A 52,466-nucleotide genomic window follows, 5' to 3' on the forward strand; every position below is an offset into this window, starting at 1 on the left:
GTGGTGCTCCGGCGGGCAGTCCGGCTTGTGGTGGGTCGGGGGCTTGTGGTGGACCGGCGGCTTGTGGTGCTCCGGCGGGCAGTCCGGCTTGTGGTGGGTCGGGGGCTTGTGGTGGACCGGCGGCTTGTGGTGCTCCGGCGGGCAGTCCGGCTTGTGGTGCGTCGGAGGCTTGTGCGTCGTCGGGGGCTCGTGCGGCGGGTGGACCGGCGGCGGAGTCTCGTTCCCGCCGGACTCGTTGCCGCACTTGTTCCCGAAGGCCGGGTTCAGCGCACCGATGACATCGACGGTGTTGCCGCAGACATCGACCGGAACGTCCACCGGAACCTGGATGTTGTTGCCGGACAGCACTCCGGGGGAGCCGACCGCGCCGCCCTCGGCGCTCGCCCCCTGGTCCCCGCCGTCCTGGCCGCCCTGGCCGCCCTGGCCGTCCTCGTTTCCGCACTTGTTGCCGAACGCGGAGTTCAGCAGCCCGACGACATCGACGGTGTCGCCGCACACATTGACCGGCACGTGCACCGGGACCTGCACGTTGTTGCCCGAGCCGACACCGGGCGAACCGATGGCCGCGCCGTCGGCGGAGGCATCCGCGAACGCGTATCCACCGGCTGAGGTCAGGATCCCTGACGCCGCCGCCATCACCAGCACGCTCTTACTCAAGGCTTTTCGCATTGACTGCCCCTTCTTAGGACATTACGTGCGAGCAGAACGCTCGCGGTTCATTCATCAGGCCGGTGCGGAGGCCGCCGGGAGACGAATCCCGCGGCGCCCGTGCGTGACTCGGCTAGCGGCGGTTTCGGAAAGCGCGGAGACGATGAAGGGATGTGTTTCATGGGGGGTCCGCGCTTCTGCCGGTCAAGCGCCCGAACCTGCACGCTTGTGTCACTCATAACGAGGAGAAATTGTTGAGGAAACTCGACAGGTCGTGGAAATTCTGTGACCACTCGAACGGGGGACAGATGTATGCCGGTTCGGGCCCCTTCGACGTGTACGTGCGTTCGTTTCGTCGAGTGGGTAAACGGTGCCCGGACGCCGGGAGACGGCTGGTCGGGCCGCTTCCGTCCGGACGCTCTCGCACATGCTGTTTCGCACTGCTGTACGCGCACCTCTGGCATTCGGGTGAATGGAGAGAACCAAACGCCCGGTCACGAGTTGGTCAGGGGGCTCCGGTACGGGGCATCCAGTACGAGAAGGGTTAATCGTGATCAAGAAGGTTCTGGCAACGGGTGCCGTTGCCGCCTCCATCCTCGGTCTGGGCGCGACGCAGGCGATGGCCATCGGCGACGACGGCGGTACGACCTCGGTCAACGGCAACGGAGCCTCGCAGTCGTTCGGCAACGCCGAGACCCACGGTGACGGCAGCCCGCAGTTCGGTCTGGTCCAGGGAAGCCTGAACAAGCCGTGCATCGGCCTGCCGGCCAAGGCCAACGTCGGCTCGCTCATCGGCCTGATCCCGGTCGCGGTCCAGGACGTCAACGTGCTGTCCTCGCCGCAGAACCAGCAGTGCACCGAGAACTCCACCCAGGCCAAGGGTGACGAGCCGCTGTCGCACATCCTGGACGGCATCCCGGTGCTCTCCGGCAACGGTGCCGGCAACAGCTGATCCGCAGTTGATCCAGCCATAGACCACAGGCCCGGGCCGCAGGCGTTCCTCCTCCGCGCGGCCCGGGCCTGTTGCTGTCGTTCCCCGGAACTGGCACATCGGATTGTCGGAAGACCTTGCCGGTGACATCGGGTGATCGATGTTGCATCGTTCGGGCGATATTTCAAGAATCTCTTGCCAGCAGAGTTTCGAATACCGTCTGAAATCGTTACGAATTACACCGGCGGAGTTACGGGTGCTCAGGACCGCGCTCGTGCGGCACGAAAGACGTTGCCGCTTCGGACTCCGTCAAAGAAAGGGAACAACGTGAAGTACACCAAGGTTGCCGCCATCGCCGCCGGAACCCTGATGGCGATGGGCGCTGCCGCGCCCGCCTTCGCCGACTCCGGTGCCGAGGGCGGCGCTGCTTTCTCCCCGGGTGTGGTGTCCGGCAACAACATCCAGGTCCCGGTCCACATCCCGGTCAACCTGTGCGGCGACACCGTCGACGTGATCGGCCTGCTCAACCCCGCTTTCGGCGGCAACTGCGGCAACGTCTGACCTCTGGTCGGACGGGCGGAACGCTCATGACCGGAAGGCCCCGGACCGCACTCGATGCGGTCCGGGGCCTTCCCCCTTTCTCTTCCGGCATTCGATCGGGTGGTCCCGCAGAAAAGGCGGCCCCGTCCAGTTGCCGTGCCGCAACCGCATCGTTACCCAGGGTGAAAGCGGCAGAAGGCACGGCTAAAGAAGGCTCGTGCGGCGCGGGAACGCGACCGAAACAGATGCCGCTGCAGAAGGGAACCCGAAAGTGAAGTACGCGAAGACTGCTGCGTTCGTTGCCGGTTCCGTGGTTGCTCTCGGAACGGCTGCTCCCGCCTTCGCCGTCACCAACGCCACGGCCCCCAACTTCAGCCTCAACGGAGGCGTCAACCAGGTGGTCGAGAGCGCCCCGCAGGCCGTCGACCCGATCGTCGACACGGTCGGCGGCGCCGCGGAATCGGTGCAGAAGAACGGCACCGTCACCAAGCTGGCCGGCCAGGCCACCGGCGCCGCCAAGGGTGCGGCACCGCTCATGGGCGGCCTGCCGCTCGGCGGCTGATCCGTCGCGCTGCGGCAGTTCCCCGCCGGTCCCCGGCCATTCCCATTCCTCCGGTGCGGTGAATTCGGCGAACAACCGGACGTAAAAGCACCGTTCGAGTGAATCGGCACAACCATCCCCGTTGTCGTGAGTTGATCAGGGCGCTCCGGACAGGCGGGCAACAGAGAACCCCAGAAGGGCAATTTCATGATCAAGAAGATTATGGCCTCGGCAGCCGTCGCTGCCTCGATCGTCGGTGTCTCCGCCGCGATCGCCCCGCAGGCCATGGCCATCGGTAACGACGGTGGCACGACGTCGGTCAACGGCAACGACGCCATCCAGTCGTACGGCAACTCCGCCACCCACGGCGACTGGAGCCCGCAGTTCGCGCTCATCCAGGGCTCGCTCAACAAGCCCTGCATCGCGCTGCCGGCCAAGGCCAACGTCGGTTCGGTCCTCGGGGCCATCCCGATCTCGGTCCAGGACATCAACGTCCTGGCCTCGCCGCAGAACCAGCAGTGCACCGAGAACTCCACCCAGGCCAAGGGTGACGAGGCGCTCTCGCACATCCTGGACGACATCCCGATCCTGTCCGGCAACGGCGCCGGCAACAACTAGGGCCGTACCGCTCCGGGCGCTCCTCGTCGGCTTTCCGAGCCGGCAGGGAGCGCGCCGCGGGCAGCTTCGCACCCGTCTGTACGCAGTACCCGAAACGCCCGTGGGGTCGGCACATCCACACGGCAGCCGGTTCCCCGGCCGCCCGGATGCGCCGGCCCCACCGGTGTGTCCGGCCCGCCCGCCCCCTCGAAGGGGCGGGCGGACTGGGCCGGTTGCCGTAGTACCGGCAGACGTCACCCGCCGCACCGGGTAGGGGCCACTCATGGACCAGTACGGCAGTCAGCACCCCCGCGACCGGCAGCGGCACGCACAGGACGGCACACCCATCTACGATCGGCTGCTCGCCGAGTGGCGGGCGGCCCACGGCAGCCCGGATCCGGCCCCGCCCACGGCGCCCGAGCGGCCGTTGGCGGGGAGCCGGGTCCCGGCGGCCCGCACCTCCGGCGAGGCTGTCGACGGGTGACCGAAGATGGTCGAACTCATGCCGGATCGAACCCGTTTGAGTGGTACTGCGGAACCGACGCTTCCGTAGCGGGTTGATCAGTACGTTCCACAACGGGACGCTCCGAAAGGTGAAGCGTGATGAAGAAGATGATGGCCGGCGCAGCAGTGGCCGTGTCCCTGGTCGGTCTGTCCGCCGCAGCGGCCCCCGCGGCCATGGCGATCGGCAATGACGGGGGCACCACGTCGGTCAACGGCAACGGCGCCGTGGACGAGTTCGGCAACAGCGTGACCCGGGGCGACGGCAGCCCGCAGGTCCAGCTCGTCCAGGGCACGCTGAACAAGGCCTGCGTCGGTCTGCCGCTCAAGGCCAACGCCGGTTCGCTCGTCGGTCTGCTGGTGCCGGTCGCGGTCCAGGACGTCAACGTGCTGTCCTCGCCGCAGAACCAGCAGTGCGCCGAGAACTCCACCCAGGCCAAGGGCGACGAGCCGCTGTCGCACCTCGTCGACGACATCCCGGTGCTCTCGGGCAACGGCATCGCCAACGACTGACGTGCCTGACGTGCGGGCTGCCCGGGGATCCGTCCCGCGGCCGCCCGCACCGCGGTGCGCGGCACCGCACAGCAGGATCCGGGGCACCGCCCCAGGGCTCCACGCATGAGGATGCCCACCGCACCACGGGGGGCGGTGGGCATTCGGCGTACCGGGGCGGGTCAGCCCAGGCTGCGCACCGGAAGGACGCAGTGGGCGGCTGTCGTGATGACCTCGGGGTCGGCCGCGAAGGACCGCAGCAGCTCCTCGCTCACCGGCCGGCCCGGTGCGCCCTGGGGCCACGGGCGGGTGGCGAACATGGCGTGCACCTCGCCCCGCTGACCGGCCGCCGCCAGCCACTCGGGCGGCGCGGGGTACTGCGCCGTGAAGTGCGGCATCGTCAGGACCGCCTGGCCGGCCTGGACGAGCAGCTTCACGGGAAGGCCCGGGTTCTCGGCGGCGTACACCGGACCGCTGCCGACGGGGAGCCCGCTGCGGTCCAGGGCCACGCGCATGGCGGCCTCGCCGGCCGCGGGGCCGTCCGTACCGTCGCCCAGCGAGTAGACGAGAAGGAAGGCGACGTCGCGGCCGTCGGCGGGGTGTTCGCCGCTCCATCCGATCAGTGTGATCGTGCCCAACTGGGCCTGTGTGAACGTGCCGGTGGAGGTCTGGGGTGAGGTCATGCTCGGCACCATAACGGCCACGGACCGGTCGTTGTGCATGCGTATCACCTGATCGAGGGAGATAACCGGATACCTCCGGTGGACGTGGCCCGAATCGTCTCCGCCCGAGGGCTGGAAACGGCCTCGATCAAATGTGTTGAGCCGCTCGGCGTGCACGGACTATGGTGTCCACTGTTCCGGACGGCGGGGATCAACCACCGCTGTCGGTCCCGTGCTTGAACCAGGAGGTGAGGATCGTGATGACTGTCGCTGCGATGGGCGCTGCCCACAACTCGAAGAGCATCGTTCCCACCCCCGTGGTCGCCGGCTGACCTACTCCGTAACTCTCCGCGCCTGTATGCGCGTTGCCGGGGCCACCCCTTTGAAGGGTTTCCCTTGTCTTTCCCGTCTTTTCCGTCCGTTTCGTCTCTTCAGGGCCTGTCCGCGTCGCATCCGCTGTCCCCGTACGGCTGGGACGACGCCTGGGCGGCCGCGTTCGCACCGTACGCCGAGCAGGGTCTGCTGCCCGGACGCGTGGTGCGGGTGGACCGCGGCCAGTGCGACGTCGTCACCCCGAACGGCACGCTCCGCGCCGACACCGCCTTCGTCGTCCCGCGCGATCCGATGCGGATCGTCTGCACGGGCGACTGGGTCGCCGTCGACCCCGACGGGGATCCGCAGTTCGTGCGGACGCTGCTGCCGCGGCGTACCGCCTTCGTCCGCTCGACGTCCTCGCAGCGCTCCGAAGGCCAGGTGCTCGCCACCAACGTGGACCACATCGTCATCTGCCTCTCGCTCGCGGTCGACTTCGACCTGGGGCGGGTGGAGCGCTTTCTCGCGCTCGCCATGTCCAGCTCCAGCGGCGCCGCGCTGCTGGGGGACGGCGGGCCGGCCGGTGACGGCGTGGCCGAGCCGATCGTGGTGCTGACCAAGGCCGACCTCGTGCCGGACGCGGCCACACTGTCGTACCTCGTCCAGGACATCGAGGGCGTCGCGCCCGGTGTGCAGGTGCTGACCGTCAGCTCCGCCACGGGGGAGGGGATCGATGTCTTCTCCGCCGTCGTCTCGGGCGGCACGAGCGTGCTGCTCGGGGCGTCGGGTGCGGGCAAGTCGACCCTCGCCAACACCCTGCTCGGCCGTGACGTGATGGAGGTGCAGGCCGCGCGTGATGTCGACGGCAAGGGCCGGCACACCACCACCACCCGCAATCTGCTGGTCCTGCCTTCCGGGGGCGTGCTGATCGACACCCCCGGACTGCGCGGGGTCGGCCTCTGGGACGCGGAGGCCGGTGTCGGCCAGGTCTTCTCCGAGATCGAGGAACTGGCCGAGCAGTGCAGGTTCCACGACTGCGCCCACGAGTCGGAGCCCGGATGCGCGGTGCTCGCCGCGATCGAGGACGGCTCGCTGCACGAACGGCGCCTCGACAGCTTCCGCAAGCTGCTGCGCGAGAACCAGCGCATCGCCGCCAAGACCGACGCCCGGGTGCGCTCGGAGATCCTGCGCGACTGGAAGCGCAAGGGCGCCGAGGGCCGGGCCGCCATGGACGCGAAGCGCGGCCGGTTCCGGTAGGGGCCCCGGCCTGCGGCCGTCACGGCCGCGGGCCGCCGGTCCACGTCCGAAAACCGCCAGTGCGGTACCGGTGGGTGCCGCACACTGGACGGTGTGATGGACGAACGGACCAGATACGAGGCGGTGAGCAGCCGCGACGCGCGTTTCGACGGGGTCTTCTTCTTCGCCGTCGAAACGACCGGCATCTACTGCCGGCCGAGCTGCCCCGCCGTCACGCCCAAGCGGCAGAACGTCCGCTTCTACCCGACCGCGGCCGCCGCGCAGGGCAACGGCTTCCGGGCCTGCCGGCGCTGCCGCCCCGACGCCGTGCCGGGCTCGGCCGACTGGAACGTCCGGGCCGACGTCGTGGGCCGCGCCATGCGGATGATCGGTGACGGTGTGGTCGACCGGGAGGGCGTGCCCGGTCTCGCCCACCGGCTCGGCTACAGCTCACGTCAGGTGCAGCGGCAGCTCAACGCGGAGCTGGGTGCCGGTCCCGTCGCGCTGGCCCGTGCCCAGCGGGCCCACACCGCACGCGTGCTGCTCCAGACGACCGGGCTGCCCGTGACGGAGATCGCCTTCGCGTCGGGCTTCGCCAGTGTGCGCCAGTTCAACGACACGATCCGGCAGATCTACGCCCGCACGCCGAGCGCGCTGCGGGCCGAGGCCGGGACGGGGCTGGGAGCGGCGGTCCGCGAGGCGCGGACCACCGGGATCCCGCTGCGGCTCGCCCACCGGGGGCCGTACGCCGCCCGCGAGGTCTTCGATCTCCTGGCCGCCGAGACGGTCGCCCGGATCGAGGAGGTCAGCGGTGCGGCCGGGGCCCGTACCTACCGGCGCGCCCTGCGCCTCCCGTACGGCACGGCCGTCGTGGCCGTCGACGAGCGGTCCGCCGGGGCCTGGCTGGACGCCCGGATCCACCTCACGGACCTGCGGGACCTGACGACGGCCGTCCAGCGGCTGCGGCGCCTCTTCGACCTGGACGCCGATCCGTACGCCGTCGACGAGCGGCTCGGCGCCGACCCGCTCCTCGCGCCGGGTGTCGCCGCCCGCCCGGGGCTGCGTTCGCCCGGTGCCGCGGACCCGGAGGAGTTCGCCGTACGGACGCTGGCGGGCCGGGGCGTGGCGGAGCGGCTGGTGGAGACGTACGGGAAGGTGCTGGACGTGCCCTGCGGCGGGCTGACACATGTGTTCCCGGAGCCCGGGGTGCTGGCCGGTGCGGCGGACGCTCCGGAGCTGCGGGCGCTGACGACCGCGCTCGCCGACGGGGACGTACGGCTCGACGCCGGGGCCGACCGCGAGGAGGCCGAGCAGGCGCTGCTGCGGCTGCCGGGGATCGGCCCGGCAGCCGCGGCGCTCATCAGGATGCGTGCGCTCGGTGACCCGGACGTGGATCCGGACGGGCGGCCCGGGGCGGAGCGGTGGCGGCCCTGGCGTTCGTACGGGGCGCGCCACCTCGCGCTGTTGTGAGCGGGTTCACGCCGGCAGGCCCCAGCGCGGCGCGGGTGCGTTCGCCGTCACCGGGCGGACGGTCAGGTCCGGGCGGTCTCCCCTCGCCGTGATCAGCGCCGATTCGCCCTTGCGGAGGTGGATGCGTACCGTGCCCTCGGCCGCCTCCTCGTGAGCCAGCGGCCGTCCGTGCCGGTCCCGGACCTCCACCGGCCCGTCGATGCCGTGGCGTACGACGCAGGGTGCGCCGGCTTCGCTGGTCAGCCGCACCCAGCGGGTCCGGCCCTCCTCGCGTACCGCGCTGAGCAGGAACGCGCCCTGGGTCCGGAAGTCGTGCACGGTCAGCTCTCGCCAGGCGGCGGGCAGCGCCGGGAAGACCCTGATCGTGCCGCCCCACGACTGGCAGACCATGTCGTGCAGGGACTGGGCCGCCGAGAGCGGGGTCTCGATGACCGGGCCCGACTCCTTGTACATGGTGTTCGCCTGGATGAAGCGGCTCATCAGCTGCCCGAGGTACTTCAGCGCGTCCTCGCCCTTGCCGAGCAGCGCGGACATCGAGGCGGCGCCGGTGAAGGTGTAGCCCTGCAGGGCGCCTTCGAAGCCCACCCAGTGGGCGAGGGACTTCTCGATCAGGGCGCGTTCACCGGCCGTCGCGCCCGTCAGCTCGTACAGCGGGTAGACCGCGAGCATGTGCGAGTAGTGGCGGTGCGACTGCGCGAACGGGACCCCGGCGCCGATCATGAACCCGTTGGCGTCGACCGGGTAGGGCGCGAGCCTGGCCAGGACCTCCTGCCAGCGGGCCGTCAGCGGGTCGCGGACGCCGAGCTGTTCGGCCGATTCCAGCAGGGTGCGGCAGCCCCAGCGCAGCAGCATGAGGTCGTAGTTGCAGTCGGGGGCGTTGACGCCGTACTCGGGGGAGAACGTCGCCGGGAGGTGCAGCCTGCCGTCCGTGCCGGGCGTCAGGAAATGCAGGTAGTAGTTGACCGCCTTGCACAGCAGCGGGAACAGCGTGTCGCGCAGGATCGACTCGTCCATGGTGTGCCGGTAGGAGAGCCACACGTTGTGCAGCGCCCAGGTCAGATTGCCGACCTCGGGGGTGGGCGGGTCCTGGCCGGGGATCCCGACCCCGTAGCCGCCGTCGGTCACCGAGGCGCCGTTGACGAGTCGGGGGTCGGTGGTGCGGGGGATGCCGGCCGAGTCGGCCCGGTAGGGGGCGGCGACCTCGCGCGAGAGCTGGTCCCGGAATTCGCTCAGGGCACGGGTGACGGCGTCGAGTTCCAGGTGGTTGGAGCCGTGGATCAGCCAGTACTCCAGCTGCACGTTGAGGTTCCACCAGGTGTTGGGCCAGGGCGTGGGTTCCAGCCAGGGGCCGGAGGTGGCCATCACCGGGGCGTCCTTGCGGGCCGCGGACGCGGTCTTGTAGAGCTGGATCCAGTAGAAGCGCTGGAGCCGGGCGTCGGGCAGGGACAGGAAGCTCTTCCGGTAGAACCGGTCCCACCAGGTGCGATGGGGTGCGGCGAGCGGGCCGTACGGGAGCGCGGAAGCGGCCTGGACGGTACGCAGCGCACGGTCGCGGGCCGTTGTCGCGGGGTGGGAGTGGGCGACGGTGACGTACAGGGTGCGGCTGTCGCCCCTGGTGCGTTCGCGCCAGGCGGTGACGTGCTGACCGCCCGCGAGCAGCGGCTGGACGGCGGCGGTGGTGTCGCCGTGCTGTTCGGTCACCGCGGGAGGGTTGCCGGTGTAGCCGTCCGGCAGGGGTTTGAAAGCGGACCGCGGGCTGATCGCCTCGGCGGGGTGGAAGACCCAGCGGAAGTCCCGCTCGCCCGCGCTCGGGGTGACCTCCACGGCGAGCAGATCGCTGGTGGAGTGGACGAAGGCGCGGAGCTTCAAGGTGCCCGCGGTCGTGGTGACGGTGCCTTCGAGCTGGGCGGTGCGCAGCCGCATCCACCACTCGATGCCCGTGATGGTGCCGGCCGGTTCCAGGGTGAAGTGGCCGATGGGCAGGCGCGCGAGACCGAAGAGCGAACCGAACTCGGGGCGGTGGTCCTGGACCTCGGAGTGCTGGACGTTGAAGCGGACGGCCCGGGTGGTGGCGCCGGGCTCCGCGTAGATGCCGGATCCGAGGCGGCCGTTGCCCAGGTACGGGCCCTCGTACCAGGTCGTCGGCAGCTTCTGCCAGAGCAGGTCGGCGTCGTCGAGCACCGTGCGCCAGCTGTCATGGGGGGAGTGCACGGTGGTGGACACCGGGGCGGCGGGCGCCGGGGCGGCCTGGGCGGCGGCCGAGGCCGGGGCGGCCGTGCCGCCGACCGCGAGCGCGCCGCCGATCGCGGTGCCGGTGGCGAGGACCGTTCTGCGGGAGGGGGACGGCCGGGAAGGGGACGGTGACGAGGCTTCGGTCCGGGGCGTGCGGGAGGGGTCCGGTGCTGTGGGCAAGGCATCTCCTGGCGACTCGTACGCAGGCGCTTCAATTCATCCGAGCTATTCCTTGAGGGAAGGTAGGCGCGGGGCATTGCTGCGTCAATAGAGCGACAGAGATCCGATGTGTTTCCGTGTATCTGGACACGGTCCAGCGGGATGCGCGGCGGTCAGGCCCAGATCACCGCGCCGAGCCAGGCCCCCGCCACCAGGAGGCAGGCGTAGAGCTCGACCAGCACCGAGTAGCCGGTCGCCCGCATCACCGAGCGCACCGAGGTCCAGCCCGCCCCGCGGCTGCCGAGCCGCAGCCGCTCCGCCCCGTAGACGGCCCCCACGTACCCCACCGCCCCGCCGACCACCGGGACCACGAAGAAGCCCACGATCGCGCCGATCCCGCCGAGCATCAGCGTCCTGCGGGGCGCCCCCGTCTCGTGCGGGCGGCGCGGCAGCAGTGGTTTCAGCGCCTGGTTCAGCAGCAGCAGTGCCGTCGCACCCATGAGTACGCCCCAGGCGACCGGCGTCACGTCGGTCAGCGCCCACCACAGCACGGCGGCCCAGACGATCGCCTGCCCCGGCACTCCCGGCACGAGTACACCCAGCAGACCGAGGAGCATGACGAGGCCGACGGCGACGAGTTGCCACACACCCATCTGACCAGCCTGCCGGAGTCCGGCCGGTCCCGCCCGTCAGCGCCGGCGGGGCCGCTCAGGCCCGCGGCGTGCGGGACACCCAGCCCCGTTCGTAGGCGTGCCAGCCCAGCTGCAGCCGGGTGGAGACGCCCGTCATCTCCATCAGGCCCTTCACCCTCCGCTGTACGGTCCGCAGCCCCAGCTCCAGCTGTTTGGCCACGCTCGCGTCCGTCAGCCCGGCCAGCAGCAGCGAGAGGATCTCCAGGTCGGTCGGATCGGGTCCGGCGACCTCCTCCTGAAGCCCGCCGCTCTCCCCCAGCCTGAGCGGCATCGCCTCGCGCCACACCGCCTCGAAGAGTCCCATCAGCGACTCCAGCAGCCCGGAGGCGTGGACCACCAGGGCGGCCGGCTCGGCGCCGCGACCGGTCAGCGGCACCATCGCCAGGGCGCCGTCCGCGACGACCAGCTTGGTCGGCACCCGGTCGATGACCCGGCACTGCTCGTCCCGGCTCAGCGCCGCCGACAGCTCCAGAATCCCGAACGGCATCGAGAGCGTCTCCCGCTCGACCACCACCCGGTACGACACCCCGCGCGTCGCGGCCCGCTCCTCGGCCTCGTTCTCCATTCCGCTGACGGCGATCGGCTTCCCGGTGACCAGGGCGCACACCTCGCTCGCCGCACCGAGCTGCAACTGGTGGAAGCGGTGCGACACCGCGCTCGCCCCCGTCACCACCTCGACCAGATCGTGCACGGCCGGTTCGGCGGCATCCGCCCGGTACTCCTCGGCGAGCAGCGCCGCCGCCAGCTCCGCCTGCTCCAGCTCATGGCGCTGCTGGGTCAGCAACGCCCCCAGCGCCACTCCCGGTGGCGCCGCCACCCAGCGTCCGGTGCGGGCCGATGCCTGCGCGGCCAGGCCGTGCTGCTCCAGCCTGCGCAGGGCCCGCTCGGTGTCCGGCTCGGGAAGGCCCAGCCGGTGCGCGAGATCGGCGACCTCCGCGGCCCCCACCGCCACGAGGGCGCGGTACGCCGACTCCTGTATCTCGTCGAGACCTATGGCTCCCAGCATCCCCGGTCCCCTTCTGGACGCACTGATTCCGCACGATGTCGCTGCCGTCGGGTGTCCGGCCATGGCGGAAAGAGGCCACGGCGTAAACCCGCCGTGTACATCATCCCTTTAACGCTCTTCGCTCTGCCAATGTGGCGCCACCGCAGTACCAACAACCTCCGGAACGCTGCGGTTTGCGCAGGTTGGTTCCGGATTCACTTGGGGAGAGCGATGCGTCCGATATCGCGTACGGCACTGGGAGCGGCCACCGCCGCGGTCCTCGCCGTCACCGCGATCGCACCGTCCGCGGCAGCGCCGCAGGACGACGCGACAGGGAAGAGAGCGGTGACCGGCAGTTCGGCCGCCGAAGCCAAGAAGGACAAGTCGGTCACCGTGACGCTGGTCACCGGTGACAAGGTCCTGGTGAGCAAGGACGGTTCGGGGGCCGCCTCGGCCACCGCGCTGCCCCGCGAGGACGGCACCGTCCCGCTGGTGCAGACCAGGCAGTCCGGCAAGGATCTCTACGTCTACCCCGAAAGCGCCGCCGCCGCGCTGGCCGCGGGCAAGGTCGACGAGGAGCTCTTCAACGTCACCGGCCTCATCCGGCAGGGCTACGACGACGCGCACACCAAGTCCCTGCCGCTGATCGCGGTTTACGGCAAGGGCCAGACCCGGTCCACCTTCGCCACCCCGCGCGGTGCCAAGCGCGGACTCGCGCTCGACGCCATCGACGGTCTTGCCCTCAAGGCGGAGAAGGAGAAGGCCGCCGACTTCTGGTCGGACGTCACCAACACCCGCTCCCGCTCGGCCTCCGGTCTGGAGAAGCTCTGGCTCGACCGCAAGGTTCAGGCCACTCTCGACAAGTCGACCAAGCAGATCGGCGCCGACCTCGCCTGGGCCGCCGGATACGACGGCAAGGGCACCAAGGTCGCCGTCCTCGACACCGGTGTCGACGCCGAGCACCCGGACCTCAAGGGCCGGGTCGCCGCCTCGGAGAACTTCACCGACTCCGACTCCACCGACGACCGACAGGGCCACGGCACCCACACCATCTCCACCGTCGGCGGCTCCGGCGCGGCCAGCGGCGGCAAGAAGAAGGGCGTCGCCCCCGGCGCCGACCTGCTCGCGGGCAAGGTCCTCAACGACAGCGGCTCCGGCGCCGAGTCCTGGATCATCGCCGGCATGCAGTGGGCCGTCGACCAGAAGGCCGACGTCGTCTCCATGAGCCTGGGCAGTCCCGAACCGACCGACTGCACCGACCCGATGAGCGTCGCCGCCGAGGAGCTCGCGCAGAACAAGGGCACCTTGTTCGTGATCGCGGCCGGCAACTCGGGCCCGACGTTCAACACCGTCTCCTCGCCCGGCTGCGCCCCGAGCGTGCTGACCGTCGGCGCCGTCGACCGCGACGACACCACGGCCCAGTTCTCCGGCCGCGGCCCGGTCATCGGATCGCACACCCTCAAGCCCGAGATCACCGCCCCCGGCGTCGCCATCTCGGCCGCTGCAGCCGGTGGCCGCGGCGTCTACGCCTACCGGACCATGTCCGGTACCTCGATGGCCACCCCGCACGTCGCGGGCGCGGCGGCCATCGTGAAGCAGCGTCACCCGGACTGGACCGCCCAGCAGATCAAGGCGGCGCTCGTCTCGTCCGCGAAGAGCGACATCCCCGGCGACGTACGCGAGACCGGCGGCGGCCGCCTCGATGTCAAGGCCGCCATCGACACCACACTCGTCGGTGCCCCCGCCATCCAGGGCGGCACCTACAACTGGCCGCAGGACCGGACCGACCGCACCACGGTCGACGTCCCGTACACCAACTCCGGCACCAAGCCGGTGAAGCTGTCGCTGAGCGTCCAGGGCGTCACCGGCAACGACGGCTCGGCCGTCCGCTCCTCCGTCGCGAAGCTCGACGCGAGCACCGTCACCGTCCCGGCCGGAGCCACCGTCAAGGTCCCGCTGAAGATCGACCCGACGGCGAAGCTGAAGGCCGCGCAGTACGGCGACGTCACCGGACGCGTGCTGGCCACAGGCCCCGGCGGCGCCAAGGTCTCCACCCCGTTCTCGCTGTACGTCGGGGCCGAGACCGTCACGCTGCGGGTCAAGCTCGTCGACGGCGCAGGCAAGCCCGCCGCCGGCTCCTCCTCGCTCGACGTGATCGGCACCGACACCTCCAGCGGCGAGCGCCGCTTCAACGACGGCTCCACCGATCAGGTCTACCAGGTGCGCCCCGGCGCGTACTTCGTCTCCGGCTTCGTCACCACGCCGGACCCGAAGGACACCACCGGCAACCTGGACGACTCCGTCGCCTACCTCGCGCGGCCCCAGGTGAACGTCACCAAGGACACCACCCTGGTCCTGGACGCCCGCAAGGCGCACCGGATCCAGGTGAAGACCGTGGACCGTGCCTCCGAGACCCGCTCCACGACGCTCTCCTTCGGCCGCACCTGGGACGATGTCTGGCTGCACTCGGGCTCCATCACCGGTGGCTCCTCGGTCAGGAACTACCTGGCCGACGTGCAGGGCAGGGCGAGTGACGGCGACTTCGAGTTCGCCAGCTTCTGGCGCGCGTACGCCCCGCAGATCGAGAAGCTGTCGGTCGTCGGCGGCATCGAACTGCACCCGAGGGTGGCGAGCACCGGCTCCGCCAACCTCGACGGCACCGGCGAGGCCGCCCTCGTCGATGCCGGCACCGGCACCCCCGACGAGCTGAGGGCCGCGGACGTCGCCGGAAAGATCGCCCTGGTCCAGGTCGGTGACGACAGCAACAACGTCTACGCCCAGGTGCGCGACGCCAAGGCCGCCGGCGCCAAGGCCGTCATCGCCCACCGTCCCTCCGCCGGCCCCTGGAAGCCGTCCATCGGCTACGCCCCGTCGACGCTGCCCGCACTCGGCATCGAGTCGAGCGAGGCCGGCGCGCTGAAGGCCGCCCTGGCCGACGGCCCGGTCAAGCTGAGCTGGAAGGCCACCGCGGTCAGCCCGTTCGTCTACAACCTCGCCTTCCCCGAGACCGGCCCGGTCACCTCGGACCGCACCTACAAGGTCCGCGACAGCGGGCTCGGCAAGGTCACCGCCAACTACGAGGCGATGGGCCTCGCGGCGGACTACGTCGACACGATGATCATCAACCGGCCGTACGGCGGTGCGTTCTCCGCCGTCACCGACTACGTCGCCGCCCCCAGCACGCGCACCGAGTACTACTCGGCGGGCGACACCGCGTGGGTGCGGTACCTCTCCTCCAGCTTCCCCTGGGGCGAGCTGATGGTTGACCAGCCGCGCACCTACACGGCCGGTTCGAAGCGTACGGAGAACTGGTACCGGGGCATCCCCGTCCCCGCCGCCCCGCGTGACGCCGCCGGCAAGCCCCAGCTCGCCGCCGAGCGCCAGGACAACCTGATCGGCGTCGCCCCGGGCTTCTGGAGCGACAGCGAGCACGCCGGTCTCCAGGGCTCCTTCGGAGACATGGGCAACATGCGGCTGAGCAGTGGCGGCAAGGTGATCGGCGAGTCCGGCTGGCCGTCGGGGGTGTTCACCGTCCCGGCGGAGGACGCCGCGTACGAACTCACCATGCAGACCGCCAGGTTCGGCCAGCCCGCCGCGGTGTGGAAGCGTTCCACCAGCACCGAGACCACCTGGAGGTTCCGTTCGAAGCGGGACGAGAACGTGTACTCCCAGGGCATCCCGCTGCTCTTCCCGGGCTACGACCTGGACGCGGACGGGCTCAAGACCCTGGCGGCGAAGGACGGCCAGAAGATCGGCCTGAGCGTCACCGGTCACGCCGGCTACACGCCCGGCAAGCTGACCGCGGCCAAGGTCTCGTACTCCTACGACGGCGGTAAGACCTGGACCGGGGCGACCACCGCACAGCACGACGGCCGGTGGACCGCGACCGTGAACCACGCGGGCGCGGCCGGCAAGCCGGTCACCCTGAAGACCGAACTGACCGACGCCAACGGCAACTCCGTCGTCCAGACCGTGACCGACGCGTACGCCGTGCGCTGATCACGACCCGACCGGTCCGCCGGGCGTCCTTCCCGTGGGGGGTGGGGACGCCCGGCGGACCCATGTCCGCGGCCACTGTTTCCGGATGACCCGTTTTCGTACGGTCCCCGCGGTCGAAAATAAGGGCATGAGTCAGCAGGGGGAGAGGCCCGCCGCCCACGAGGACGACTGGTGGCGCAGGCTGTACGACGAGAACGCCCGGGACACCGGGACGGGCAGCGCGGCCGACAGTCTCGACGACCGCTTCGACTCGGTGTCGGGCGCGGTGGGTTCCGGCGGGCGCGAGGGGGCCGACGGTGGGACGGGGACGCCACCGGAGATGGGGGCCGCGCCTCCGGTTCCTGCGGAGCCTCCGCGCGTTCCGGAGCAGCAGCAGCAGCAGCAGCAGCAGCAGCAGCAGCAGCAGCAGCAGCCGGAGTCGGCGGTTCCGGCGGTGCCGCCCCTGCCGCCTCTGCCCAGGCGGCCGCTCGTCGTGAGACCTGCCGCCGAGAGGCCTGTGGTCCCGCCGGTTCCTGTCGCTCCGCCGCTTCCCGCTGCGCCGCCGGTCTCAGGCGCCACGGCTGCCACACCCGTACCGGAGGAAGAGCACGAGGCCGCGCCCGCTCCCCGTCCCGTGATCGGCCATGTGGGTGACCGGCCGCCCACCTACGACGCCGAACCCACCGCACTGCCCGTCGCCGTCCCGCAGGAACTGGACGGACTCGTCGCCGACACCGCGCTCGACGGCGCCCGCTACGGCACGTACACCCTGCGCGCCGCCTCCGTGCGCGGGGACTCCGCACGGTTTTGCGGCGAGCCCCGCCGCGACGCGCTGCTCACCGCCCGCTTCGGCACCGACGAGCACGCACTGGTCCTGGTCGCCGTCGCCACCGGGGCCCGCGCCACCGAATCGGCACACCTGGCCGCGGCCGACGCCTGCCGCTGGATCGGCGCAGCGGTCGGCCGGAGCCACGCCCGGCTCTCCGAGGACATAAGGGCGGGCCGCCGCGGAGAGCTCACATCAGGTCTGCACCGCCTCACCGACCGCACCTACGGCAAGCTGCGCGCCCGCGCCGCCGAGCTGGGGACGGAACCGCGGCAGTACACGGCGGGCCTGCGCTGCCTCCTGCTGCCGGCGGACCCCGACTGCCGTACGAGGATCTTCTTCGGTGTCGGCGCCGGTGGACTCTTCCGGCTCCGCGAGGGCGTCTGGCAGGACCTCGAACCGGAGGCCCCGGCAGCCGGCGGCCCCGGCGCGCATCCCCGGTCCGGATGGGGTGCCGGTACCGGGTCCCCGTCGTCCGGGAGCGGCCCCGACGGTGACCGCCTCACCACGGACCCGGCCGTCACCACGCCGGGGTCCCCCGGTGCCGAGGCCCCGCCCGGCCCGTCCGACCCGCCCGCAGAACCGTTCCGCTTCCGGGGCTCGGTGGCCCGGCCGGGGGACACCCTGCTGCTGTGCAGCCCCGGACTGGCCGAACCGCTGCGCGGCGAGCCCGCCCTGGCCCGGGAGCTCGCCGGGCGCTGGGCCCCCGACACGGCGCCCGGGCTCGTGGCCTTCCTCGCGGACACCCAGCTCCGGGTGAAGGGGTACTCCGACGACCGTACGGGCGTGGGCGTCTGGGAGGCGTAACCGCGCGCGCCATGGGTTGATGGATGCGGAGTCCGGAAGCCGAAGCGCGGAAAGGGTACGCACCCATGGCCAAGCAGAACGTGTCGGAGCAGTTCGTCGACATCCTCGTCCGGGCGGGCGTCAAGCGTATGTACGGTGTCGTCGGCGACAGCCTCAACCCGGTCGTCGACGCCATCCGCCGCAACCGGGCCATCGACTGGATCCAGGTCCGGCACGAGGAGACCGCCGCATTCGCCGCCGGCGCGGAGGCCCAGATCACGGGCTCACTGGCGGCCTGCGCCGGATCGTGCGGCCCCGGCAACCTGCACCTCATCAACGGTCTCTACGACGCCCACCGTTCCATGGCTCCGGTGCTCGCCCTCGCCTCGCACATCCCGTCGAGCGAGATCGGGCTCGGCTACTTCCAGGAGACCCACCCGGAGCTGCTCTTCCAGGAGTGCAGCCACTACAACGAGATGATCTCCAACCCGCAGCAGATGCCGCGACTGCTCCAGACCGCCATCCAGCACGCGATCGGCCGGGGCGGGGTCAGCGTCGTCACGATGCCGGGTGACATCGCGTCGCAGCCCGCCCCGGAGAAGTCCATCGAGCACGCGCTGGTCACCTCGCGGCCGACGGTCCGGCCCGGCGACGAGGAGATCGAGAAGCTCCGCCGGATGGTCGACGAGGCGAAGCGCGTGACGTTGTTCTGCGGCAGCGGCACGGCGGGCGCCCACGCCGAGGTGATGGAGTTCGCCGAACGGGTGAAGGCCCCCGTCGGGCACGCGCTGCGCGGCAAGGAATGGATCCAGTACGACAACCCGTACGACGTCGGGATGAGCGGTCTGCTCGGCTACGGTGCCGCCTACGAGGCGACCAACGAGTGCGATCTCCTCATCCTGCTCGGCACCGACTTCCCGTACAACGCCTTCCTCCCGAGCGATGTGAAGATCGTCCAGGTCGATGTGCGCCCCGAGCACCTGGGCCGCCGTTCCAAGCTGGATCTGGCGGTCTGGGGCGATGTCCGCGAGACCTTGCGCTGTCTGACCCCGCAGGTGAAGCCCAGGACCGACCGCAAGTTCCTCGACCGGATGCTGAAGAAGCACGCCGAGGCGCTGGAGGGCGTGGTCAAGGCGTACACCCGCAAGGTCGAGAAGCACGTCCCGATCCATCCGGAGTACGTCGCCTCGGTGCTGGACGAACTGGCCGACGAGGACGCCGTGTTCACCGTCGACACCGGTATGTGCAATGTGTGGGCCGCACGGTATCTCTCGCCCAACGGCAAGCGCCGTGTCATCGGCTCGTTCAGCCACGGCTCGATGGCCAACGCGCTCCCGCAGGCCATCGGCGCCCAGTTCACCGACCCGCACCGGCAGGTGGTCTCGATGTCCGGCGACGGCGGATTCACCATGCTGATGGGCGACTTCCTGACGCTGGTGCAGTACGACCTGCCGGTCAAGGTCGTGCTGTTCAACAACTCCTCCCTCAGCATGGTCGAGCTGGAGATGCTGGTCGCGGGCCTGCCGTCGTTCGGTACGTCCAACAAGAACCCCGACTTCGCCGCGGTCGCCCGCGCCTGCGGGGCCTACGGGGTGCGGGTGGAGAAGCCCAAGCAGCTCGAAGGCGCCCTCAAGGACGCCTTCAAGCACAAGGGCCCGGCACTCGTCGACGTCGTCACCGACCCCAACGCGCTCTCCATCCCGCCGAAGATCAGCGCCGAGATGGTCACCGGCTTCGCGCTCTCCGCGAGCAAGATCGTGCTGGACGGGGGAGTGGGCCGGATGGTCCAGATGGCCCGCTCCAACCTGCGGAACGTGCCACGCCCCTGAACCGGCGGTTCACGGCCGGATCACGCCGGGGTCAGCCGCAGTGTCAGGATCTGGAACGGCCGCAGCGGCAGTACGAGTCCGTGCTCGCCGGTGTCCGCCTCGTGCAGCGGCCGTTCCAGCAGATCGGTGACCCGGGCCCGCACGACGGGGAACCCGACGCGCAGCGTGGCTTCGGCGCGGCCGCCCGCCGACTCGTACAGCCGCACGATCACATCGCCGCTCCGGTCCTCGGCGAGTTTCACCGACTCCACCGTGACCGCCGGATGGCCCGTGTCGACCAGCGACGGCAGCACGGGTGCCACGGCCGCCCGCAACGGCAGGTTGAGCGCGAGCCCCTCGCGTACCGAGTCCGTGACCGCGCCGCCCGGTGCCAGCGCGTATCCGAACCGGTGCCGTCCCAGGTCCGTCTCCGGGTCGGGGCTGTGCGGGGCACGCAGCAGCGTCAGCCGTACGGTCGTGCCGAGACCCGAGCCGTGCGGGGTCCGGGTCACCTCGTGCCCGTACGTCGAGTCGTTGAGCAAGGTCACGCCGTACCCCGGCTCGGCGACCCGGAGCCAGCGATGGGCGCAGATCTCGAAGCGGGCCGCGTCCCAGCCCGTGTTGTCGTGCGTGGGGCGGTGGATGTGGCCGAACTGGATCTCGGAGGTCGACCGTTCGGCATGCACATCGAGCGGGAACGCCACCTTGAGGACCTTCTCCGACTCCCGCCAGTCGACCTCGGTCCCGATGTCGATCCGCCGGCTGCCCGCGGCCAGCCGGATCTCCTGTGCGACATGTGACCGCCCGAAGGACCGCAGCACACGGACCGCCGCCCGCAACGGCCCCTCCTCCACCAGCTCGACGGAGTCGGCTCCGGTGAGATCGGTCCGGGTGCGGCGGTAGTGCCGGTCGATGTCCCAGGCGTCCCAGCGGTTGGGGTGGTCCGGGTGCAGCTGGAGGAGGTTGGCCCGGTGGCCGGGGGCGAGGACGTCCCGCCCGGCGGCGAGATCGCGCACGGAGGCGATCAGCCCGTCGCCGTCGACCGTCACCCGCAGCAGCCCGTTGTCGAGGACGAGACCCTCGCCCGCCGAACGGGTCGCGGTGACCGGGTGCTCCGGCACCGCCGAGCCGTCCAGCGGACCCGAGCCGAGCCCGGGCACGTCGGCCGCCACCACCGTGCGACCGCCGCCCAGGCGCTGCACCCGTGCGCCGGCGGGCAGCAGCGCGCTCGCCTCCGCGTCCAGCTCTACCACCTGACGGCGGTGGTACGGGGAGGAGTTGAGCACCACCGGTCCCGCGGGCGCACCCAGCGCGGCCACCGCGTCCGCCACCAGATCAGCCAGTTCCGCCCGCACTCGCTCGTATGTCTCGCGGGCCTCGCGGTGCACCCAGGCGATCGACGAGCCGGGCAGGATGTCATGGAACTGGTGCAGCAGCACCGTCTTCCACAGCCGGTCCAGCGCCTCGTACGGATAGGCGTATCCCTGGGCGGGGCTGCGCAGCGCCGCCGCGGTCGCCCACAACTCGGCCTCGCGGAGCAGGTGTTCGCTGCGGCGGTTGCCCTGCTTGGTCTTGGCCTGGGTGGTGTACGTGGCCCGGTGCAGCTCCAGATACAGCTCGCCCGACCAGACCGGAGCCCGTTCCCCGTACTCCTCCTCGGCCGCCGCGAAGAACGCCGCAGGCCGCTCGATGCCGACCCTCGGCGAACCCTCCAGGTCCCTGAGCCGGCGCGCCTTCTCCAGCATCTCGCGGGTGGGCCCGCCCCCGCCGTCCCCCCAGCCGAACGGTACGAGGGAGCGGGTCGCCAGGCCCTTCTCGGCGAAGTTCCTTTCGGCGTGGGCGAGTTCACTGCCGTGGAGCTGGGCGTTGTAGGTGTCCACGGGCGGGAAGTGGGTGAAGACCCTGGTTCCGTCGATGCCCTCCCACCAGAAGGTGTGATGCGGCATTCTGTTGCTCTGGTTCCAGGACAGCTTCTGGGTCAGGAACCATTTCACCCCCGCCAGCCGGGCCAGCTGCGGGAAGGCGGCCGTGCAGCCGAAGGAGTCCGGCAGCCAGATCTCCTCGGTCTCCACCCCCAGCTCCTGCTGGAAGAACCGCTTGCCGTGCACCAGCTGCCGGGCCAGCGCCTCGCCGCCGGGCATGTTGGCATCGGACTCCACCCACATCGACCCGACGGGCACCCACTGCCCGTCCGCCACGGCCTGCTCGATCCGCTCCCAGACGCGCGGCTGGTGCTCCTTCACCCACGCGTACTGCTGGGCCTGCGAGGCGGCGAAGACCAGCTCCGGATAGTCCCGGGCGAGCGCGGTGACATTGGCGAAGGTACGTGAGGCCTTGCGCACCGTCTCCCGCAGCGGCCACAGCCACGCCGAGTCGATGTGCGCATGGCCGGTGGCCGAGATCCGGTGCGCGCTCGCCGAAGCCGGCCGGGACAGCGCCTCGGTCAGCTCGTCCCGGGCGGCCCGCGCCGTGCCCGCCACATCGTGCAGATCCAGCGCGTCGAGCATGCGCTCCAGCGACCGCAGGATCTCGTGGCGCCGGGAGCGCTCGACGGGAAGTTCCCGCATCAGCTCGGAGAGCACCTCGACGTCCAGGACCAGATGCCAGACCTCCTCGTCCATGACCGCCAGGTCCGCGGCGGCGAACCGGTGGAGCGGCCGGTCGCCCGCCGTCGTCGGGTCCCCGAGCGGCGTCGGCGCGAAGCCGTGCTCCAGCACGGACGGGTTGGCCGCCGCCTCCAGCAGCAGTGACACCGGCTCGCCGCCCGCCGCCGGGGAGGCCAGCGTCAGATGGCGATTGCGCGGGTGGATGCCCTTGATGGGCACGCCCGCGGCGTCGTACAGCATGCCCTCGGCCTGGAAGCCCGGTCCCTGACCGGAGAACCCCGGATCGACGACCACCTCGACCCGCCGCCCCGCCCAACGCGCCGGCACGGTTCCCTCCAGCCGGAACCAGCTGGTCGACCAGGGCTTGCCCCACTCGGTGCCCGTACTGAACGGCTCGAACGGCTGGTGGAGGACCTGTGCGACCGGAACGGGTTCGCCGGGGACGTGCCGGACGGAGAGCGCGAGCGGGGTCCGGTCCGGGTACTGGGCGGGGCGGATGAACTGGTGGAGGGCCCGTTCGAGGCGGTCCTCGACCAGGATGCGGTCGTCGTGCATCACGGCTCCTCGGAGTCGGCGCCTGCGGGGTGTCCATGGCTCCACTTCCCCGGCGGCCGACCCGGCACCCCTGCGGCTCGCGCGCGGGGGTGACAGTTGATCAACTGGCCCTGTCCGCACCCTTGGCGACCCTTGAGCAATGTGACATATTACTGACGTGCTCACGAGACACCCCTTGGATGTCGTCATCGTCGGGGCCGGAATGGTCGGCGCCGCCTGTGCCTACTACACCTCCCGGTCCGGACTCTCCGTAGCCGTCGTCGACCGCGGGCCGCTGGCCGGCGGCACCACCGGAGCCGGCGAGGGCAACCTCCTGGTCTCCGACAAAGTGCCGGGACCGGAGCTGGAACTGGCCCTGCTCTCCGCCTCCTTGTGGCAGCAGCTGTCCGAGGAGCTGCCCCCGGGCATCGAGTACGAGCTCAAGGGCGGCGTGGTCGTCGCGGCGTCCGAGGACTCCCTGGCCACCCTCTTCACGACGGCCGCCGCTCAGCGGGGGGCGGGTGTCGAGGCGCACCACCTCGCACCCGACCGGCTGCGCGAGCTCGAACCCCATCTCGCGCCGGGCCTGGCCGGCGGCTGCCACTACCCGCAGGACGCCCAGGTGCAACCAGCCCTGGCAGCGGCGGAGTTGTTGCGTGCGGCCACGCGTGCCGGTGCGCTCGTCCGGCCGGGGGAGGAGGTGGTGGGGATCCTCAGGGACCGGGAAGGCGCCGTGTGCGGGGTACGGACGACCCGGGGCGAACTGCGAGCCCCGGCGGTCGTCAACGCGGCGGGCACCTGGGGCGGCGACCTGGCCGCACTGGCCGGGGTGAACCTGCCGGTCCTGCCGCGCAGGGGATTCGTGCTCGTCACCGAACCGCTGCCCCGGCTGATCCGGCACAAGGTCTACGCGGCGGAGTACGTGGCCGACGTGTCCAGCGGGTCGGCGGCACTGCAGACCTCCCCGGTGGTGGAGGGGACGCCTTCGGGGCCGGTACTCATCGGCGCGAGCCGCGAACGGGTCGGCTTCGACCGGACGTTGTCCGTCCCGGTGGTCGCCCGGCTGGCGGCCCGGGCGGCCGGCCTCTTCCCGGTGCTCGCCGATGCGCGGGTACTGCGCGCCTATCACGGGTTCCGCCCCTATCTGCCCGACCATCTGCCCGCGATCGGACCTGACCCCCGGGCGCCGGGGCTGTTCCACGCCTGCGGCCACGAGGGCGCCGGAATCGGGCTGGCGCCCGCCACCGGAGCGCTGATCGCCGACGCGGTCCGGGGGAAACGGACCGCACTCGACCTCGCACCTTTCGCCCCCGACCGGTTCGATGCCACATGCCCTGTCCCATGACGGTGGAGAGCGGGGCGCCCGTGCCCCAGGAGAGGACCCCGTGAGACGCACCCGTGCACGCACCCCCGCCGAACTCGTCGGGGCCGAGCCCGAACCGGAGTTCCGGCTCACCTTCGAGGGCCGCCCGATCCGCGGACTGCCGGGCCAGACCATCGCCGCCGCACTCTGGTCGGCGGGCATCCTGACCTGGCGCACCACCCGCGTCCACGGCCGGCCGCGCGGCGCCTTCTGCGCCATCGGCGCCTGCTACGACTGCCTGGCCACCGTCAACGGCAGGCCCAACCAGCGCGCCTGTCTGCTGCCCGCCGCGCCGGGCGACGTCATCACCACTCAGGAGGGCGACGGGCATGCCGCACTCGACGGATGACCGCCGGGCGCGGGAGGCCGGGCGCGCCGCGCTCGCCGTGGTGGGAGCGGGACCGGCGGGCCTGGCCGCGGCCGTCACCGCCGCCGACCACGGGCTCGACGTGGTTCTGCTGGACGCGGCCACCGCGCCCGGCGGGCAGTACTACCGAAGCCCGGCGGAAGGGCTCGGCGCCACCCGGCCCGAGGCCCTTCACCACCACTGGCGCGCCTTCGCGGAACTCTCCGCACGGCTCGCCGCGCACCGGGACACCGGCGCGATCCGCCACCTCACCGGCCATCAGGTGTGGACGGTCGAGAGAACCGGTGACGGCGACTGGATCCTGCACGCGGTCACCGGGGGCGACGAGGAGGCCCGCGCCGCCGTCCGGGCCCGCCGCATGGTCCTGGCGACGGGTGCGTACGAGCGCCAGCTCCCCTTTCCGGGCTGGACACTTCCGGGCGTGGTGGGTGCGGCGGGGGCCCAGGCCATGCTCAAGTCCGGGCTGGTGCTGCCGGGGCGCCGGATCGTGGTCGCGGGGAGCGGTCCGCTCCTCCAGGCGGTCGCGCTCTCGCTGACGCGTGCGGGTGCGCGTGTGCCGGCGCTCGTCGAGGCCGCCGGGTACGGGGCGTACGCCCGTGCTCCGCGGGTGCTGGCGGCCAACCCCGGCAAGGCGGCGGAAGGAGCGCGGTTCGGGGCGGCGCTGGCCCGCGCCGGGGTCCGGGTGCTGGCACACCGGGCGGTCACCGAGGTGCACGGCGACGAGCGGGTGGAGGCGGTGACCGTCAGCAGGGTGGACCGCCGATGGCGCCCTGTCGCGGGGACCGGCCGCCGGATCGCCTGCGACGTCCTCGCCGTGGGGCACGGGCTGGTGCCGCAGCTGGATCTCGCCGTGGCAGCCGGCTGCGGCACCAGCCCGGGCCCCGACGGCACGCACGCCGTCATCCTCGACGAGCAGCTCAGGACCACCGTCCCCGGCGTCTGGGCGGCCGGTGAGGCCGGTGGGATCGGTGGTGTCGAACTCGCCCTGAAGGAAGGCGAGTCGGCGGCGCTGTCGATCATTCGCGAGGTGCGGGGCGGGGTGCGGCGGCAGGACGCTCGCAGAGCGGTCGCGCTGCGACGCTCCCGGCGCCGGCTGCGGGCCTTCGCCGCGCTGATGGGGACCGTGCACCGGCCGGGCGCCGGGTGGAGCGAGTGGCTGACCGGCGATACGGAGGTCTGCCGCTGCGAAGAGGTCCCCGCGGGCCGGATCCGTACGGCCTGCGAGGAGCTGGGAGCCGGTGACACCAGGACCGTCAAGCTCCTCACCCGGGCCGGAATGGGGTGGTGCCAGGGCCGGACGTGCGGATTCGCCGTCCGTGAACTCGCCGCCGCGCACGGCTCCGGGCAGGATCCGGGCGGGCCCGACCGGCGCCCGCTGGCCTGCCCCGTGAAACTCTCCACGCTCGCCGACCTGGACGACCCCGGGTAGCCCGGCCACCGGTCCAGGAGGCCCGGACCTCCGCCGCCCCCTCGCAGCCGATCCCGCCCCTGAGCCCGACGGCCCGTCCGTTCGGGTTCCCGTACACCGGAACGCCGCGTTCGCCAACCGTCGTCCGCGTATCGCCACACCGTGACATGTCACACCTCTCAAGGAGCCACGATGCAGACGAACACCCACCCGCGCACCCGCCCCTGGCACGGGGTCATGGTCGCCACCCCGGTCACCCTGCGCGACGACTGCACCATCGACTACGACGCCTACGCCACCCATGTGCGGCAGCTCATCGAGGCGGGCTGTGACGGAGTGGTGCCCAACGGCTCGCTGGGGGAGTACCAGACCCTGACCGACAGCGAACGCGAGCAGGTGGTCCGGGTCGCCGTCGAGGCCGCGGGCGACGGCAGCCGCGTCATGCCGGGCGTCTCCGCCTACGGCAGCGCGGAGTCACGGCGCTGGGCGGAACAGGCCGCCGAGGCGGGCGCCGGTTCCGTGCTGCTCCTGCCGCCCAACGGCTACCGCTGCGAGGACGAGGCGGTGCGCGCCCACTACGCCGAGGTGGCCGAGGTCGGGGTGCCGGTCGTCGCGTACAACAACCCGTACGACACCAAGGTGGATCTGTCACCGGCCCTGCTCGCCCGCCTCCACCAGGAGGGCAGCATCGTGGCCGTCAAGGAGTTCAGCGGCGACGTCCGCAGGGCGTACGAGATCGCCGAACAGGCGCCCGGTCTCGATGTGCTCGTGGGCGCCGACGACGTACTGCTGGAGCTGGCGCTCGCCGGCGCCGTCGGGTGGATCGCCGGCTGTCCGAACATGCTGCCGTCCTGCTGCGTGGACCTGTACCGGGCAGCTGTCACCGGTGACATGGCAACCGCGCTGCCGCTGTACCGGGAGCTGCACCCGCTGCTGCGGTGGGACTCGAAGCCGGAGTTCGTCCAGGCCATCAAGGCATCCATGGACGTCGCCGGACGCCACGGCGGCCGTACTCGACCGCCGCGGCTCCCGCTCCCCGCCGAGGACGAGGCGGCCGTACGTGCCGCGACGGAGAAGGCGCTCGCCGGGGGTCTCCACTGAGAACGCCCGGCCCGTACGTCCGGGCGGAGCCGCACTCGGCCCCGCCCGGACCGGCCGGTTCCGTCCCGTTCCCGCGTTCCTCGTGCACGCCGTGACCCATCAGGAGGAGCCTTGCAGACACGTCACATCTTCCATGCCGTCGACTCGCACACCGAGGGCATGCCCACCCGCGTCATCACCGGCGGCATCGGCACCATCCCCGGTGCCACGATGGCCGAACGGCGCAACCACTTCCAGGAGCACCGCGACGCCGTACGAACGCTGCTCATGTACGAACCGCGCGGCCACGCCGCCATGAGCGGCGCGATCCTCCAGCCGCCCACCCGGCCGGACGCGGACTACGGCGTCCTCTTCATAGAGGTCTCCGGTTTTCTGCCGATGTGCGGGCACGGCACCATCGGGGTGGCGACCGTCCTGGTGGAGACCGGCATGGTGGAGGTCACCGAACCCGTCACCACCGTGCGGCTGGACACCCCGGCCGGGCTCGTCAGCGTCGACGTACAGGTGACGGACGGCGCCGCCACCGCCGTGACCCTCACCAACGTCCCGGCGTTCAGCGTCGCGCTCGACCGGACGGTGGACGTCCCCGGCCACGGGAAGCTGCGCTACGACCTCGCCTACGGCGGGAACTTCTACGCGATGCTTCACCTGGACGACCTCGGGCTGCCCTTCGACCGGGCGCGCAAGGACGACATCCTGGCCGCCGGACTCGCCCTGATGGACGCGGTCAACGCCACCGACCGGCCCGTCCACCCCGAGGACCCCGGCATCCACGGCCTCAAGCATGTGCAGTGGATCGCGCCGGGGTCCGACGCCCGCCACTCCCGGCACGCGATGGCCATCCACCCCGGCTGGTTCGACCGCTCGCCCTGCGGGACCGGCACCTCGGCCCGTATGGCGCAGCTGCACGCACGCGGTGAACTCCCCCTGGACACCGACTTCGTGAACGAGTCCTTCATCGGCACCTCGTTCACCGGACGTCTCGTCCAGGAGACCACGGTGGGCGGACTGCCGGCCGTGGTCCCCACCGTCACCGGCCGCGCCTGGATCACCGGTACCGCACAATTCTTCCTGAACCCGTCCGATCCCTTCCCCGAAGGATTCCTGCTGTGAATCTTCCCCTGCTCGGCGCCGACGACATCGAGGCCCTGGGACCGACCGGAGCCGTGGACGCACTGGAGTCGACGCTGCGCGGGGGACTGGATCCGGAAACGGCACCCGCCCGGCACCACGTCACCGTGCCGGGCGGGGAACTGCTGATCATGCCTGCCACCACCCGGCAGGTGACCGGGGTGAAGATCGCCGGGGTCGCCCCGGACAACCCGGCGCGCGGTCTGCCCCGGATCACGGGAAGCTATCTGCTGCTCGATGCCCCCACGCTGCTGCCGCTCGCCCTGCTGGACGGGGCCGCGCTCACCACCCTGCGCACACCGGCCGTGTCCGCACTGGCGATCCGCCACCTCACCGGGCCCGTCCTGCGCCACCTGGTGCTCTTCGGGACGGGCCCCCAGGCGTACGGCCACCTGGCGGCGGTGCTCGCGGAACGCCGGGTCGAGCGGGTCACCGTGGTCGGCCGCAACCCGGACCGGGCCGAGGCGCTCGCCGAGCACGCGCGCCGGCTCGGGGTGGACGCCCGCGCGGGTCAGGGGCAGGGGCACGGTGCCGGTGAGGTCGCCACGGCCGATCTGGTGCTCTGCTGCACCACCTCCGCCACCCCGCTGTTCGACGGTTCCCTCGTACCGGACGGGGCGACGGTCGTCGCGGTCGGCTCGCACACGCCCGGCGCCCGCGAGGTCGACACCGCGTTGGTGGCGCGCTGCGCCGTCGTCGTCGAATCACGGGCGGCGGCGCTGGCGGAGGCGGGCGATCTGCTGATCCCGCTGGCGGAGGGGGCCTTCGGGGCCGAGGACATCGACGCCAACCTCGCCGAGCTGGTGACCGGTCGCGACCTCGGCGGAAAGCTGTCCGAATCCGGGGGCCCCCGGTTCTTCAAGAGCGTCGGAATGGGATGGGAGGACCTCGCCGTGGCCGCGGCGGTGCACCGGAGATCAGCGCCTTGAACGACTTGTCCACAGCTTCGGAGCGAGGGGCCCTGGCGGAAACGTGACATTGTATTCTGAGGCCCCGCACGGCGCTGGAGGAACAGATATGGCCCGCCTGACGACGCTCAACGCCATCTCCGCGCAGGAGCACTTGCGTGACCAGGTGGCAAACGCCCTCCGGGCGGCCCTGATCGCGGGGGAGCTCCGTCCGGGGATGATCTACTCCGCTCCCGCTCTCGCCGCCGACTTCGGGGTGTCCGCCACCCCGGTCCGTGAGGCCATGCTCGACCTGGCCCGCGAAGGCCTGGTCGAAGCGGTACGCAACAAGGGCTTCCGGATAACGGAGTTGACCGAGCAGGATCTCGACGACTTCACCGAGCTGCGGGTCATGATCGAGGTTCCCACCGTCGGCCGCATCGCCCGGATGGGCCGGACCAAGGAGCTGGAGGCGCTGCGGCCACTCGCCCGGGCGATCGTCGCGGCCGCCGCCGAACACGACATCCTCGGTTACCTGGAGGCCGACCGCCGCTTCCATCTCGAACTGCTCGGCCTGGCGGGAAACCGCCGCCTGGTGGAGGAGGTCGGCAATCTGCGCAAGCGCTCGCGCCTGTTCGGGCTGAACCGGCTCGACGAGACGGGGCTGTTGGTCCAGTCCGCGGAGGAACACAGCCAGTTGCTCGACCTCCTGATCGCGGGGAACGCGGAGGAGGCGGAGCAGTGCATGCTGGGGCATATGTCACATGTCAGGAACCTCTGGGCCGAGGACGAACCCGATGGCACCGGCGCGGGAGGCAAGCGGATCAGCAGCGTGAGGATGCCGGCCGCGGAGGCCTGATCCACCGCGTGCCCTGCCACCTCCGTCCTGTCCTCCGTCCTTCAACGGCCGCCCGTCGGGCGGCCGTTGAAAGGTGATTTCAGGCCCCGGTCTCCAGCAGCGAGGCCATCCACTCCTCGATGCCGTCGGCGGTGCGCGGCAGCGCGGACGACATGAGGCGGGCGCCGTCGGCCGTGATCACGAGGTCGTCCTCGATCCGCACCCCGATCCCGCGCAGCGACCGGGGCAGCGTCTCGTCATCGGGCTGGAGGTAGAGCCCGGGCTCCACGGTCAGCACCTGACCGGCCTCCAGGCGCCCGTCCAGATAGGTCTCCGCACGCGCCTGCGCACAGTCGTGCACGTCCATGCCGAGCATGTGGCCGCTGCTGCAGAGTGTGTACCGGCGGTAGAAACCGTTGTCCGCGTCGAGCGCCTCGTCCGCCGGCATCCGCAGCACGCCCCAGTCGTGCAGCCCTTCGGCGATGACCCGCATGGCCGCCATGTGGAAGTCACGGAATCGCGCCCCCGGGCGCAGGGCCGCGATGCCCGCGTCCTGTGCCGCCAGCACCAGCTCGTAGACCGCCCGCTGTGCGGGTGAGAAGCGGCCGGAGAGGGGCAGGGTGCGGGTGATGTCGGCCGTGTAGAGCGAGTCGGTCTCCACCCCGGCGTCCAGGAGCAGCAACTGGTCGGGTGCCAGCGGTCCGTCGTTGCGGATCCAGTGCAGGACACAGGCGTGCGCCCCGGCCGCGGCGATCGTGGAGTAGCCCGGACCGTTTCCCTCCAGCCGGGCCCGCAGATCGAAGACGCCCTCGATCATGCGCTCGCCGCGCGGGTGCCGCAACGCCTGCGGCAGGCTTCGCACCACGTCCTCGAACCCGGCCGCCGTGGCATCGACGGCCTGCTGCAACTGCCCGGTTTCCCAGGGGTCCTTGACGAGCCGGAGTTCGCTGAGCACCGCTTCGAGCCCGGCCGGTGCCGACCGCCCGAGCGGGAACGGACGGCAGGAGTACAGGAGTTCGTCGACGGACGGGTCCACGCCGTCCAGCACCCGCACCGGTGGCTGCGGCCCGGTGAGCAGCTTCTCCCAGGCGTCCAGATGCGCGCAGCGGATGCCGGTCAGCCGGGCGGCCTCCGCCAGGTCGGGCCTGCGGCCGACCCAGAACTCCCCGTATCTGCGGTCGCGGTAGAACTCCTGGCCGGTGCGCGGTGACCGGGGCCGCAGATAGAGCACCGCCTCGTGGCGCTCGTCGCCGTCCGGCTCCAGGACGAGGACATGGCCGGCCTGGTCCTCGCCGGTGAGGCCGGTGAGCCAGGCGTAGCCGGTGTGCGGCCGGAAGCGGTGGTCGGTGTCGTTGGAGCGGACGGCGAGCGCGCCGGCCGGGATGACCAGGCGCTCGCCCGGGAACCGTGCGGCCAGCCGGGCCCGGCGGGCGGGGGTGGCGCCGATGGAGGGGACGCGAAGGTCCTCCGGCAGCGGGGACTCGGCCCACTCGGTGCCCATGAAGGCGTCCAGGGCGGGTGACACCGGCAGGTCGTGGCTGCCGGTGCGGGGCGTGGAGAAGGAACGGGGCACGGGCATTGCTCCTCGGGGGCTCTGTGGGACCGGGATCGGGGCCGGCATTCCGGTTCTCCGGGGACACGGTGGTGCGGTGGCCGGGAAACCGGTGGTGGCAGCCGGTGCGTTCGGGGCCGCGTGTCATATCCCGTACTGCGACGAGAAGTTGTCGCGCGGATGAATGTGCGCGAGAGGGGTTCCAAAGAACATGTGACATGTGCCATTGTACAGCGCGCAAGAGGAACGGAACCGTGCTCATGTCAGGACGTGAGTGCAGTTCAGGCCCGGTCCGCCACCGGCCTCTTGCATTCCCCCACAACCGCGCCCTGTCGCGCGGTCACCACTCCGCTGGGAGGCGGCACGTGAAGAACCTGATGGTTCGACAGAGAATAACCGGATTGTCCACTGTGGTCCTGGCAGCATGCCTCGGCGTGGGCCTGTTCACGGCACCGAGCCAGGCCGTCGAGCAGCGCCCCGCCGCGTCGGCCACCCACTCCTCGGGCGCCGCCCAGGAGCAGGCGGGAATCCGGACCCAGGACCTCGGCGGCCCCACCGCCGAGGCGCTGACGGCACCCGCCGACGATGCCGCTCACGTCGAACGCAAGCCGCTCAAGGCCGCCGACCGGCCGCCACTGTCCGCGTCCAAGGACGCGCTCAAGCGGGACTACGACGACCAGGCCACCGCGCTTCCGAGCCACCCGGCACCTTCGATGAAGGCGGAGAAGCGCCGCGCCAAGAAGCTCGGCACGGCCGCGGCCGAGTGCAACACCACCGATTTCACCAACAACACCGGAAGCGCCCTGGTCGAGAAGGTCAAGGCGGCGACCACCGACTGCGTCAACACGCTGTTCCGTCTCAAGGGCCAGGACGGCTACAACGCCTTCCGCGAGGACCAGATGGTCACCATCGCCGATGCCATGCGCGACGCGTCGGCCTCCTACCCCGGTGACAGCAGCACCGGCATGCCCCAGCTGGTCCTCTTCCTCCGGGCCGGCTACTACGTGCAGTACTACGACCCCGACACCGTCGGACAGTACGGGCCGCGCCTGCGCACGGCCATCCAGGGCGCGCTCGACGGCTTCTTCGGCTCCTCGCACGCCTTCGACGTCACCGACGCCAACGGCGAGAGCCTGTCCGAGGCGATCATCCTGATCGACAGCGCCGAGCAGAACGCCCGCTACCTGAACATCGTCAAGCGGATGCTGGCCGGCTACGACTCCTCGTACAACAGCTCCTGGTACATGGTCAACGCCGTGAACAGCGTGTACACGGTCATGTTCCGCGGTCACCAGGTGCCCGAGTTCATCAGCGCCATCGAGGCAGATCCCAGCGTGCTGAACTCCCTGCGCGACTTCGCCGCGAACCACCTCGACCTGCTGGGCACCCAGCAGTCGTTCCTGGCCTCCAACGCGGGACTCGAACTCGGCCGCTTCCTCAAGGAGGACTCGCTGCGCGCCAAGGCGAGCCCGCTCGCGATCGACCTGATGGGCAAGAGCTCCATCGACGGCCCCACCGCCCCGCTCTGGGTCAATCTGGCCAAGATGGTCGACGCCTACGACAAGGACAACTGCGCGGCCTACGGCGCCTGTGACCTCGCGGAGCGTCTTGAGAAGGCCGTCCTGCCGGTGAGGCACACCTGTAGCGACAGCATCACCATCCGGGCGCAGGACATGACCGCGGAGGAACTCGAAGCCAGCTGTACCAGCCTGCGCAACCAGGACGCCTACTTCCACGAGGTGGCCCGGGACAACGGGGCGGTCGCCGACGACAACAACAAGACCATCGAGGTCGTGGCCTTCGACTCCAGCACCGACTACCAGACCTACGCCGGAGTGATCTTCGGCATCGACACCAACAACGGCGGCATGTACCTGGAGGGCGACCCCAAGGCCGTGGGCAACCAGCCCCGGTTCATCGCCTACGAGGCCGAGTGGGCCCGCCCCGACTTCCAGATCTGGAACCTCAACCACGAGTACACGCACTACCTCGACGGCCGCTTCGACATGTACGGCGACTTCGCCGCCGGAATGACCACCCCGACCGTCTGGTGGGTGGAGGGCTTCGCGGAGTTCGTCTCGTACTCGTACCGCAAGGTCGCCTACGACGACGCCATCGCCCAGGCCGCCAACCGCACCTACCCCCTGAGCACCCTGTTCGACACCACCTACGACAACGCCGACCAGACCCGCGTCTACAACTGGGGCTACCTGGCCGTCCGTTACATGCTCGAATCCCACCGCTCCGACGTCGACACCCTGCTCGGCCTCTACCGCAAGGGCGACTGGGACGGCGCCCGCACCCTGCTCACGTCGACCATCGGCAGCCGTTACGACGCCGACTGGAACACCTGGCTGGCCGCCTGCGCGGCCGGTGCCTGCGGCGGCGGGTCCACCAACCCGCCCGGTGAGATCACCGAGTGCAAGGACGCAGACACCAGGATGCTGGGCCGGAACTGCATGCGCAGCGGGCTGAAGGCCGTCAAGGGCGACTACGCCTATCTGGCCGTCCTCATCCCGGCCGGCACCACCCAGCTGAAGATCACCGCCTCCGGCGGCACGGGTGACGCCGATCTCTACTACAGCTCGCAGGAGTGGGCGACCACCAAGGTCTACACCGACAAGTCCGTCGGCGCGGGCAACGAGCACACCCTGACCGTCAACAACCCGGCGCCGGGCTACCACTTCATCAGCCTCTACGGCACCGAGGCGTTCGACGGAGCCAAGGTCACCACCGAGTTCTGATCCCTGCGACCCCCACGGTATCGGTCGGCCGAGTGGTGACCCCGCTCGGCCGACCGGTGCTGTCCCTCTCCTCCGGGTCCGCCGGCCACGGCCCGCAGCTCACAACAGCCGCAGGGTGCCCGGCCCGTCGTTCCGCAGGATCTCCACGAGCTGGTCGAAGAGCGTCGGTCCGCGGCCCGCGAGGGCCTCGTCGAGCCGGTGGCGGAGCGCCGCCCGGTTGCTGGGATGGGCCCGGTCCAGGATCCGCCGCAGTTGCCGGGCCGTCTCCTCGTGGCCCAGGGCCCGTGCGGAGGCCGCGTGGTCCCGCCACTCGAATACGAAGTCGCCGTCGTCCGGAGTGCCCATCCCGCCGTGCAGGCAGTCCGCGAGCGAGTCGGAATTACGGCCGAAATATCCACCCGGGCCGTTCACGGCCTCGCCGATCACTTTCCAGAACTGCTCCAGGCCGGTGACCCGGGAGCCGTCGATCACATAGGTCACGGTCATGGAAGGGAGGGTACAAGTGGTGGAACGTACGGGCCGCCCGCTCCGCCGGTCCGTGATCCGCGCCGCAGGTGGGGGGCTGCGGCGCGGATCGGTCCGGAGGAGCCGGGCTTCAGCAGCCCTGGTCGATCAGGTCGAAGGTGGCGTAGTGGTCGCCGGTGTAGTAGTCCTCCTGCGTCCCCTCGCCCGTCACGATCCGTCGCGCGCCGCGGGTCGGGGAGCCGGGGGTGATGACCGTGTACTCGTGGTAGTAGCCGGTGCTCCGGCTGGGCAGGACGCCTTCACGGTTCTGGAAGACGACGCCGTCCTGCGAGTACGGGAACGGGCCGCCCGCGTCGATGAGGTCGAGGGTGTCGTGCGCCTGGGAGGGCAGCGCCGAGTAGCAGACGCTGCCGACCGACGTGATGGATATGGGGGCGGAGGCGGTGGATCCGGTCGGGGCGGTGGCCGCGGTGGCCGGGGCTCCGACGAGGAGGACGGACAGGAGGGCGGCTGTGCCACCGAGCGTGGTGATCCGTGGGGGGATTCGCATAGCCACCATGATGACGCGCGTAGATACGGTCCCGTCAACGCCAACCGATGTGAATTTTTTGGAAGTTAACCCGAGGGGAGGGAATGTGTCGAGCAGATGTCCGGCAGCCTTCGGGGCGATTCCGGTTGCCTGTTCACTTATTGATGAATCGACAAGCGTGACGGCCCGTCTGCGGGGCATGCATCCGGTGAACGTGTTCCGCGAAGGAGTTCGACGAGAAGCCGACGACACGGAAAACGGGACGACCAGCAGGGGGCGATTCACTGTGCGGGCGGGGGAGACGATGCAACGTCAGGGAGATGCCGATTCCATGGAGGGCGAGGGCTCGCACCAGCCGGGGGCGAAGGAGCGGCAGCCGGTCCGGCTGCACCGCAGGCTGGCCCGCACCGATCTGGCGGCCGTGAGCGAAGTGCGCGGTGCGTTACGGGATTTCCTGCGCCACCGGTGGCAGGACGAGCCGGCCGAGGTGGCCGAGCTCCTGCTGAGCGAGCTGGTGACCAACGCACTGATCCACACGGGACACGGCGCGGTCGTCACGGCGAGCGTGGCGCCCGCCGGACTGCGGGTGGAGGTACGGGACTTCGTGTCCGGTCTGCCCCTGTCGTACGTACCGGACGCCGACGACGGTACGCACGGCCGGGGGCTGTTCCTGGTGCGGAGTCTCGCGGACGCCTGGGGAGTCGACGCCCATGCACCGGGCAAGGTCGTCTGGTTCGAGCTGGACGGCGAAAGGCCCTGACGGACCGGAAGTGACCGGGCCGTCAGGGCCTGTGGCTGCGGATCAGCCGAACTGCTGCTCCAGATCCTTCAGTTTCCGCTCCAGCGAATCGAGCCGGGGCAGTGCCTGGGTGTCGTCCTCGGCGGTGAGGTCGACGGTGACCGGGTCAGCCGGGTTCAGAACCGGAGAGCCGGTGCTCGGACCCGTCACGGCTTGCAGGGATGGCCGGGGGCGCAACGGCAGTTGTCCCGGCTCGGATATGGCGGGCTCCACGACGGACGCGGAGCCCGCCGTGGGGGCGATGGCCTGGACGTCCACCTGGGTGCCGCCGCGGCCGACCCGGCGCCAGGCCCGGTTCTGCCGGTTCAGGGCCTTGATGTGGGCCCGGTCCAGCTTCTCCTGGTCCTTCCTGCGGAGACGGTTCTGCTCCTTCTCCCGCCTGTCCTCACGTACCTCCTCGACGGCCTCGTCCAGCGTGCGCACGCCTTCCAGCAGCATCAGCGACCAGGCGCCGAAGGTCTCCCGGGGGGCGCGCAGCCACCGTACGATCCGGATCTGCGGCAGCGGGCGGGGCACCAGGCCCTGCTCGCGCAGCGCGGCCCGGCGGGTCTGCTTCAGGGCCCGGTCGAAGAGCACGGCCGCCGAGAGCGACATCCCCGCGAAGAAGTGCGGGGCGCCCGCGTGGTCGATGCCGCGCGGCGCGTGCACCCAGTTGAACCAGGCGGCGGCACCGGCGAACGTCCACACGAGCAGGCGCGAGCCGAGCGCCGCGTCACCGTGGCTGGCCTCCCGCACCGCGAGCACGGAACAGAACATGGCCGCGCCGTCGAGGCCGAAGGGAACGAGGTACTCCCAGCCCCCGGAGAGGCCGAGGTTCTGCTCGCCGAAGCCGACGAGCCCGTGGAAGGAGAGTGCGGCGGCGACCGCCGCGCAGCAGAACAGCAGGACGTAGGAAGCGGTGGCGTACAGGGCTTCCTTGCGTCTGCGGCGTTCCTCGCTGCGTTCCCAGCTGTCCTCGGCCGCGGATGTGTCAGCTGCGCGCTTGCCGCGCGCGACCACCGCCACCGCCGCCAGGACTCCCACGAGCAGCACGGCGCCCGGAAGCAGCCAATTCAGCGATATGTCGGTCAGTCTCATGCGCGGTCCCTTGCATTGCGTAGGGCATTTCGGGCGCCATGATTGCCGAAACCCCATCATGCACAGGGGGTTTCGGGACAAGAGAACGCCAATGGGTCGGCACGACGCACGGATGACCGGGATCGGATCGAATGCCCGTGCGCGTCCGATGAGTTGCGTTCGAATTGTACTACTCGCGCGAGTGGTGTTGATCAGTGAGCGGGCGTCAGCTTCCGTACCCGGTCGGCATCACAGGTACGCGGGCAGGTGACGCAGGTGTCCTCGGGGCGCAGAGTGTAGAAGAGGCAGCAGCTCGCCCGGTCGCGGGTGGGCAGCGATTCGCCGTTGGGCCCGGTCAGATCGCGGAAGCCCGCGGAGCCGACGTACGGCTTCGTGGTGCCCGGCAGGAGCGCCTCCAGCTCGGCCATCGCCCGCCGCTCCTCGCCCAGCAGATGGGCGATGTACCAGAGCCCCTCGACGATCTCGTCCGTCGCCATGCCCCACAGCGCGCGCCTGCCGCGCCGCATCCGGGGGCCGAAGCCGTCGAGCACCGGGCCGATGTGGTCGGCCACCGCCGCGAGCACCTCGGCCCGCAGCGCCGCCTCGTCGGGCACCACGCGGGCACCCGGCAGCACGGCCGCCGGGTCGTCCGGCAGGCAGGCGAACTCCCTCACCCGGAGGGTCAGATGGCCCAGCGCCCGCTGGAACGCCACGTCCCCGACGGGAATCCGGGGCACCCGCCGGTGCAGGAACCAGGGCACCGTCACCAGCAGGCAGGCGGGCCAGGCGTAGCGGTGCAGCCCGAAACTGGCGACCACGTCGGGGCGGGGCTCCTGCCCGTAGTCCCGCACCACCTGGGCGTGGTCCCAGGAGAGAAAGGCGTCGAGCGCGGCGCCGCCCGCCGCGAGCTCCTCCGCACCCACCCAGCCGGCGCCGCCGGGGGCGCTCTCGCCGTCGGCCAGCACCTGCGCGCGCAGCCCGGGAAAGACCTCGGCCAGGCGTGCGTAGGCGTCCGTCACGGCGGACGCCGTGGTGTCGGGGAGCAGGGCGGGAAGTGTCATGCAGGGACCACCGAATCGCGACCGTTTGCAGGTTAGCCTTACCTTACCCGACCGGATCGATGTTTGAACTGCGGCCTCCTGCGCCTATCGTGCACAAAGGGCATGGCACGCGCGAGCCGCGCCCACGGCAGGCCGAGGAGGTCCGGGTGGAGCAGGGCAGAGCGCGTGAGGGGTACGGGACCGCCGCGCCCGCGACCGCCCCGGCGGTCGCCCGGGTGCCCGAACAGGCGCGGGGCGAGCACACCCATGGCGAGCCCTCCGCCCCCCGGCCGGCGGTGCGGCGGCACTCCGTGCGCGGCCAGATCCTGGAGGCACTGCGCGCCGCCCTGGTCGACGGACGGCTGGCTCCGGGCCAGGTCTATTCGGCCCCGGCCCTCGGCGCCCGGTTCGGGGTCTCCGCCACGCCGGTGCGCGAGGCGATGCAGCAGCTGGCCATCGAGGGCGCCGTCGAGGTCGTACCGAACCGGGGGTTCCGGGTGGCCGAGCGCGGCCCGCGCGAGCTCGCCGAGCTGGCCGAGGTACGGGCCCTGATCGAGGTCCCCGTGATGCTGCGGCTGGCCCGCACCGTCCCGCCCGGCACCTGGTGCGCCCTGCGCCCGCTGGCCGAGGCCACGGTGGCCGCCGCGGCCGTGGGCGACCGGGCGAGCTACGCCGAGTCCGACCGGGCCTTCCACGGCGCGGTCCTCGCGCTCTGCGGGAACGAGCAGCTGGTGCAGGTCGCCTCCGATCTGCACCGCCGCTCCCAGTGGCCGCTGGAGAGCAACCCCGCCACCCGCCGCGCCGACCTCCTCGCCGACGCGGCCGAGCACACCGCGCTGCTCGACGCCCTGATCGCCCAGGACCTGGCCGTCGTGCAGTCGCTCGTACGGGAACACTTCACCGGCGCCGAGGGCTGACCGGCGGCGGCGCCCGCCCTCAGTTCGCCTCGGCGGTCTCCGCCGGAGGCGGGTCCAGATGCGGCGCCAGCCACGTCGGCACGCCCCCGAGCAGCCGGAACAGCCGCCCCGCCTCGGCGCGCAGCCGGGTCGCGAGCTCGGGCTCCGGTTCGGAGTCCGCGAGGGCGATGAGGGCCGGGGCCGTACCGATCAGGTAGCCCAGCTCCTCCCTTATCCGCAAGGACTCCGCGAAGCCGTGCCGGGCCTCCGCCAGTTCGCCCTCGCGCAGGGCCAGCAGGGCGAGATGACGCCAGGTCGAGGAGAGCAGCAGTGCGTCGCCCTGGGCGGTGGCCCCGGCGTGGGCCCGCCGGTACGCGGCGCGCGCGGCCTGCGGCGAGTCCGCGATGTTCTGCGCGATCAGGCCCCGCCGGAAGTCCAGCAGCGGGCGGCCCGGCGCGGCCGGGGCGAGCAGCGCGGCGGCCCGGCTCAGCGCGACACTGGCCTCGTCGGCCCGGTCGCGTACCCCCAGGAGTGTCGACGCGTACGCCAGATGGCCGCGTTCACAGGCGGCCGCGCCGCGTTCGTCGTCGTCGTGGGCCAGCGCCTCCGCGGTGCGCAACGCGTCCTCGGCGTCGGTCCACCCCTTCCCGGTGTACAGGCACCGCTCGGTCAGCAGGGCGGTCCGCTGGAGCGCCGCGGCCGGATCGGTGGCGGCGCCGGGTTCGAGCAGCGCCGCGGCATCCGTCCAGCAGGCACGTGACCGCAGCCGCCATACCGCTGTCTGGAGCGGCGGATCGTCATCGGCTGTCGTTCCGGAACCAGACATGGCGGTATGCGCCACATTGCCCTCCCCGAGCGCGCCATCGAGCTGTTGAGTCTGGCGGCATCTCAGCACGGATCGGCACGCCGGGCCAAGGGGTCGTTCCATCTCAGGTGAAAGATTTCACAAACCGCCGGGGCGGCCAACGGCCGTGACAGGGCCGGGGAATCAGCTCATACGCAGGGCGAGGAAGAAATCGAGCTTGTCCTCCAGACGCGAAAGGTCACGTCCCGTCAACTGCTCGATTCGCCCGACCCGGTAGCGCAGCGTGTTGACGTGCAGGTGGAGCCGGGTCGCGCAGCGGGTCCAGGAACCGTCGCAGTCCAGGAACGCCTCCAGGGTCGGGATCAGCTCCGCGCGGTGGCGCCGGTCGTAGTCGCGGAGCGGGTCGAGCAGGCGTGCGGTGAACGCGCGGCGCACGTCGTCCGGTACGAACGGCAGCAGCAGCACGTGCGAGGCCAGCTCGTGGTGCCCGGCCGCGCAGACCCGGCCGGGGCGGGCCGCCGCCACCCGGCGGGCATGCCGGGCCTCCTCCAGGGCGCCGCGCAGTCCCTCGGGCGAATGGACGGCCGCGCTGACACCGAGTGTCAGCCGGCCGTCGTCGGCGAGGCCCGCGGAGAGCGGCTCGCGGACGGCGGCGAGCAGCACATCGGCATGGAGCGCGGGATCGTCGTGCGCGTCGGCGTGCGCGTCGTCCCCACCGGTGCCCCGGTCCTGCGCGGGCGCGGGGACGGCGGGCAGCGGTACGAGGGCGACGGCCTCCTCGCCCGTGTGGGCGACCGCGATCCGGTCCGCCGTGTCGGGACCGGTGACCGCGGGGTCGACCAGGATCTCCTCCAGCAGCGCCTGGGCGACCGGGCCGCCCGGGACGGCGGAGGCGGACTGGCCCTCCGCGCCGCCCCACTCGACCCGCGCCACCACGACCTGCCAGTGCGGCGCCGTCCCGAGGCCCGGCAGCAGTACCGGGGCCGCGACCCGCAGCCTGGCGGCGATCTCGGCCGGCGGGGCCCCCGTCTGGACCAGTTCCAGGACCTCCTGGGCGAGCCTGCGGCGTACCGTACGGGCCGCGTCGCGCCGGTCCCGTTCGACGGCGATCAGTTGGGTGACGCCCTGGAGCAGGTCCAGCCGGGCCGGTGGCCAGTCGCCCGCGTCCGCCTCGACCGCGAGCAGCCAGTCGGAGAGCACCGACTCGCGGACGTCGCGGGAGGCCGGAACGGCGCCGCGGCCGGTGTTCCGGATCGGGAAGAGCGAATACGTGGTGCCCTCGACCGTGGCCCGGTGCGGGGCCCGGCGGCCGGTGCGGGTGGCGGCCAGATGGTGACCGGCCAGCGTGGCGCCGACCGGTCCGGGCAGTGACGTTTCACCGGCGCCCGCGATCTGCCGGCCGGTGGGGGAGAGCACCCAGGCGTGCAGGTCCAGGTCGGATCCGAGCAGATCCAGGACCACCTCAGGACCGCCGCCCGTCGGGCCGGAGGTCATCAGCCTGCGGTGCCGGTCCACGACCGCGGCCAGGTCACCCGCCCGCTCACCGGACACCTGGCGCACCACATGCTCGGTGATCGTTGCGAACGCGACGGTCTCATGGACGGCGAAGAGCGGCAGCCGGTGGTGCGCGCAGGCCTCCACCAGATCGCCGGGGATGTCCCCGAGCTCCGCCTCGCCCGCCGCGAGCCCGGCGACGCCGGCCCCCGCCAGGATCCGTACGAACGGCTCCGAGTCCGCCGCGTCCCGGCGCCAGGCCAGCCCCGTCAGGACCAGCTCGCCCCCCGACAGGTAGCGGCTGGGATCCCGCAGGTCGGTGGTCATCACGCCACGGACCGAACGGTCCAGCTCGTCCTCGCCGCCGAGCAGCCGCAGGCCCAGCGCGTCGGTCTCCAGCAGTGCGCGCAGCCGCATCTCGTCGCCGCCGATCTCTTTCGTTGGTGCGGGTGAAAACTGGGTATTGCGGTGAGGTTACTGATCCCCGCCATTCGTTCGAATCTACAAGACGAGGAGATCGACCAGCCAACTCCTTCATGGTTTCGGTGACTGCACCGGGTGGAGCACGGCTTGTGTACTTGGCCCCACACCGCGTTAACAACATATGAACGCCAAGCCGAGGGCCGGCCGCACCCCGCCCCCCAGTGAACGACCCGATTGAGAAGAAGAGAGCCACTCATGGACTTCCTTCGCCCCGCCAGCTGGGAGGAGGCGCTCGCCGCCAAGGCCGAGCACCCGACGGCTGTGCCCATCGCGGGTGGCACCGATGTGATGGTCGAGATCAACTTCGACCACCGGCGGCCCGAGTACCTCCTGGACCTGAACCGCATCGGAGAGCTGACCGAGTGGGAGGTGGGCCAGGAGAACGTACGGCTCGGCGCCTCCGTCCCGTACAGCCACATCATGGAGCACCTGCGGGCCGAGCTGCCCGGACTGGCGCTCGCCTCGCACACCGTCGCCTCGCCCCAGATCCGCAACCGCGGCGGCGTCGGCGGCAACCTGGGCACCGCCTCGCCCGCCGGCGACGCCCACCCGGCCCTGCTCGCCGCGGGCGCCGAGGTCGAGGCCGAATCCGTACGCGGAACCAGGATGATCCCGATCGACGCCTTCTACACCGGCGTCAAGCGCAACGCCCTCGAACCGGACGAGCTGATCCGGGCCGTGCACATCAAGAAGGCCGACGGGCCCCAGCAGTACTCCAAGGTCGGTACCCGCAACGCGATGGTCATCGCCGTCTGCGCCTTCGGCCTGGCCCTGCACCCCGAGACCCGCACGGTGCGCACCGGCATCGGTTCGGCCGCCCCTACGCCCGTACGGGCGAAGGAGGCCGAGGAATTCCTGAACGCCGCGCTCGAAGAGGGCGGCTTCTGGGACAGCCGCACGATCATCACCCCGTCCATCGCCAAGCAGTTCGCCGCGCTCGCCGCCGGTGCCTGCAACCCGATCGACGATGTGCGCGGCACCGCGAGCTATCGCCGGCACGCGGTCGGGATCATGGCCCGCCGCACCCTCGGCTGGACCTGGGAGTCGTACCGCGGCAACGGCCGCAGCACCGAAGGAGCTGCCTGATCATGCGCGTCAATTTCACGGTCAACGGCCGCAGGCACGAGGCGGACGACGTCTGGGAGGGCGAGTCCCTCCTCTACGTGCTGCGCGAGCGGATGGGCCTGCCCGGCTCGAAGAATGCCTGCGAGCAGGGCGAGTGCGGCTCCTGCACGGTCCGCCTGGACGGTGTGCCGGTCTGCTCCTGCCTGGTCGCGGCGGGTCAGGTGGAGGGGCGCGAGGTCGTCACGGTGGAGGGCCTCGCGGACTTCGCCGCCCACCGCGCCGAGCAGCACCCGGGCAGCGGCTGCGCCTCCGGCGCGTGCGGCACGGCGCTCGACAGGGCCCGGCGGTGGGAGGCCGCGCCGTCCGGCGAGGAGAGCCGGGAAACCGGTGAACTCTCCCCGATCCAGCAGGCGTTCATCGACGCCGGAGCCGTCCAGTGCGGCTTCTGCACCCCCGGCCTGCTGGTCGCCGCCGACGAGCTGCTGGAGCGCAACCCGGAACCGTCCGACGCGGACATCCGCGAGGCGCTCTCCGGCAACCTCTGCCGCTGCACCGGCTACGAGAAGATCCTCGACGCGGTCCGCCTCGCGGCCGCCCGCGCGGAAGAAACGGTCTGACGATGGGCGTAACCGGCAACCCCACCAGCATCAACCAGGGCACCCGCACCAAGGGCGGTATCGGCGAGTCCACGCTCCGCCCCGACGGCATCCTCAAGGTCACCGGCGAGTTCGCGTACTCCTCCGACATGTGGCACGAGGACATGCTCTGGGGCCACACACTTCGCTCCACGGTCGCGCACGCCGAGATCGTCTCCATCGACACCTCGGAGGCACTCGCCACGCCCGGCGTCTACGCCGTACTCACCTACGACGACCTGCCGAGCACGGTGAAGAACTACGGGCTGGAGATCCAGGACACCCCCGTTCTCGCCCACGGCAGGGTCCGCCACCACGGCGAGCCGGTGGCGCTGGTCGCCGCCGACCACCCGGAGACGGCCCGCCGCGCCGCCGCGAAGATCAGGATCGACTACCGCGAACTCCCCGTCATCACCGACGAGGCCTCCGCCACCGCTCCCGACGCGATCCTCATCCACGAGGGGCGCGACGACCACCACGCCGGGCACGTACCGCACCCCAACATCGTCCACCGCCAGCCCATCGTCCGCGGCGACGCGGAGGCGGCGGCGGCCCGTGCCGATGTCGTCGTCAGCGGCGAGTACGTCTTCGGCATGCAGGACCAGGCCTTCCTCGGCCCCGAGTCCGGCCTGGCGGTGCCCGCCGAGGACGGCGGCGTCGACCTGTACGTCGCCACCCAGTGGCTCCACTCCGACCTGCGCCAGATCGCCCCGGTCCTGGGCCTGCCCGAGGACAAGGTCCGCATGACGCTCTCCGGCGTCGGCGGAGCCTTCGGCGGCCGCGAGGACCTGTCGATGCAGATCCACGCCTGCCTGCTCGCCCTGCGCACCGGCAAACCGGTCAAGATCGTCTACAACCGGTTCGAGTCCTTCTTCGGCCACGTCCACCGGCACCCGGCGAAACTCTGGTACGAGCACGGCGCCACCCGTGACGGCAAGCTGACCCACATGAAGTGCCGCATCGTGCTGGACGGCGGGGCCTACGCCTCCGCCTCCCCGGCCGTCGTCGGCAACGCCTCCTCGCTCTCCGTCGGCCCGTACGTCATCGACGACGTCGACATCGAGGCCATCGCGCTCTACACCAACAACCCGCCGTGCGGCGCCATGCGCGGCTTCGGAGCGGTGCAGGCCTGCTTCGCCTACGAGGCCCAGATGGACAAGCTCGCCGCCGAACTGGGCATGGACCCGGTCGAGTTCAGGCAGCTCAACGCCATGGAACAGGGCACCCTCCTGCCGACCGGACAGGTCGTCGACTCGCCCGCACCGGTCGCCGAACTGCTGCGCCGGGTCAAGGACATGCCGCTGCCGCCCGAGCGCCAGTGGGAGGTGGCCGGCGAACAGGCCGACGTGCGGGCCCTGCCCGGCGGGCTCTCCAACACCACCCACGGCGAAGGCGTCGTACGCGGCATCGGCTACGCGGTCGGCCTCAAGAACGTCGGCTTCTCCGAGGGCTTCGACGACTACTCCACCGCCCGGGTGCGCATGGAGGTCATCGCCGGCGAACCCGTCGCCACCGTGCACACCGCCATGGCGGAGGTCGGGCAGGGCGGTGTCACCGTCCACGCCCAGATCGCCCGTACCGAACTCGGCGTCGCCCAGGTCACCATCCACCCGGCCGACACCCAGGTCGGCTCGGCCGGCTCCACCTCCGCGTCCCGGCAGACCTACGTCACCGGCGGCGCCGTGAAGCACTCCTGCGAGGCCGTCCGCGAGAAGGTCCTGGAGATCGGCCGCCGCAAGTTCGGCACGTACCACCCCGCGTGGGCCACCGCCGAACTGCTCCTGGAGGGCGGCAAGGTCGTCACCGACGGCGGCGAGGTGCTGGCCGACCTGGTCGACGTACTGGAGGACGAGGCGGTCGACATCGAGCTGGAGTGGCGCCACCGGCCCACCGAGGCGTTCGACCTCCGCACCGGACAGGGCAACGGCCATGTCCAGTACTCCTTCGCCGCCCACCGCGCGGTCGTCGAGGTCGACACGGAACTCGGCCTGGTCAAGGTCATCGAACTGGCCTGCGCCCAGGACGTCGGCAAGGCGCTGAACCCGCTCTCCGTCGTCGGCCAGATCCAGGGCGGCACCATCCAGGGCATGGGCATCGCGGTGATGGAGGAGATCGTCGTCGATCCCAGGACCGCGAAGGTCAGGAACCCCTCCTTCACGGACTATCTGCTCCCCACGATCCTCGACACCCCGACCATCCCGGTCGATGTGCTCGAACTCGCCGACGACCACGCCCCGTACGGGCTCCGCGGCATCGGCGAGGCACCCACCCTGTCGTCGACCCCGGCCGTCCTCGCGGCGATCCGGAACGCGACGGGCCTGGAGCTCAACCGGACGCCGGTGCGCCCCGAGCACCTCACCGGCACCTGAGCCACGGCTCCATCCGATCTCTCCGGGCGGCGCGTGCCTCCCAGGAACGTCACACTTCCGCCGCCCGCACCGCCCGGAGAACCGCGGTACCGCGGTTACGCAGTACCGCGACAGCAGCAGTGCGGGTGACGCCGCACATGTACCACGTCACACGTCACATTCCACTCTGCATGAACAGTTCGCCTCGGGCCGTCCCCCGGGTCGTGCCGCCAGCGCAGTCATCCCAAATCCCGCATATCGATTCTTCATCGCGGGTTCCCCTGTGAACCTTGGGAGTCAGGCATCATGACCCAGCAGTCAGTGGAGCCCAGGACCAGTGCGGAGGACGCGGGCCCGGGCTCGCGCGTCCCCGCCGGAAGATCCTGGCTCGACCGGTACTTCCACATCTCCGACCGTGGCTCCACCGTCGCACGAGAAGTGCGCGGCGGCATCACCACCTTCATGGCGATGTGTTACATCCTCCTGCTCAACCCGCTCCTGCTGTCCGGGCCGGACGCGGCGGGCCACCGGCTCAGCCACGCCGGGCTGATCACGGCGACCGCCCTGGCCGCCGCCGTCTCGACCCTGCTGATGGGCTTCATCGGCAAGGTGCCCCTCGCCCTCGCCGCGGGACTCTCCGTCTCCGGCGTGCTCGCCACCCAGGTGGCACCCCACATGACCTGGCCGCAGGCCATGGGCATGTGCGTGATGTACGGCGCCGTGATCGTGCTGCTGGTCGTCACCGGGCTGCGCGAGATCATCATGAACGCCATACCCCTGGCCCTGAAGCACGGCATCACCATCGGCATCGGCATGTTCATCGCGCTGATCGGCCTGGTCAACGCCGGTTTCGTCGGCAAGGGCGCCCCCGTCACGCTCGGCAACGGCGGACAGCTCGCCGGCTGGCCCGTACTGCTCTTCTGCGTCACCCTGCTGCTCATCTTCATGCTCCAGGCCCGCAATGTGCCCGGCGCGATCCTGATCGGCATCGTCGTCGGCACGGTCCTCGCCGTCATCGTCAACGCGGTCACCGACATCAGCCCCAAGGCCTGGGGCGGCAGCGCACCCGAACTCCAGGGCAGCGCGGTCTCGATGCCCGACTTCGGACTCTTCGGCCATGTCGAGTTCGGCGGCTGGGGCGACATCGGCGTCATGACCGTGGGAATGATCGTCTTCACCCTGGTGCTGGCCGGCTTCTTCGACGCGATGGCGACCATCATCGGTGTCGGCACCGAGGCCGGACTCGCCGACAGCAAGGGCCGGATGCCCGGCCTCTCCAAGGCACTGTTCATCGACGGTGCGGGCGGTGCGATCGGCGGTGTCTCCGGGGCGTCCGGGCAGACCGTCTTCATCGAGTCCGCGACCGGCGTCGGCGAGGGGGCCCGCACCGGTCTGTCCTCCGTCGTCACCGGTGTGCTCTTCGCCGCAGGACTCTTCTTCACCCCGCTCGCCCAGATCGTGCCGGGCCCGATCGCCGCCGCCGCACTGGTCGTCATCGGCGCGATGATGATGCAGAACGCCCGGCACGTCGACTGGAGCGACCGCTCCGTGGCCGTACCGGTCTTCCTGACCGTGGCGCTGATGCCGTTCACGTACTCCATCACCGCCGGGGTCGGCGCCGGGGTGATCTCCTTCGCCGCGATCAAGGCGGCGCAGGGCAAGTTCCGCGAAGTGGGCGTCTTCATGTGGGTGCTGACCGGCGTGTTCGTCGTGTACTTCGCGCTCAGCCCGATCGAGAGCTGGATCGGCGCCAAGTAGGGCCGAGCCGACACCGCTGCCCCTCCGCACACCCGTAGAAGGAGAGACGCCATGCTGGACATCGCCGAGGAGCTCGACCGGTGGGTCGAGCAGGGACGCGACTTCGCCGTGGCCACCGTCGTGGCCGTCGGTGGCAGCGCGCCCCGGCAGCCCGGAGCCGCGCTCGCCGTCGACCGCGACGGCACGGCGATCGGATCGGTCTCCGGCGGGTGTGTGGAGGGCGCGGTCTACGAACTGTGCGAGCAGGCGCTGGACGACGGCACCGCCGTGCGCGAACGGTTCGGCTACAGCGACGAGGACGCCTTCGCGGTCGGGCTGACCTGCGGCGGCGTCATCGACATCCTGGTGACACCGGTCCGTGCGGACGACCCCGCACGACCGGTGTTCGCCGCCGCGCTCACCGCCGCCGCGCGGGGGGCGGCGGCGGCCCTGGCCAGGATCACCGACGGGCCGGCGGAACTCCTCGGGCGCCCCCTGCTCGTCCACCCCGACGGCTCGTACGAGGGCGGGCTCGGCGGACACCCCGAACTGGACCGCACCGCGGCCGCCGACGCCCGCGCCTTGCTCGACGCGGGCCGCACCGGCTCCGTCACCATCGGTGCCGAGGGCTCGCGCTGCGGACAACCCCTCACCCTGCTCGTCGAATCGAGCGTCCCACCGCCCCGGATGATCGTCTTCGGGGCCATCGACTTCGCCTCGGCACTGGTCCGCGCGGGCAAGTTCCTCGGGTACCACGTGACCTTGTGCGACGCCCGCCCGGTCTTCGCCACGAAGGACCGCTTCCCCGAGGCCGACGAGCTGGTCGTCGACTGGCCGCACCGCTACCTCGCGGCGACCGGGGTCGACGCGCGCACCGTCCTGTGCGTCCTCACCCACGACGCCAAGTTCGATGTCCCGCTGCTGGAGCTGGCGTTGAGGATGCCGGTCGCGTACGTCGGAGCGATGGGGTCGCGCCGCACCCATCTGGAGCGCAACGACCGGCTGCGCGAGGTCGGCGTCACCGAGCTGGAACTGGCCAGGCTGCACTCGCCGATCGGCCTCGATCTCGGAGCCCGCACCCCCGAGGAGACCGCGCTCTCGATCGCCGCGGAGATCGTCGCCGACCGGCGCGGCGGCAGCGGTGTTCCGCTCAAGGGCGCGCACACCCCGATCCATCACGAGGCGGGCGAGCCGCCGACAGCCGTGATCACATCCGTGGCCTGAACCGGTCCCCGGGCCGTGACCGCTGCGGGCGGAATGCCGCCACGGCGGCTTCACGCCAGGTGCGAACTCAACCGTAGCCACGGTTTTGCAGGTAGATCATCTGCATGACATTCACTCCCTCCTCCGCCTCCGGCCGGGCGAGACCCGCTCGTGCGGGACGCAGGGCCCTGCTCATAGCGACCTCGGTCGCCCTGGTGAGCGGCGCACTGCTTCCCGCGACGGGCCTCGCCTCCGCCGCCCCGGCCCGTCCCGGGCCCACCGACCACCAGGCCGCCGCTCCCGTCAAGGAGTACGACATCACCCTGCTCACGGGCGATGTCGTGCACTACACCGACGGGGCCGGCAAGCAGGACACCGTCACCGTGGACCGCCCCGACGGCGCGACCGGCGGGGTGCATGTCCAGCAGGCCGGCGACGACATCTACGTACTGCCCGACGAGGCCACCTCGCTGCTCGCGGCCGGGAAGCTGGACCGCCGGCTGTTCAATGTCACCGCCCTCGCCAGGATGGGGTACGACGACAGGAGCTCGGGCGGCATCCCGCTGATCGCCACCTACCCGGCGGGCAAGAGCCGTTCGCTGCCCGCCGCCCCGCGTGGCGCCAAGAAGGTCCGCACCCTGGAGAGCATCCACGGCGCCGCGCTGAAGGCCGGCAAGGACACCGCCCGCACCTTCTGGAACGGCATCACCGGCGCCCCCCAGGCCCGCTCGCTGGACGCCGGCATCGCCAAGCTCTGGCTCGACGGCCGGGCGGAGGCGTCGCTCAAGGACTCCGTGCCCCAGGTCAACGCCCCGCAGGCCTGGGCCGAGGGATACGACGGCAAGGGCTCCAAGGTCGCCGTCCTGGACACCGGTATCGACGCCACGCACCCGGACGTCAAGGACCGCATCCTGGAGACCAAGAGCTTCGTACCGGGCGAGGAGGTCGTCGACCGGAACGGCCACGGCACGCACGTCGCCTCCACGATCGCGGGCTCCGGCGCCGCCTCCGAAGGCGTCAACAAGGGCGTCGCCCCGGGCGCGGACCTGATCATCGGCAAGGTGCTCAGCGACGAGGGCTCCGGTGCCGACTCCGGCATCATCGAGGCCATGGAGTGGGCGAAGGCCGAAGGCGCCGACGTCGTCTCGATGAGCCTCGGCTCCAGCATCCCGGACGACGGCTCCGACCCGATGTCGCAGGCGGTCGACGCCCTCTCCGCCGACGGCGGTCCGCTGTTCGTGATCGCCGCGGGCAACTCCTACGGCGAGGGCACCATCGGCTCGCCCGGGTCGGCTCAGAAGGCGCTCACCATCGCCGCCGTCGACAAGCAGGACAACCGCGCGTCCTTCTCCTCGATGGGCCCGCTGGTCAGGTCCTACGGTCTGAAGCCCGACCTCTCCGCACCGGGCGTGGACATCAACGCGGCCGCCTCGCAGTCGGTCCCGGGCATCGACGGCATGTACCAGTCGATGTCCGGTACGTCGATGGCGACCCCGCATGTCGCGGGCGCGGCCGCCATTCTGAAGCAGCGCCACCCCGACTGGTCCGGCCAGCGGATCAAGGACGCGCTGATGAGCTCGTCCAAGGAACTGCCGGACTACACCCCGTACCAGCAGGGCACCGGCCGGCTCGACGTGAAGGCGGCGGTCGACACCACGATCGAGGCCACCGGCTCCGTCGCGGTCGCCTCGTACGACTGGCCGCACTCCCCGTCCGACCCGGTCGCCGAGCGGACCATCACCTACCGCAACACGGGGGCGAAGGACGTCACGCTCGACCTGGCCACGGACACGCACGCCGAGGCCTACACCCTCTCGACGAAGCAGCTGACCGTCCCGGCCGGCTCCACCGCCGAGGCCGTGCTCTCGCTGGACCCGTCGAAGGTCGCGAACAACACCCGGTTCTCCGGCCAGGTCGTCGCCAAGGACGCGGCGGGCACCACCGTCGCCCACACCGGCTTCGCCCTGAACAAGGAGCAGGAGCTGTACGACCTGACGCTGAAGCTCCGCGACCGCGACGGCAAGCCGATGGACGGCACCGTCGTCCTCGGCGCGCTGGGCGACCCGCAGCTGCAGCCCGTCGCCGTCCCGGGCGAGACCACGCTGCGGCTGCCGCCGGGCAACTACACCACCTGGGCGGCGGCGGACGTCGCCGGTGACCGCGCCGACTCCAAGGCCCTGGCCTTCCTCGCGGCCCCCGAGGTCGTCCTCGACAAGTCCACCACGGTCACCCTCGACGCGTCCAAGGCCCGCAAGGTCTCCGTGCGGACGCCGAAGGAGACCGAGACCAGGCAGCTGCGCTACGACATGGCTCGCACCGCACCCGACGGCACCGTCCAGCGCGACGCCTACCAGATCCCGCTGACGTACGACCAGCTATGGGCCACCCCCACCAAGAAGGTCACCCAGGGCAGCTTCTCCTTCCTGACCCGCTGGCGGCAGGGCGAGAAGCTGATCGACCTGACCGCCGGCGGCCGTGATGTCCCGGTGACCGCGCAGGTCGGCTCCCCGGTCGCGGAGAGCGGCAAGCAGAAGCTCGCCACCGTCTTCGCGGGCAACGGCGCCGCGGCCGACTACAAGGGCCTGAACGTCAAGGGCAAGGCGGTCGTCATCCGCCGCAGCGACGCGGTCGCCCCCGAGGACCGGGCCGCCAACGCGGTGGCCGCCGGCGCCGAGGCGCTCTTCGTCGTCAACAACGGCGATGGCGTCGCGATGGAGTCGTACGCCCCCTACGGAACCAAGACCAGCGTCCCGGTCGCCTCGGTCCAGCGCCTCGCGGGCGAGAAGCTGATCGACGTGGCCCGGCACGGCTCGAAGGTGACGGTCGCCCAGCGGAAGTTCGCCCGCTACGTGTACGACCTGGTCGACCGCCACGACGGTGTCGTCCCGGACCGCTCGCTGGAGTACGCCCCGTCGGCCCGTCAGCTGGCGAAGGTGGAGAACACCTTCTACGGCCACAAGGACGTGCTCGGCGGCGGCTACCGCTACGACATCCCGGACTACGGCCCGGGCATCGGCTTCGAGGAGTACGAGAAGTTCCCCGGCACCCGCGAGGAGTGGGTCAACCCGCTCGCCGGCGCCTCCTTCTGGTACGAGAACCACTCGGTCCTCAACGCCGACGGGAGCGGCACCGCGCAGGAGATGCGCAGCGGCGAGCTGGACTACACGGCCGGCCGCACCTACCCGGCCGAATGGTTCGCGCCGATCACCCGGCCACGCCTGGGGACCGGCTACTGGGGTCCGTTCCGGTCCGTCTACAACGACATCCAGTACAACTTCACCCCGTGGACGGACTCGGGCGCGGGCCACTCGGGCTCCATGCCGGACGACGAGTACGACACCACCGTCACGTCCTTCTACCAGGGCGACACCCTGATCAAGAAGGCCGCGGGCCGGGCGGGCTTCGCCTGGGACGTCTCGCCCGAGAAGCTGCCGTACCGCTTCGTGCTCGACTCCGCCCGGGACGGCGACGTGTGGCGGACGTCCACCCGCACCCACACCGAGTGGAACTTCGTCTCGGGTGCCATGGACGAGAACGGCCCGTTCCAGGCCGACATCCCGATGCTCCAGCTGGACTACCGGATCGACACCGACCTGTCCGGTGACGTGCGGGCCGGCCAGTGGACCGAGGTGGGCCTCTCCTCCGGTACGCAGGAGTGGCTGGACGGTGCGGTGAAGGCCACCGGTGCCTCGCTGTCGGTCAGCTACGACGACGGGGAGACCTGGGAGGCGGTGCAGCTCCGCAAGGACGCGGCCGGTTCCTGGACCGCCCGGTTCAAGACCCCGAAGAAGGCCGGCTCGTTCGTCTCGCTCAAGGCGCACGCCGAGGCGGCCGGCGGGCTGGGCGTGGACCAGGAGATCACCCGGGCCTTCGGACTGAAGTGACCTGCTGAGTTCCGTTCCTGAGGCGACGGCGACGACGCCGGAGTTCGCCCGGCACGGCGATCCGGGCGGTGCCCCGCAGCACGGCTCCCGCTCGACGAGC

General features: G+C 71.3%; 40 protein-coding genes. 27 read left to right on the top strand and 13 right to left on the bottom strand.

Annotation, left to right across the window (positions count from 1 at the left end; all coding sequences use genetic code 11):
• On the bottom strand, positions 1-669 hold a 669-nt coding region (locus ACWCPY_RS33645), incomplete at its 3' end, for a chaplin (protein WP_451271424.1).
• A 529-nt stretch (positions 670-1,198) separates the two neighbouring features.
• Between ACWCPY_RS33645 and ACWCPY_RS33650 the strand changes: the two genes are divergently transcribed.
• From ACWCPY_RS33650 to ACWCPY_RS33675, 6 genes are all read left to right on the top strand, one after another.
• Positions 1,199-1,600, top strand: a complete 402-nt coding sequence (locus tag ACWCPY_RS33650) for a rodlin (protein WP_451271426.1) — start codon at positions 1,199-1,201, stop codon at positions 1,598-1,600.
• A 306-nt stretch (positions 1,601-1,906) separates the two neighbouring features.
• A complete protein-coding gene (locus ACWCPY_RS33655) occupies positions 1,907-2,140 on the top strand; it encodes a chaplin (protein ID WP_451271428.1) in 234 nt (77 codons plus the stop codon).
• 250 nt (positions 2,141-2,390) lie between these two features.
• On the top strand, positions 2,391-2,681 hold the full coding sequence (locus tag ACWCPY_RS33660; RefSeq protein ID WP_451271430.1) for a hypothetical protein: 291 nt from the start codon (positions 2,391-2,393) through the stop codon (positions 2,679-2,681).
• A 186-nt stretch (positions 2,682-2,867) separates the two neighbouring features.
• On the top strand, positions 2,868-3,278 hold the full coding sequence (locus tag ACWCPY_RS33665) for a rodlin (RefSeq protein WP_362453608.1): 411 nt from the start codon (positions 2,868-2,870) through the stop codon (positions 3,276-3,278).
• A 262-nt stretch (positions 3,279-3,540) separates the two neighbouring features.
• On the top strand, positions 3,541-3,741 hold the full coding sequence (locus ACWCPY_RS33670; RefSeq protein WP_451271432.1) for a hypothetical protein: 201 nt from the start codon (positions 3,541-3,543) through the stop codon (positions 3,739-3,741).
• Between the two features lie 119 nt (positions 3,742-3,860).
• Complete coding sequence (locus ACWCPY_RS33675) at positions 3,861-4,271, top strand: rodlin (RefSeq protein WP_362453606.1); 411 nt, start codon at positions 3,861-3,863, stop codon at positions 4,269-4,271.
• 161 nt (positions 4,272-4,432) lie between these two features.
• Here the strand turns inward: ACWCPY_RS33675 and ACWCPY_RS33680 are convergent, their stop codons facing one another.
• Positions 4,433-4,933, bottom strand: a complete 501-nt coding sequence (locus ACWCPY_RS33680; RefSeq protein WP_451271435.1) for a DUF5949 family protein — start codon at positions 4,931-4,933, stop codon at positions 4,433-4,435.
• A gap of 375 nt (positions 4,934-5,308) precedes the next feature.
• Here ACWCPY_RS33680 and rsgA point away from each other — a divergent pair, with 375 nt between their 5' ends.
• On the top strand, positions 5,309-6,481 hold the full coding sequence (gene rsgA, locus ACWCPY_RS33685) for a ribosome small subunit-dependent GTPase A (RefSeq protein ID WP_451271437.1): 1,173 nt from the start codon (positions 5,309-5,311) through the stop codon (positions 6,479-6,481).
• Positions 6,482-6,577: 96 nt separating this feature from the next.
• Positions 6,578-7,930: a DNA-3-methyladenine glycosylase 2 family protein gene (locus ACWCPY_RS33690; RefSeq protein WP_451271492.1), complete on the top strand. Its 1,353-nt coding sequence runs from the start codon at positions 6,578-6,580 to the stop codon at positions 7,928-7,930.
• Between the two features lie 6 nt (positions 7,931-7,936).
• Here the strand turns inward: ACWCPY_RS33690 and ACWCPY_RS33695 are convergent, their stop codons facing one another.
• The 3 genes from ACWCPY_RS33695 to ACWCPY_RS33705 all read right to left on the bottom strand — a co-directional run bounded on the left by ACWCPY_RS33695 (position 7,937) and on the right by ACWCPY_RS33705 (position 12,019).
• On the bottom strand, positions 7,937-10,342 hold the full coding sequence (locus ACWCPY_RS33695; protein WP_451271439.1) for a glycosyl hydrolase family 95 catalytic domain-containing protein: 2,406 nt from the start codon (positions 10,340-10,342) through the stop codon (positions 7,937-7,939).
• Between the two features lie 152 nt (positions 10,343-10,494).
• Positions 10,495-10,974 (bottom strand): DUF456 domain-containing protein, encoded by a 480-nt coding sequence (locus ACWCPY_RS33700; RefSeq protein ID WP_451271441.1) that lies wholly within the window; start codon positions 10,972-10,974, stop codon positions 10,495-10,497.
• A 55-nt stretch (positions 10,975-11,029) separates the two neighbouring features.
• Entirely contained in the window at positions 11,030-12,019 is a 990-nt protein-coding gene (locus tag ACWCPY_RS33705; RefSeq protein ID WP_451271443.1) for a helix-turn-helix domain-containing protein, read from the bottom strand.
• Positions 12,020-12,229: 210 nt separating this feature from the next.
• On the opposite strand from ACWCPY_RS33705, the gene ACWCPY_RS33710 reads away from it, so the two are divergent.
• From ACWCPY_RS33710 to ACWCPY_RS33720, 3 genes are all read left to right on the top strand, one after another.
• Entirely contained in the window at positions 12,230-15,997 is a 3,768-nt protein-coding gene (locus tag ACWCPY_RS33710; RefSeq protein ID WP_451271445.1) for a S8 family peptidase, read from the top strand.
• Positions 15,998-16,124: 127 nt separating this feature from the next.
• Complete coding sequence (locus ACWCPY_RS33715) at positions 16,125-17,609, top strand: protein phosphatase 2C domain-containing protein (RefSeq protein WP_451271447.1); 1,485 nt, start codon at positions 16,125-16,127, stop codon at positions 17,607-17,609.
• 65 nt (positions 17,610-17,674) lie between these two features.
• Positions 17,675-19,417 carry a pyruvate dehydrogenase gene (locus tag ACWCPY_RS33720; protein WP_451271449.1) on the top strand — a complete coding sequence of 581 codons (1,743 nt, stop codon included), beginning with the start codon at positions 17,675-17,677 and terminating at the stop codon, positions 19,415-19,417.
• 20 nt (positions 19,418-19,437) lie between these two features.
• Here the strand turns inward: ACWCPY_RS33720 and ACWCPY_RS33725 are convergent, their stop codons facing one another.
• Positions 19,438-22,557 (bottom strand): alpha-mannosidase, encoded by a 3,120-nt coding sequence (locus ACWCPY_RS33725; RefSeq protein ID WP_451271451.1) that lies wholly within the window; start codon positions 22,555-22,557, stop codon positions 19,438-19,440.
• 157 nt (positions 22,558-22,714) lie between these two features.
• On the opposite strand from ACWCPY_RS33725, the gene ACWCPY_RS33730 reads away from it, so the two are divergent.
• The 7 genes from ACWCPY_RS33730 to ACWCPY_RS33760 all read left to right on the top strand — a co-directional run bounded on the left by ACWCPY_RS33730 (position 22,715) and on the right by ACWCPY_RS33760 (position 29,652).
• A complete protein-coding gene (locus ACWCPY_RS33730; protein ID WP_451271453.1) occupies positions 22,715-23,881 on the top strand; it encodes an NAD(P)/FAD-dependent oxidoreductase in 1,167 nt (388 codons plus the stop codon).
• 40 nt (positions 23,882-23,921) lie between these two features.
• Positions 23,922-24,248 carry a (2Fe-2S)-binding protein gene (locus tag ACWCPY_RS33735; RefSeq protein ID WP_451271455.1) on the top strand — a complete coding sequence of 109 codons (327 nt, stop codon included), beginning with the start codon at positions 23,922-23,924 and terminating at the stop codon, positions 24,246-24,248.
• The gene (locus ACWCPY_RS33740; protein WP_451271457.1) at positions 24,229-25,695 is read left to right on the top strand and encodes an FAD/NAD(P)-dependent oxidoreductase; all 1,467 of its coding nucleotides are present in this window, start codon (positions 24,229-24,231) and stop codon (positions 25,693-25,695) included. The genes ACWCPY_RS33735 and ACWCPY_RS33740 overlap by 20 nt, the downstream gene beginning before the upstream one ends.
• Before the next feature lie 171 nt (positions 25,696-25,866).
• Positions 25,867-26,775 carry a dihydrodipicolinate synthase family protein gene (locus ACWCPY_RS33745; RefSeq protein ID WP_451271459.1) on the top strand — a complete coding sequence of 303 codons (909 nt, stop codon included), beginning with the start codon at positions 25,867-25,869 and terminating at the stop codon, positions 26,773-26,775.
• Positions 26,776-26,886: 111 nt separating this feature from the next.
• A complete protein-coding gene (locus tag ACWCPY_RS33750) occupies positions 26,887-27,888 on the top strand; it encodes a proline racemase family protein (protein WP_451271461.1) in 1,002 nt (333 codons plus the stop codon).
• Positions 27,885-28,835 (top strand): ornithine cyclodeaminase family protein, encoded by a 951-nt coding sequence (locus tag ACWCPY_RS33755; RefSeq protein WP_451271463.1) that lies wholly within the window; start codon positions 27,885-27,887, stop codon positions 28,833-28,835. The genes ACWCPY_RS33750 and ACWCPY_RS33755 overlap by 4 nt, the downstream gene beginning before the upstream one ends.
• An 88-nt stretch (positions 28,836-28,923) precedes the next feature.
• The gene (locus ACWCPY_RS33760; protein WP_451271465.1) at positions 28,924-29,652 is read left to right on the top strand and encodes a GntR family transcriptional regulator; all 729 of its coding nucleotides are present in this window, start codon (positions 28,924-28,926) and stop codon (positions 29,650-29,652) included.
• A 79-nt stretch (positions 29,653-29,731) separates the two neighbouring features.
• On the opposite strand, the gene ACWCPY_RS33765 is transcribed toward ACWCPY_RS33760, so the two are convergent.
• A complete protein-coding gene (locus tag ACWCPY_RS33765; RefSeq protein ID WP_451271467.1) occupies positions 29,732-31,210 on the bottom strand; it encodes an aminopeptidase P family protein in 1,479 nt (492 codons plus the stop codon).
• 338 nt (positions 31,211-31,548) lie between these two features.
• Between ACWCPY_RS33765 and ACWCPY_RS33770 the strand changes: the two genes are divergently transcribed.
• Positions 31,549-33,927 (top strand): M9 family metallopeptidase, encoded by a 2,379-nt coding sequence (locus ACWCPY_RS33770; RefSeq protein ID WP_451271469.1) that lies wholly within the window; start codon positions 31,549-31,551, stop codon positions 33,925-33,927.
• A gap of 99 nt (positions 33,928-34,026) precedes the next feature.
• Here ACWCPY_RS33770 and ACWCPY_RS33775 read toward each other — a convergent pair whose 3' ends face one another.
• Entirely contained in the window at positions 34,027-34,413 is a 387-nt protein-coding gene (locus tag ACWCPY_RS33775) for a barstar family protein (protein WP_451271471.1), read from the bottom strand.
• Positions 34,414-34,522: 109 nt separating this feature from the next.
• Positions 34,523-34,942, bottom strand: a complete 420-nt coding sequence (locus ACWCPY_RS33780) for a ribonuclease domain-containing protein (protein ID WP_451271473.1) — start codon at positions 34,940-34,942, stop codon at positions 34,523-34,525.
• Between the two features lie 310 nt (positions 34,943-35,252).
• Here ACWCPY_RS33780 and ACWCPY_RS33785 point away from each other — a divergent pair, with 310 nt between their 5' ends.
• Positions 35,253-35,681 (top strand): ATP-binding protein, encoded by a 429-nt coding sequence (locus ACWCPY_RS33785; protein ID WP_451271494.1) that lies wholly within the window; start codon positions 35,253-35,255, stop codon positions 35,679-35,681.
• A gap of 42 nt (positions 35,682-35,723) precedes the next feature.
• Here the strand turns inward: ACWCPY_RS33785 and ACWCPY_RS33790 are convergent, their stop codons facing one another.
• Together ACWCPY_RS33790 and ACWCPY_RS33795 are read right to left on the bottom strand one after the other, a co-directional pair.
• Entirely contained in the window at positions 35,724-36,797 is a 1,074-nt protein-coding gene (locus tag ACWCPY_RS33790) for a DUF2637 domain-containing protein (RefSeq protein ID WP_451271475.1), read from the bottom strand.
• A 191-nt stretch (positions 36,798-36,988) separates the two neighbouring features.
• Complete coding sequence (locus ACWCPY_RS33795; protein ID WP_451271477.1) at positions 36,989-37,837, bottom strand: (2Fe-2S)-binding protein; 849 nt, start codon at positions 37,835-37,837, stop codon at positions 36,989-36,991.
• A gap of 146 nt (positions 37,838-37,983) precedes the next feature.
• Between ACWCPY_RS33795 and ACWCPY_RS33800 the strand changes: the two genes are divergently transcribed.
• Positions 37,984-38,733 (top strand): GntR family transcriptional regulator, encoded by a 750-nt coding sequence (locus ACWCPY_RS33800; protein ID WP_451271479.1) that lies wholly within the window; start codon positions 37,984-37,986, stop codon positions 38,731-38,733.
• A gap of 19 nt (positions 38,734-38,752) precedes the next feature.
• Here the strand turns inward: ACWCPY_RS33800 and ACWCPY_RS33805 are convergent, their stop codons facing one another.
• Together ACWCPY_RS33805 and ACWCPY_RS33810 are read right to left on the bottom strand one after the other, a co-directional pair.
• Positions 38,753-39,538: a hypothetical protein gene (locus tag ACWCPY_RS33805; protein ID WP_451271481.1), complete on the bottom strand. Its 786-nt coding sequence runs from the start codon at positions 39,536-39,538 to the stop codon at positions 38,753-38,755.
• 162 nt (positions 39,539-39,700) lie between these two features.
• A complete protein-coding gene (locus ACWCPY_RS33810; protein ID WP_451271483.1) occupies positions 39,701-41,428 on the bottom strand; it encodes a PucR family transcriptional regulator in 1,728 nt (575 codons plus the stop codon).
• A 261-nt stretch (positions 41,429-41,689) separates the two neighbouring features.
• Between ACWCPY_RS33810 and ACWCPY_RS33815 the strand changes: the two genes are divergently transcribed.
• The 6 genes from ACWCPY_RS33815 (at position 41,690) to ACWCPY_RS33840 (ending at position 52,366) form a co-directional block, all read left to right on the top strand.
• Entirely contained in the window at positions 41,690-42,580 is an 891-nt protein-coding gene (locus ACWCPY_RS33815; protein WP_326768543.1) for an FAD binding domain-containing protein, read from the top strand.
• A gap of 2 nt (positions 42,581-42,582) precedes the next feature.
• Entirely contained in the window at positions 42,583-43,176 is a 594-nt protein-coding gene (locus ACWCPY_RS33820) for a (2Fe-2S)-binding protein (RefSeq protein WP_329819763.1), read from the top strand.
• Between the two features lie 2 nt (positions 43,177-43,178).
• Positions 43,179-45,563, top strand: coding sequence for a xanthine dehydrogenase family protein molybdopterin-binding subunit (locus tag ACWCPY_RS33825; RefSeq protein WP_451271485.1), 2,385 nt, complete (start codon positions 43,179-43,181; stop codon positions 45,561-45,563).
• A gap of 285 nt (positions 45,564-45,848) precedes the next feature.
• Positions 45,849-47,300: an NCS2 family permease gene (locus tag ACWCPY_RS33830; RefSeq protein WP_451271487.1), complete on the top strand. Its 1,452-nt coding sequence runs from the start codon at positions 45,849-45,851 to the stop codon at positions 47,298-47,300.
• 51 nt (positions 47,301-47,351) lie between these two features.
• Positions 47,352-48,503: an XdhC family protein gene (locus ACWCPY_RS33835; RefSeq protein WP_451271489.1), complete on the top strand. Its 1,152-nt coding sequence runs from the start codon at positions 47,352-47,354 to the stop codon at positions 48,501-48,503.
• Between the two features lie 104 nt (positions 48,504-48,607).
• Entirely contained in the window at positions 48,608-52,366 is a 3,759-nt protein-coding gene (locus ACWCPY_RS33840; protein ID WP_451271490.1) for a S8 family serine peptidase, read from the top strand.
• The last annotated feature ends 100 nt before the right edge of the window (positions 52,367-52,466 follow it).

It is taken from the genome of Streptomyces sp. NPDC002403, from assembly GCF_053593015.1.

Bases quoted from the DNA above. Each gene is read 5' to 3' on its own strand.
- ACWCPY_RS33840 (WP_451271490.1), top strand. From the start codon at position 48,608: ATGACATTCACTCCCTCCTCCGCCTCCGGCCGGGCGAGACCCGCTCGT.
- ACWCPY_RS33810 (WP_451271483.1), bottom strand. From the start codon at position 41,428: ATGCGGCTGCGCGCACTGCTGGAGACCGACGCGCTGGGCCTGCGGCTG.
- ACWCPY_RS33785 (WP_451271494.1), top strand. From the start codon at position 35,253: ATGGAGGGCGAGGGCTCGCACCAGCCGGGGGCGAAGGAGCGGCAGCCG.
- ACWCPY_RS33680 (WP_451271435.1), bottom strand. From the start codon at position 4,933: ATGACCTCACCCCAGACCTCCACCGGCACGTTCACACAGGCCCAGTTG.
- ACWCPY_RS33720 (WP_451271449.1), top strand. From the start codon at position 17,675: ATGGCCAAGCAGAACGTGTCGGAGCAGTTCGTCGACATCCTCGTCCGG.
- ACWCPY_RS33665 (WP_362453608.1), top strand. From the start codon at position 2,868: ATGATCAAGAAGATTATGGCCTCGGCAGCCGTCGCTGCCTCGATCGTC.
- ACWCPY_RS33790 (WP_451271475.1), bottom strand. From the start codon at position 36,797: ATGAGACTGACCGACATATCGCTGAATTGGCTGCTTCCGGGCGCCGTG.
- ACWCPY_RS33815 (WP_326768543.1), top strand. From the start codon at position 41,690: ATGGACTTCCTTCGCCCCGCCAGCTGGGAGGAGGCGCTCGCCGCCAAG.
- ACWCPY_RS33820 (WP_329819763.1), top strand. From the start codon at position 42,583: ATGCGCGTCAATTTCACGGTCAACGGCCGCAGGCACGAGGCGGACGAC.
- ACWCPY_RS33775 (WP_451271471.1), bottom strand. From the start codon at position 34,413: ATGACCGTGACCTATGTGATCGACGGCTCCCGGGTCACCGGCCTGGAG.
- ACWCPY_RS33765 (WP_451271467.1), bottom strand. From the start codon at position 31,210: ATGCCCGTGCCCCGTTCCTTCTCCACGCCCCGCACCGGCAGCCACGAC.
- ACWCPY_RS33705 (WP_451271443.1), bottom strand. From the start codon at position 12,019: ATGCTGGGAGCCATAGGTCTCGACGAGATACAGGAGTCGGCGTACCGC.
- ACWCPY_RS33670 (WP_451271432.1), top strand. From the start codon at position 3,541: ATGGACCAGTACGGCAGTCAGCACCCCCGCGACCGGCAGCGGCACGCA.
- ACWCPY_RS33825 (WP_451271485.1), top strand. From the start codon at position 43,179: ATGGGCGTAACCGGCAACCCCACCAGCATCAACCAGGGCACCCGCACC.
- ACWCPY_RS33780 (WP_451271473.1), bottom strand. From the start codon at position 34,942: ATGCGAATCCCCCCACGGATCACCACGCTCGGTGGCACAGCCGCCCTC.
- ACWCPY_RS33675 (WP_362453606.1), top strand. From the start codon at position 3,861: ATGAAGAAGATGATGGCCGGCGCAGCAGTGGCCGTGTCCCTGGTCGGT.
- ACWCPY_RS33805 (WP_451271481.1), bottom strand. From the start codon at position 39,538: ATGTCTGGTTCCGGAACGACAGCCGATGACGATCCGCCGCTCCAGACA.
- ACWCPY_RS33710 (WP_451271445.1), top strand. From the start codon at position 12,230: ATGCGTCCGATATCGCGTACGGCACTGGGAGCGGCCACCGCCGCGGTC.
- ACWCPY_RS33760 (WP_451271465.1), top strand. From the start codon at position 28,924: ATGGCCCGCCTGACGACGCTCAACGCCATCTCCGCGCAGGAGCACTTG.
- ACWCPY_RS33795 (WP_451271477.1), bottom strand. From the start codon at position 37,837: ATGACACTTCCCGCCCTGCTCCCCGACACCACGGCGTCCGCCGTGACG.
- ACWCPY_RS33700 (WP_451271441.1), bottom strand. From the start codon at position 10,974: ATGGGTGTGTGGCAACTCGTCGCCGTCGGCCTCGTCATGCTCCTCGGT.
- ACWCPY_RS33690 (WP_451271492.1), top strand. From the start codon at position 6,578: ATGGACGAACGGACCAGATACGAGGCGGTGAGCAGCCGCGACGCGCGT.
- ACWCPY_RS33835 (WP_451271489.1), top strand. From the start codon at position 47,352: ATGCTGGACATCGCCGAGGAGCTCGACCGGTGGGTCGAGCAGGGACGC.
- ACWCPY_RS33830 (WP_451271487.1), top strand. From the start codon at position 45,849: ATGACCCAGCAGTCAGTGGAGCCCAGGACCAGTGCGGAGGACGCGGGC.
- ACWCPY_RS33715 (WP_451271447.1), top strand. From the start codon at position 16,125: ATGAGTCAGCAGGGGGAGAGGCCCGCCGCCCACGAGGACGACTGGTGG.
- ACWCPY_RS33745 (WP_451271459.1), top strand. From the start codon at position 25,867: ATGCAGACGAACACCCACCCGCGCACCCGCCCCTGGCACGGGGTCATG.
- ACWCPY_RS33725 (WP_451271451.1), bottom strand. From the start codon at position 22,557: ATGCACGACGACCGCATCCTGGTCGAGGACCGCCTCGAACGGGCCCTC.
- ACWCPY_RS33740 (WP_451271457.1), top strand. From the start codon at position 24,229: ATGCCGCACTCGACGGATGACCGCCGGGCGCGGGAGGCCGGGCGCGCC.